Here is a 57,671-nt window from a genome sequence, read left to right as displayed (position 1 = left end):
AGCCGGGACTGATACCCCTGTTCTCGTACGAGGGGGCCGGGCTCGCGGCGATCGAGATGGAGCTGTCCGCGCTGTACGTGACGGCCTCGCTGCGCGGGCTGACCGCGGGCGGGGTGCTCGTGATCGACGGCGCGAACGCGGACGAGCTGGTCGACGAGGCCGGTACCGGCGGCTACAACCCGCACCGTGAGATCGTCGCGACGGGCGTGGAGCGCGGCTCGGTGGTCGCCCTTGAGGCCCTGCGTCTGCTGGCCGAGGCGGAGGAGCGCGCGCTGTGACCGTCACCGTCCCCTCCCAACGCCCGGCGAGCGCCGACCTGTTGATCCACGGCGGTGACGTCCTCACGGTCGACGAGGCCGGCACGATCGTGCCCGACGGAGCCGTCGCCGTGCGCGACGGCGAGATCGTCGAGGTGGGCCCGGCCGAGGAACTGCGCACGCGGTACGCCGGCGCCGAGACCCTCGACGCGACCGGCTGTCTCGTGCTCCCCGGCCTGGTCAACGCGCACACCCATCTGGCGATGACGCTGCTGCGCGGCCGGGCCGACGACGTGACGCTGCAGGGGTTCCTGGAGCGGGTGATCCGCTGGGAGAGCGAGCTGCTGTCCGCGGAGAACGTCGCCACGGCGATCCGGGTCGCGATCGCGGAGAGCGTACGGGCCGGGGTGACCTCGGCGCTCGACATGTACTGGTTCCACGAGGCCGCCGAGCGGGTCGCGCGCGAGGCGGGCTGGCGGCTGCACACCGGGCCGACCTTCATGGACGTACCGGACCCGGCCGACGGGATCGCGTACGAGGACCGGCTGGCGTGGGCCCGGCGCGACCTGGCGAGCCGTACGCCGCGGCCCGGTACGCGCCCCGTGCTGTTCGCGCACTCCGCCTACACCCTCTCCCCCGAGCAGCTGACCGAGATCGCCGCGCTGGCACGGGAGTTCGGCGCGCTGCTGCACATCCACGCCGCCGAGAACGCCACCGAGGTCGCCACCGTCGAGGTGCGGTACGGGAAGCGGCCCATCGAACTGCTCGACTCGCTCGGACTGCTCGGCCCCGATCTGCTGCTGGCCCACACCGTGGACCTCACCGGGGCCGAGATCGCGGCCCTGGCCCGTACCGGCACGTCGGTCGCCCACTGTCCGGTCTCCAATCTCAAGCTGGGCTGCGGTATCGCCCCCGTGCCGCGGATGCTGAGCGCGGGCGTGACGGTCGGCCTCGGCACGGACGGCGCGGTCAGCTCCAACAGCCTGGACGTACTGCGGTCGCTGGGCCTCGCCGCCCTGGTGCACAAGGCCGACGGGGACCCCACGGCCGTCGGCGCCGAACAGGCCGTCCGGATGGCCACGATCGAGGGCGCCCGCGCGCTGGGACTCGACGACCATCTGGGTTCGCTGGAGGCCGGCAAGCGCGCCGACCTGATCGTCCTGGACCTGGGCGGCCCGCATCTGGCGCCCCGCCACGACCCCTGGTCGACGCTCGCGTACGCGGCCCGCGCCGAGGACGTACGGGACACGCTCGTCGACGGCCGGGTCCTGATGCGCGGCCGTACGCTCACCACGCTCGACGAGGGCGCGGCGCTCACGGACCTGGCCGCTCTCGTGTCACGGGCCGACCTCGTGTGAGCCGCATAATGAGACATCGGATGTAAGACGGATGCAAGACAGAGGCAAGTCATCGGGTGTCCGCGTGACAGCCTGACTGACGGGGAGGCCTGCCATGGCAGTCACCGACGAGGCGATCGAGAAGATCAAGGGAATGATCGTCTCCGGCGCACTGCGTCCCGGCGACCGGCTCCCCAAGGAGAGCGAGCTCGCCGCCGAACTGGGCCTGTCCAGGAACTCCCTGCGCGAGGCGGTGCGCGCGCTCTCCCTGATCCGCATCCTGGACGTACGGCAGGGCGACGGCACGTACGTCACGAGCCTGGACCCGCAACTCCTCCTGGAGGCGCTGAGTTTCGTCGTGGACTTCCACCGCGACGACACGGTCCTGGAGTTCCTCGCGGTACGCCGCATCCTGGAGCCGGCCGCCACGGCGATGGCGGCGCAGCGGATCAGCGAACAGCAGCTGGACGCGCTGACCGCACAGCTGGACGCCCTGGGCGCCGGGCCCTCGGTGGAGGAACTGGTCGCCTGCGACCTGGAGTTCCACCGGGGCATCGTGCGGAGTTCGGGCAACTCGGTGCTCTGTTCCCTCCTCGACGGCCTCTCGGGACCCACCACCCGGGCCCGGATCTGGCGGGGCCTGACCCAGGAGGACGCGGTCAGCCGCACCCTGCACGAACACCGCGCGATCCTCGGCGCCCTGCGCGACCGGGACGCGGAGGCGGCCCGCTCCTGGGCGACCGTGCACATCGCGAGCGTGGAGCAGTGGCTGCGCTCGACGCTGTGAGAGAACCCGACAGATCGGATGATCGCGGGGTGTTCGGAGGCGTTGAACGGGGCAGTGATCCCGGCACTCCCCCATGCGAGGGGGCTGCGGACGCCCTGTGCGCAAGCCGTAAGGTTGGGGCGTACGTGAGGGTACGTCGGAAGGAGGCGCTGAGTGATCGAGCTCGACGGGGTTCCCGAGCTGGTCGACCCGGTCATGGTGGCCGCGTTCGAGGGCTGGAACGACGCCGGCGACGCCGCCTCCACCGCGGTCGCGCATCTGGACAGCGAGTGGAAGGGCGAGGTGTTCGCGGCGCTCGACGCCGAGGACTACTACGACTTCCAGGTGAACCGGCCGACGGTGTGGCTGGACGGCGGTGTGCGCAAGATCACGTGGCCGACGACAAGGTTGTCAGTGGTGCGGGTCGGCGGCGACAAACCGCGTGACCTGGTGCTGGTGCGGGGCATCGAGCCCTCGATGCGCTGGCGCTCCTTCTGCAACGAGCTGCTCGGCTTCGCCCACGAGCTGGGCGTGGAGCTGGTGGTGATCCTGGGCGCGCTGCTCGGCGACACCCCGCACACCCGTCCGGTACCGGTCAGCGGAGTCACCTCCGACCCGGACCTGGCGCGCACGATGGACCTGGAGGAGACCAAGTACGAGGGCCCCACGGGCATCGTCGGCATCCTCCAGGAGGCGTGCACGCACGCGGGCGTACCGGCGGTGTCGCTGTGGGCGGCCGTGCCGCACTACGTGTCGCAGCCCCCGAACCCGAAGGCGACGCTGGCCCTCCTGAACCGTCTGGAGGACCTGATCGACCTGCGGATCCCGCTGGGCGAGCTGCCCGAGGACGCCCGGGCCTGGCAGGTGGGCGTGGACCAGCTGGCCGCGGAGGACAGCGAGGTCGCCGAGTACGTACAGACGCTGGAGGAGGCCCGGGACACCGCCGAGCTGCCGGAGGCGTCGGGCGAGGCGATCGCGCGGGAGTTCGAGCGCTATCTGCGCAGACGGGACGGGAGCGGGCCGGCGGCGGCACCGGGTGGCCATGCCACGGAGAGCGGCGACCCCGCCACGTATCTCCGTGACGGTCCGGGCGGCCGTCCGAAGCCGTTGCGTCCGCAGCGGCCGGAGACGACCGACGGCACCGCCGGGGACGCCACGGACGCGAAGGGTGACGCCGGGGCCGACGCCGGCTCCGGCTCCGGCTCCGCCGAGGATGCGCCGGGCAAGGCGGACTCCAAGGAGCCGCCGGAGTCGTCGGAGTCCTCGGAGGACTGACCGAACCGACGAGAGGGCGGTGCGCCGCGGGCGCACCGCCCTCTCGCACGTCGCACACGCCGCACGTCACGCGGGCCGCACACCGTACGGGGCGCGTCAGACCTGGGGAACCGCCACCGCGTCGTACTCCGTGTCCGGTGTCGGTTCGACGTCGAAGCGCGCGTTCGGGAGGTACAGGCGGTCGCCCCACGCGGCGGCCGTCGTCGGGATACGGAAGCGCGGGTCGGTGATCCGGGTGATCGCCCGCCCCCTCGTCCCGGCGGCGTTCAGCCGGAACACGTCGATGGCGTTCTGCTGCTGCTGAACGACGTAGAGAGTCCTGCCGAGGAGCAACAGGCCGTCCCCGTTGGGCAGCAGGGCTCCGCCGAGGTCGACGGCGCTCGCGGCCCCGGTGGCCGGTTCCACCCGCATCAGCGTGCCGCCGCCGACGAAGACGTTCACCACGAGGAGCGCGCTGCCGTCCGGGGTGCGCTCGATGCCGTTGGCGGTGAAGTCCGGGCCCTGCTGCCAGTCGCCGCCCAGCGGGACGGTGGTGACGGCGCCGGGCCGCCCGTGCCGGTCGAGCGCCAGCCGGTAGAGCCGGGGCGCGAACGAGTCGGTGAACCAGGCCGCGCGCGGAGTGAGGATCACGTCGTTCACGAACGACCCGCCGACCGCGTACGTCTTCTCGACCCTCCCCGTGCGGACGTCGACGGTCCGCAGATCACCGCCGACCCCGCCGCTGACGAACAGCCGGCCGTGTCCGTCGATCTTCAGGCCCACACTGGGGTGTCCGGCGCCGGGGCCCTGGCTGATGACGGAGCCCCGCCCGGTGGCGAGGCTCGCGCGGTAGACGGAACCGTCGGCCAGCGATCCGAAGTACGCGTACGGGGCCGAGCCGATGGCTATGCCCTCCGGCTGGAAGCCGGCCGGCAGCGGGAAACGATCGGGCCAGGCCTTCTCCCGCGTTCCGGCCGCGTGCGCCGTGCCGCCCAGGAGTGTCGCACCGCCGACGGCGGCGGCCGTGGTGAGGAGTCTTCGACGTGCGAAGGAACGGTCTGCGAGTGCCACGGTGCGTCCTTCCACAAGGGGGCCGACGCCCTGTCGGCCCAACGGTCAACAGACGCTGTCACCCCATCACATGACATCCGTCTCCGCAGCCTTTGGCCGGATTGTGACGTGACATCGGTTTCCGGACGAATTGCACACGTTACCCAATTCAACTTGTTGTCAAACGCAGTTGGCGAACTCGGGGGTGGACGAGTCGGCCCGGGAGGAGCAGGGTGTGCCCGGAGGACACAACCGGAGGAAACAGCACCGAAACGATTCGCCGACGAACGACACGACGAACGACACGACGAGCAACTCGACGAAAGCCAAGTGCGCAGCGAAACCCATGACTTGAGCACCTGCACGGACCGAAGGGAGCGGCACGCGATGACCGACCAGGTACAGCCGGAGCGGGGCCCGGGAGCGTCCGGACCGGGGCCCGACGGAGCGGGATTCAACTACCGGGGAGCCGAGCAGGAACTGATCGTCGTCGCTCGGCCAGAGCCCCAACTGCGCGCCGGGGCCCAGGGGGTCCGTTCGGCGGCCGGCGCCGATGTGTCGGCACTCAGCATGTTCCTCAGTGACGAACAGCTCGATCTGGAATCGCTGTTCGGCAGCGAGGAACGGCTCCGGTCGGCGGCCCAGCCGCCGGCCACCGGCGCCGAGACACTGCCCGACCTGGGCCTGTTCTACCGGGTCAGGGGCGGCGAGGAACGGGCCGAGGAACTGCGTTCACGGATCGCCGCGCTGCCGGAGATCGCCACGGCGTACGTGAAGCCGGCGGCCGTACCGGCGTCCGTGGGGTCCGTCGGCCAGAGCGCCGACGAGACCAGGCGCCACAAGGAGGGCGCCCCCGTCACCCCCGACTTCACCAGCCGCCAGGGCTATCTGCGCCCCGCCCCCGAGGGTGTGGACGCGTACTGGGCCTGGCAGCGGCCCGGCGGTTCCGGCCAGGGCGTCACCGTGATCGACGTGGAGGGGGCCTGGCAGCTGGGCCACGAGGACCTGGCCGCGAAGCTGGCGGGGGTTGTCGTGGGCACCCCGATCCAGGATCTGGCCTGGCGCAACCACGGCACCGCCGTGATCGGTGTGATCGGCGGCGACCGCAACCAGTACGGGATCACCGGGATCGCGCCGGACAGCGTGACCGCTGCCGCGTCCTTCCACGGCATCGGCACGGCGGCGGCGATCCACGCGGCGGCCGACCGGCTCGGCCCCGGCGACATCATCCTGATCGAACTGCACCGCCCGGGAACGCGGTTCGACTACCAGCAGCGCGACGACCAGCGCGGCTACATCCCCATCGAGTGGTGGCCCGACGACTTCGTGGCCATCCGGTACGCGACCGCCCGGGGCATCATCGTGGTGGAGGCCGCGGGCAACGGCGGCGAGTCGCTGGACGACGCCGTGTACGAGCGCCGCCCCGACGAGTTCCCCGAGTGGTGGCGCAACCCCTTCAACCCGTCCCACCAGTCCTCCGGCGCGATCCTGGTCGGCGCGGGCGCCCCGCCGCCCGGCACCCACGGCCGCGACCACGGCCCGGACCGCTCGCGGCTGGCGTTCTCCAACTACGGGGCACGCGTGGACGCGCAGGGCTGGGGCCGCGAGGTCACCACGACCGGCGGCTTCTGGGACCGGCCCGGTGATCTGCAGGGCGGTGCCGAGGAGATCGCCTGGTTCACGGACACGTTCTCCGGGACGTCCTCCGCCTCCCCGGTGGTGGTCGGCGCCCTGGCCGCGCTGCAGGGCATGCTCAAGGCGGCCGGCCAGGAGTCGATGACCCCGGAGAAGGCACGCAAGGTGCTGCGGGCCACCGGGTCCCCGCAGCAGGACGCGCCGGGCCGGCCCGCGTCGCAGCGGATCGGCAACCGGCCGGACATCAAGGCGGCGGTCGCCCATCTGCTGCCGGGGGCGGTCGGCTCGGGCCAGGCCGAACGGTTCTGGGACGAGCTGGTGCCCTATCCGCGTGAACTCCCGCCCAGGCTCCGGCTGTACGTGGCCGGCGGCTGGCGGAGTCTGAACAACCCGTCCGCCGAGATCCGCCAGTCGGTGCAGGCCGCCTTCGCCGGTGGCCGGCCCGACGTACGGGTCTGGTTCTCGGACGACGAGATCGTCGGCCTGGTCGTCACGGGCTGACCCGACCGGTCACCGGTCCACCTCAGGTGAGCGGTCCACGACCATCCATCGCCCAACGATCAACCATCACCCAACCATTGAGGGAAGGTGGCACCCGCATGAGCACCACCCCGCAGATGAGCCAGCAAGGGCAGCAGGGCCAACAGGGCTTCGGCCAGCAGGGGTTCGGCCAGCAGGGGTTCGGCCAGCAGGGGTTCGGCCAGCAGGGTCAGCAGCAGGGCCCGAGCACGGCTCCCCCGCAGCAGGGTCAGCAGCAGGGCTACGGCCAGCAGCAGGGAATCGGCCAGCAGCAGGGCTCCGGGCAGCAGCAGCCGTTCGGGCAGCAGCAACAGCAGCCCTTCGGCCAGCAGGGCATGGGTCAGCAGCAGGGGATCGGGCAGCAGGTACCCCAGCATCTGCAGCAGCAGCTCCAGCAACTGGGCCAGCAGCAGCCGTTCCAGCAGCTGCTCCAGCAACTCGGCGGGCAGCAGCAGCAACAGCAGGGCCAGCCGCTGGTCATGCGCAGCGCCGTCGAGGCCGCCGCGCTGACGAGCGGTGTCGCCGAGCACTTCTGGGACGTCGTCACCCCGCTGCCGGGCCAGCCGTCGATCCTCTACCTGTACATCAACCAGGCCTGGCGTCCGCTGGTCAACCCGAACCAGGTGACGCACGACGAGGTCCAGGAGGCCTTCGCCTTCGGTCAGCAGGTCATCGGGATCTACGACTCCTCGACGAACACCATCCAGGCCGTGATCGTGAACAAGTAGCGGCCTCGAACAGACCGCCGCACGCGTGACGCGCGGTGGATCGCACAGAGGGCGCCGGACGGGCAACGGCCCGTCCGGCGCCCGACGTTGTGCGGTCCGCCCCGGACAGTCCCTGGACTGTCCCTGAGCCGTCCCTAGGGCCTGTCTGACAGTTCCCGTCTGCCGGGCGACGACGGGAATTGTCAGACAGGCCCTAGAGGGCCACGCCCATCAGGGCGTCCACGGCACGGGAGACGACACCGGGGGCGCCCTCGTCCGTACCGCCCCGCTCCTCCTGGAGCGCGGCCCAGCGGTCGACGGCCAGCAGGGCGGCCGGCGCGTCCAGGTCGTTCGCCAGGGCCTCGCGGATCTCGTCGACGAGCGCCTCCGCCGGCGGTCCGTCGGGCCGTGAGACGGCGGCCCGCCAGCGCTCCAGGCGCGCGAGGGCGTCCTGCAGCACCTGGTCGGTCCACTCCCAGTCGGCCCGGTAGTGGTGCGAGAGCAGGGCGAGCCGGATGGCCGCCGGGTCGACTCCGTCGCGGCGGAGCGCCGACACGAAGACGAGGTTGCCCCGGGACTTGGACATCTTGTGCCCGTCGAGCGCGACCATGCCGGCGTGCACGTACGCCTTGGCCATGGGGAACTCGCCGGTCAGCGCCTGGGCGTGGGAGGCGCCCATCTCGTGGTGCGGGAAGGCGAGGTCCGAGCCGCCGCCCTGGACGTCGAAGCCCATGCCCAGGTGGTCGAGCGCGATCGCGACGCACTCGATGTGCCAGCCCGGCCGTCCCTGGCCGAGCGAGGCGCCGTCCCAGCTGGGCTCGCCCTCGCGGGCCGCCATCCACAGCATCGGGTCGAGGGGGTTCTTCTTGCCGGGCCGGTCCGGGTCGCCGCCGCGCTCGGCGGACAGCAGCCGCATGGCCGCCGCGTCGAGGTTGGCCACCCCGCCGAAGTGCGGATCCGCCTCCACGGAGAAGTAGACGTCACCTTCCAGTTCGTAGGCGGCACCGGAGTCCCGCAGCCGTTCGACCAGCGGGACGATCCCGGGTATGGCCTCGACCGCGCCGATGTAGTGCCTCGGCGGCAGCATCCGCAGGGCGGTCATGTCCTCGCGGAAGAGGGCGGTCTCCTGCTCGGCGAGGGAGACCCAGTCGACGTTGTCCCGCGCGGCGCGCTCCAGCAGGGGGTCGTCGACGTCCGTCACGTTCTGGACGTAGTGCACCTGCCGCTTGGTGTCGAGCCACACGCGCTGTACGAGGTCGAACGCGTTGTAGGTCGCCGCGTGACCGATGTGGGTCGCGTCGTACGGAGTGATGCCGCAGACGTAGATGCGGGCGACGGGACCGGGGTCGAGGGTCACAGGACCACCGGTCGCGGTGTCGTGGATCTTGAGGTCGCGGCCCGTGCCGGGCAGGGCGGGGACCTCGGAAGCGGGCCAGGCATGCATACCTTGAGCCTAACCGGACGGATGTTCCGTATACGAACCGGACCAGGGCAGATGGCCTGAGAGGCGTTCTTGCGCGCGGCCCCGGAGTGTGCGTCCGGGCTACACGGGTGGCCACGGGATCGCTGGCCACTCCCCCGAGGGCTCCGGATGCCGTCCGGAGGCGAGCAGACCGGCCACACGGGCGCGTGTGGCGTCCAGTTCCGCCTCGGTGATCAGTTCCGCCAGCCGTACGCCCAGCGGCCCTCCCAGGGCCTCCCTGAGCCGTTCCAGGGCCTCGACGGCCTCGGCGGTGAGCTTCTCGCCCGCCCAGCCCCACAGGAGCGTCCGCAGTTTGTTCTCGGCGTTGAAGGTGACGCCGTGATCGATTCCGTACAGCCGTCCCCCGGAGGCGGGCAGCAGGTGCCCGCCCTTGCGGTCCGCGTTGTTGATCACCGCGTCGAGGACGGCGAGCCTGCGCAGCCGTTCGTCGTCGGCGTGCACGAGCAGGGCGGTGCGCCCCTCGCCGACCTCGGCGAGACCGACGGCCTTCCAGCCCTCGCCCGGCTCCTCGGCGTCGACGAGCGCGAGCAGCCCGGCACCTCCGCCGATGCCCTCGTCACCGCCGCCGCCTTCGCCGCCGTCCGGGTGGTCACCCGGGTCGTCGCCCGGCGGGTCGATCCACAGCTGGCACATGCCCTGCCCGTACGGGCCGTCGCGCAGCACGGTGGTCGGGACGAGCCCCCAGCCGGTGGCCTCGGACACCTCGTAGGCCGCGACCTCCCGCTGGGCGAGGGTGCCGTCGGGGAAGTCCCACAGGGGCCGCTCGCCGGCGACCGGCTTGTAGACGCAGGACGCCTCGCGCCCCTCGTACGACACGTCGCACAGCAGTACCGCGTTCGAGGCCTCACGGATGCGGCCGCGGACGGTCAGCTCGCCCTCGGTGAGCAGTTCGGCCGTGGTCACGCCTCGCGGCGGTATCCGTTCTGGCGCGGACATACGTGTCCTTCCGGGTCGAGCGGGAGACTGCACAGCGGGCACGGCGGCCGGCCGGCGTTGACGACTTCGAGGGCGCGCTTGGCGAAGGCCCGGGCCTGTGCGCCGGTGAGCCGGACGCGCAGCATCGGTGGCCCGTTCTCCTCGTCCTGGAGGAGCTCCTCCTCGGCGGCGGCGAGGTCCTCCTCGGAGTCGGCGTCCAGCTCCACGAGCGCCTGCGCCTCGACGATCATGCGCTGCTCGTCGCCGTCCCAGGCGAGGGCCATGGTGCCGACCCGGAACTCCTCCTCGACGGGCGTTTCGAGCGGGGCGGTGTCGGAGACCTCCGTCGGGGGCAGCACGGGGACGGGGGCGATGCCCCCGGTGCGTCGTACGACCTCGTCGAGAAGCTCGTCCATTCGTTCGGCGAGGGCCGCGACCTGCGTCTTCTCCAGGGCGACACTGGTCACCCGGGGGCCGGAGGAGGCCTGGAGGAAGAAGGTACGGCGCCCTGGCAGCCCGACCGTACCGGCTACGAAACGGTCCGGCGGGTCGTAGAGGAACACCTGACGGGACACGTCCTGTCTCCATTGGATCGATCGACTGCTTATGCCGTCACTTGCGTCTGCTGCTGACAACTGCTGCCCTGCTTCGACCGCATCACCCTACTGCGGCCGACGATCACGGTGCGCCCGCACCGCCCCCGACCGCGGCATCGCCGCCGGACGGCTCCTCGTGCGGCGCGAGGGAGGCGAGATCACCGGTGTCCCCGAGGCGTACGAGAAATGGCCGCAGTCGTGTGTAACGGATCGCGGTGATGGAACACGGTTCTACGGAGATCCGCTGGAAGAGGTCCAGATGAAGACCGAGTGCGTCGGCGACGAGCGACTTGATGATGTCGCCGTGCGAGCACATGAGATAGACGGCGTCGCTGCCGTGATCGCGCTCCACGCGCGCGTTCCACTCCCGTACCGCCTCGGCGGCGCGGGTCTGCATGGCGCGCATGGACTCACCGCCCGGGAAGGCCGCGGCGGAGGGGTGCGACTGCACGACCTCCATCAGCGGCTCGCCGGACAGTTCGGCGAGCTTGCGGCCGGACCAGTCCCCGTAGTGGCACTCCCCGATGCGTTCGTCGGAGTGGGCCGTCAGGGCGGGACGGGCGTCCAGCAGCGGCTGGATCGTTTCCTGGCAGCGCTGGAGGGGGCTGCTGACTATCTCGGCGATCGGCAGCTGCGCGAGGCGCCCGGGCAGCGCCGCCGCCTGCGCGCTGCCGCGCTCGTCGAGGGCGACGCCGGGTGTCCATCCGGCGAGGAGTCCCGCGGTGTTGGCGGTGGAGCGTCCGTGCCGGACGAGGATCAAGGTGGGCATGCGGCCCAGCGTAGGCGCCCTACCGAGTGCGCCGGAGAATCAGTGACAGGAGAATTCGCTCTGTGATCGTGGACTGTGCCATCTACCGGGACGGGCACCGGACCGAGGGCCCGGAGGACATGTCCGACGCGCTGGCCGCGGCACGCGCCTACGGGAACGCCTTCGTGTGGATAGGGCTGCACGAGCCGACGGAGCGGGAGTTCGATCTCGTCACGGACGAGTTCGGGCTGCACGAACTGGCCGTCGAGGACGCCCTGAAGGCGCATCAGCGCCCCAAGCTGGAGGTGTACGACGACTCGCTGTTCGCGGTCCTCAAGCCGGTGACGTACGAGCCGGACAGCGACACCGTCTCGTCCGGGGAGCTCATGATCTTCCTGGGCGACTGTTTCGTGGTGACCGTGCGGCACGGCGAGGGCTCGCCCCTGAAGTCCGTGCGCGCCCGGCTGGAGAAGGACCCGGACATGATGCGGCTGGGTCCGACGGCGGTGCTCTACGCGATCGCCGACGCCACCGTCGACCACTACCTGGAGGTGGCGACCGAACTGCAGACCGACCTGGAGGAGCTGGAGGCGGAGGTGTTCTCGCCGGACGACGGCGGCTCCCGGCACACCGCGTCCCGGATCTACACCTTCAAGCGGCAGATCCAGGAGTTCCGCAGGGCCACCGGGCCGCTGTCCGTGCCGTTGAACCGGCTCGCGGGCGCGGGTGTGGTCGGTCCCGCGGTGCCGTTCGTCGACGACAAGGCGCACCCGTTCTTCCGGGACGTCAACGACCACCTGACCCGCGTCAACGAGTCGGTGGAGTCCCTGGACCGGCTGGTCTCGGACGTCCTGTCGGCGCACCTGGCGCAGATGAGCGTGCGGCAGAACGACGACATGCGGAAGATCTCCTCGTGGGCGGCCATGGCCGCGGTCCCCACGATGATCGCGGGGATCTACGGCATGAACTTCGAGCACATGCCGGAGCTGCGCTGGACCTGGGGCTATCCGGCGGTCGTCGTGATCATGGTGTTCCTTGAGGTGCTGCTGTTCCGGCTCTTCAAGCGGCGGGGGTGGCTGTAGCCGGTCGTGGCCCGGGGGTGCGTCCGGGCCACGACGGGCCCACGCGCGCGTGACGCGTACGAGGCGCCACGCGCGCGTGGAGGTCGCGCCACGCGTGTGACGGCCGGTCGCGAGCGGGGGCGGTGTGCGCCGGGCGGTCAGGCGTAGCCGGGTGCCGCCGTCGCCGGTCCGCCCAGGGCGTCGCGCCGCTCCGGCATCTTCAGGGAGACCATCCGCCGCCAGCCGACCGTCCGCTCCCAGGCGTACATGGCGCGGATGCCCGTGGCGAGCAGCTCCGCCTTGGGCCGGGACCAGCCGAGGATGGGTGTCATGTGGGCCATCACGGCGAGGCTGACGTCGCGGTAGACGCCGACCTCGGCCAGTGCGCACTCGCGCAGTGTCCGCTGAATGGTCCGGCCGTGGCCCGCCCGGGCGAAGCGCAGCAGTTCCTCGTGGCAGTAGGCGAGGTGGTTGTCCTCGTCGTCGGAGATCATCCGGACGGCCTTGCCGATCTCCGGGTGGTCCCCGAAGTCCTTGCGGAGCATCACCATCTGGTCCGCGGCACGCTGCTCCGTGACCCTGCTGTGGGACAGGTAGGTGACGATGTCCTGCACGGTGAGCGGTTCGTCACGCTTGAGCTTGTCGTGCGTGAGGCCGATGCCGTTCTTCTCCAGGAGCATCGTGTAATCCGTGTCGGGCGGGACCTCGACGGGTGTGAGGCCCCGCTTCTTCATGAGGGCGTTGAAGATCCGGCCGTGCTTGTCCTCGTCCGCGCCGTGCCGGGTGATCTTGGGCGCGAGCGCTCGCTCGGCCTCCGGTACGAGGGCCGCGATACGCGCGTTCTCCCAGCCTCCCTGGGTCTCGCCGCTGGCGGCGATGGAGCAGAAGAGCCGGAAGGACTCGTCGTTGTCGATGATCTCCTGGAAAAGACTCTTGGCCGAAAGCATGACTGCCACCTCCACGCGGGAGCCTCGTCTCCGTGCGGGACTCCGCAAAGAACGAGTCAAATGGGCAGTCAGGGGTGCGGCAACACCTGTGTCGGACAAATCCGCCGAACGGTGGACGCGAAGGGTCTGCCCGGCGCGTAACCGAGCGGGCCGTCGCGCGTTGTTCTCCCTGACGGCCGTGGCGGGGAAGACCCCCGAGCCCCCACCACGGCCGCAGAACTTTCCGCACCGCCCGGCCCGCACCGGCAGGACCCGCGCCGCTCGGCGCGGTTACGCCACTCCGGCTCGCTCCGCGGCCTCCGTGCCGGCCCGGAGCGCGGCGATCCGCTCGTCCAGGGTGAAGCCCGCCGGGGCCAGCGTGAGTGTGGTGACGCCGGCGGCCGCGTAGGCCTTCATCCGGTCGGCGATGCGGTCCACGGAACCGAGCAGCGTGGTCTGGTCGATGAGCTGGTGCGGAATGGCGGCCGCCGCGCCCTCCTTGTCGCCGGCCAGGTACTTGTCCTGGATCTCGGCGGCCTCCTGCTCGTAACCCATGCGCTGGGCGAGCTGGTTGTAGAAGTTCTGCTTGCGACTGCCCATGCCGCCCACGTAGAGCGCGGTGTACGGGCGGAACATGTCGGCCAGCGCCGTCACGTCCTTGTCCTCGCCGAGCGCGAGCGGCACCGTCGGACAGACGTCGAAGCCGTCCATGGTCAGACCGGCCCTCTCGCGGCCCGCCCGCAGATGCCTGATCGCGGTGTCCTCCAGGTGGTCCGCGGAGGGGAAGATCAGCAGGGCGCCGTCGGCGATCTCGCCGGTCTGCTCCAGGTTCTTCGGACCGATCGCGGCGATGTAGAGCGGGATGTGCTCGCGCTCCGGGTGCACGGTCAGCTTGAGCGGCTTGCCCGGGCCGCCCGGCAGCGGCAGCGTCCAGTGCGCGCCCTCGTACGACAGGCGCTCGCGGGTCATCGCCTTGCGGACGATCTCGACGTACTCGCGGGTGCGGGCCAGCGGCTTGTCGAACTTGACGCCGTACCAGCCCTCGGAGACCTGCGGTCCCGAGACGCCGAGGCCGAGGCGGAAACGGCCGCCGGAGAGCGAGTCCAGGGTGGCCGCGGTCATCGCGGTCATCGTGGGCTGGCGGGCCGGGATCTGGAAGATGGCCGACCCGACGTCCATGCGCTCGGTCTGGGCGGCGACCCAGCTCAGCACGGTGGCCGCGTCCGATCCGTAGGCCTCGGCGGCCCAGCAGACCGCGTAGCCGAGGCGGTCGGCCTCCTTGGCCACGGCGAGGTTGTCCGCGTCCATTCCGGCGCCCCAGTAGCCGAGGTTGATCCCGAGCTGCATGGCCGATTCCCCTTACTGATCAGTAACGTCCCTTGTCCGGCACCCTAGCGCGCCGCCGGGCCGAGCGGCAGGGACAGCGTTGCGGATCATGTGACGAAGGTTGTCCACAGGCTTCCCACGTGTCGACTCGTGGCCAGTAATCTCAGCCCCCATGGAGCAGAGGCATCTCGGCCGTACCGGCCTGCGCGTGTCCCGCATCGGACTCGGCACCCTCACCTGGGGCAGGGACACCGACGAACACGACGCCGCGGACCTGTTGAAGGGGTTCTGGGAGGCGGGCGGGACCCTCGTCGACACGGCCGACGTGTACGGGGACGGGGAGGCCGAGTATCTGCTCGGACAGCTCATGGACGGCCTGGTCCCCCGGCGGGACCTCGTCATATCCACCAAGGCGGGCAGTGTGCCCGACCCCGACCGGCGCTTCGACGGCTCACGGGGACATCTGCTCTCCGCCCTCGACGCCTCGCTGGCCCGGCTCGGCACGGACCACGTGGACCTGTGGCAGGTCCACGCCTTCGACCCGGACGCGCCGCTGGAGGAGACCCTGCAGGCCCTCGACATCGCTGTCAGCAGCGGCCGGGCCCGGTACGCGGGGGTCTCCAACTTCTGCGGCTGGCAGCTCGCGAAGGCGGCGACCTGGCAGCTCGCGGCCCCCGGGACCCGCACCCGGCTGGCCAGTACGCAGATGGAGTACTCGCTGCTGCAGCGCGGTGTCGAGCGCGAGGTGCTGCCCGCCGCACTGGACCTGGGCATCGGGCTCCTGCCGTCCTCCCCGCTGGGCCGGGGTGTCCTGACGGGCAAGTACCGGCATGCGACGCCCGCGGACTCGCGGGGCGCCTCGGAGCAGCTGGCGCCGTTCGTCGCGCCGTATCTCGACGACGCGGCGAGCCGCATCGTGGACGCGGTGGCGACGGCGGCGGACGGCCTGGCGGTGACACCGCTCCAGGTGGCTCTCGCCTGGGTACGCGACCGGCCAGGGGTGGCCGCCCCGATCATCGGCGCGCGCAACGCGCTGCAGCTCACGGCCGCGTTGTCAGTGGAGACCCTTAGTCTTCCTGACGAGATCTGCCGAGCGCTCGACGACGTGTCGGCGCCCGTGCACCACTATCCCGATCACGACTGGAGCACGCTGTGACCACGGAGCCGTCCGCCGCCGCGGAGGAAGCAGAGCCGGGGACGCCGGACGCCGGTCCCGAGTCCGGGACGCCCGGCGCAGGGGATCAGCCGGGCACCGAGGCCGGCGGGGGCGCCTCGCCGGGCGAGAGGGATGCGGGCGAGGGTCACGCGGCTGAGGGGGATGCGGCGGACGCGGCTGAGGGCTCTGGCTCCTCCGGCTCCCCGGGGGGCGAGGCCACGGAGACCGCCGCGGAGGGCACCGAGACCGCGGCGGAGGCCACCGGGAGTCCCGATGAGGGCGTTGCCGAGGGTGCGGTCCAGTTGTCCGAGGCCGAAGCCGAGCTGGCCGCGCAGCGGGAACTGCGGGAGCGGATCGAGCGCCGGAAGGCGGAGAAGGAAGGGCCGGTCCTGGCCGGGACGGCACTGAGCGGAAAGGCCGCCGATCTGCTCGCGGCCGTCCGGGCGGTGGAGAGCGGCGAGAAGCCCTCGGCGAGCGTCTTCAGCGGGCCGGAGCCCACACCGCGCAGGGTCGCGCAGGAGCCGGTGCGCCGCCCGCAGCCCGTTCCCTCCGGCGCCCCGGCGTCGATGGCCTCCGAGTCCGTCGAGGCGGTGCGCGCCGTGCTCGTCCGGGGCGGTGCCCCGGAGGCGTTGGCACCGCAGACCGCCGCCACCCTCGGCGAAGGGGCGGACGGACAGCTGCGCGAGGACCCCTGGCAGCTGCTGCGCGTGGCGGGTGTGCGTCCCGAGCAGGCCGACGGGTTCGCCCGGGCCCTGCTCGGCGCGGAATGCGGTCCGGACGACGAACGGCGGGGCCGCGCGGTCACCGTGTGGCTCCTCGAACAGGCCGCGGTGGCGGGACACACCGCTCTGGAGGCGGCGGCTCTGCACGCCGCCCTCGCGCAGCGCTCGGTGCCCGACCCCGACGCGGCCGTGCAGAGCGCGCTGGCCGAGGGCGACGCCCTGGTCTTCCAGGACGCGCTGGACGAGCCCGGCAGCACGCCACCGGCTCCCCGGCGGTCCGAGGAGGACGACACCCAGGGCGGCGCGGGCGGCGAGGATGGTGAAGAGGTCGAGGAAGCGCGTCCGGTGCGGGTCCTCATCGGTCTGGAGCGGTACGCGCTCGCCGAGGAGAGCCTCGCCGACGGGCTGGCCCGGGTGGTCAACTCGCTGCCCAAGGAGGACGGCGCCGCCGCGGCCTGGGAGCCGGCCGCGACCGGCTCGGCCGCCGGGCTGATCCGGGCGGTCGCGGGCCACGGCCTGGTCCTGCACACCGGCGGCGAGGCGTCCCGCGCGGAGCCCGCCGCCCTGGTGGCGGCGGCCCGGTCCCTCGGCCTGAGGGTGTGCGCCGCCGCCCACCACCCGGACGGCCGCCGCCGCTTCGCCGAGCTGCTCGCGGGCGCGGGCGGGCAGGAGGCACGGGAGGCGTCCGAGGGCGGTCACCCCGACGCGGTCGTGGTCACCGTCGCCGGTCTGCTCTCCGGCGAGGAGGGCCCGGGGCGGGACCGCGACGGCATGCTCCGGACCGACCTCCTGGTCGTGCTGGACGCACCGCAGCTCGACATCGAGAACGCGGCGATGCTCGCCGAGTCGCTGCCCGACGGAGCCCGGCTCGTACTGAGCGGGGACCCCGGCGTGCTGTGGTCGGCGGGCCCCGGACGGGTGTTCGCGGATCTGCTCGCCGCGCGGGTGTGCCCGCAGATCGCCTCGCGGACCCCGGATCCGGGTCCCGTCGGCGAACTGGTCTCGGGCATCGGCATCGGGGAGCTGAACCAGGTCGAGGCCCCCGGCAAGGAAGTGGTGATCATCCCGGTGCGTGACGCCGGGGAGGCGATCCACCGCACGGTGCAGTTGGTCGCCGACTCGGTGCCGCGCGCGATCGGTATCCCGGCCGAGCAGACCCAGGTGATCACTCCGGGCCACGGCGGCGCGGCGGGCACGCGCGTGCTCAACGCGGCGCTGAAGGAGCGGCTCAACCCGGGCCCCGGCCGCTTCGGCGGTTTCGACCCGGGCGACCGGATCGCGTACTCCGCCGCGCCGGGCCGTTCGGTCCTGGGCCAGGTGGTGAAGGCCGACGCCGCCGGACTGCACCTGGAGTGCGCGGGCGCGCCCGTCGTCGTACCGAAGGAGCGCGTGGAGCAGACCGTGCGGCACGGCTGGGCACTGACCGCCCACCAGGCCGTCGGGGTCCGCTGGCCCGCCGCGGTCGTGGTGCTGCCCGGCGACGCGGCGCAGGCGCTCTCCAGGCCCTGGGTCTACACCGCCTTCGGCCGCGCCGACCGCCACCTCTCCGTGGTCCACGGAGTGGAACAGGCCCTGCCGCACGCGGTGGCAGAGATCCCGGCCAAGCCCCGCACAACAAGACTGCCGTCCCTGATCACAGCCCAGATCCCCCCGACGCCGGCCTGAGCCGGCCCCCGGGGCCGGGGCCGGTTCCCGCGCTGGGTCCGGTGCCGGGTCAGGTGCCAGGTCCGGGGCGGGGACCGGTGCCCGCTCCGGGTCCGGCACCGAGCTGCTCCGACGTCCGCGCCGGGCTCGGTCCGGCGCCTGGCGGAGCCCTCCGGGGGGCGGGCCCTCGTCGGCCCGAACGTATCGACGGCGGTCACCGGGGGCCGCGCCGGGCACAGTCCCGTGCCGACAAGGCTCCGACGAGGTACGCCGACCCGGGTCGGCGTCCGTCGTCGGGCCAGACGTGCCGCCTCCGGGGCGGTCGGTCCCCCGGCGGGAGCCCGTCGCCCCGGACACGGAGACGGGCAGTCATCAGGCTCCCCGTCAGGCGGACACGGGGCCAGCCCGGGTCGGCCGTACCTCGTCCGCCCCGACGTGCCGCCGCCGAGGCGGGCCCCGGCGGGAGCCCGTCGCCCCGGACACGGCGGCGGGCGGTCGCCCGGCTCCGCGTCGGGCTCAGTCCCCGCCTGGCGGAGCCGGCCCCCGAGGGGCGGGCCCGCGTCGGCCCGAACGTATCGGCGACGGCCACCGGGCTCCGCGTCGGGCTCAGTCCCGTGCCGACGCGGGGCCGGCACCGGAGGGCGACCCGGGTCGGGCAGTGCCTCGTCCGCGCCCACGTGCCGCTGCCGCGGCGGGCCCCGGCGGGAGCCCGGCCGCCCGGACATGGCTGTGGCGGTCACCGGGCCCCTGAGGGCGGTGACCGCCACCGTCGAAGTGCGGCTGCGCTGTCAGCGGTCCGCGTTGCGTGCGCGCAGGTTTTCGGGCTCCGCCTCGTCGAGGGGGTCTTCCAGTTCCGGGCCGACGGCGTCCACCACCTCGTCCTCGATGTCGTCGATCTCGTCGAGGTCGTCATCCGCGTCGTCGTCGAAGACCGCGCTGACGTCGAAGCGGCACACCACCTGGTGGGTGTCGGCCTGTTCGAACGGGGCCTCCAGCCACTCGCCCGGCTCCGCCGGTTCGTCCGAGGCGGTCACCCACAGCGTCGAGTCGCCCTCCTCCAGGCCGAACTCCTTGTGCCGGGAGGCGATCTCGTCGGCCTCGAACTCGCCGAAGAGGACGCCGAGCGCACCGTGCACGGTCCCGGACGCGGCGTCGAAGCCCGCCGTCACGGCCCCGGACTCCTCCACCGCCTCGACCCGCTGCGCCTGCGCCAGCAGCCGCTGCGGCTCCACCACCACGTAGTCCCGGCGGATCAGCACGCTCAGCGCGTTCGGCTCCTCCGGCCCGGTGTACGGCGGCAGTGCGTCGTCCGAGCCGGGGATCTCGAAGGGGGTGACCTCGTCGTAGCGGTCGTAGAGGAGTTCGTCGTACTCCTCGGCGGCCGCCGCCAACTCGTTGAACGCCTCGTAGACGGCCGGGTCGTCCTCACCCGACCTGCGCTCGACCGCCGCCAGGTGGCGGTCGAGCGCGGTCTTGACCGCCTCGGCGGCGGCGCGTACCTCGGCAGCGGTGGGCTGCGCAGCATCAGACATAGTGCAGACGCTATCCGTACCGGGCCTCCGCACGCACAATAGATGCGATGCCGGAATACGAATTTGTCAACGTGTATGTGCCGCGCGGGGTCTCCCGCAAGGAAGCGGCACGCCTGCTGACGGACCATGCGGAGTACGGACACTGGGAGTTGGACCGCCTCAGCCTGCATACCGACGGCAGCCGCAGGGTGCGGTTGCGCCGACGGATCATTCGCCAGGTGCGCGCCACCTGGTGACGCGGGAAGGCTGAAACGGAGTGGGCCCCGCACGTGCGGGGCCCACTCCGTTCGACCTGCTCGGGACCGGTGGCTCAGGCCGCGGGCCCGATGGCCCATGCCTCGTGATCAGGGCTTACGCGGACGCGCGGGCCTTGCGGTAGAGCACGGCGCCCGCCAGCAGCGCGCCCGCGCCCACGGGCAGCGCGAGGCCGAGCGGCACACCCGCGCCGGTCTCCGCGAGGTGCGCGGAGACGTCGGAGCCGTCGGTGCGGCCGGCCGCCAGGGCGCCCGGGCCGTTCGCGTCCGAGGCATGCGCGTTCGAGCCGCCCTGGTTCCCGTGTCCCGCCGAACCGGGCCGCCCCGACCCCTCGGAGCCGTCCGAGCCGTCCGCCTCCCCCGGCCCACCCGGCGTACCCGGGTGCTCCGAGTCACCGGGCTGTCCCGGCTTGCCCGGGGAGTGGGGTCCCCCGTGGCCGGGAGACGTGGTCCCGTGCCCGCCGCCGCCGGTGTTCCCGCAGGCGTTGCCCGTGGTGGTGTTGCCGACGCCGGCGACGGAGACGTTGTTGCCGCAGACGTTCACCGGCGCGTGCACCGGAATCCGTACCTGGTTCCCGGAGCCCACTCCTGGCGAGTCACTGGTGTGCCCCCCGGCGTGCGATCCGGCTCCGCCACCCGAGCCGCCGTTCCCGTGGTGGCCGGAGCCGGTGCCCTTGCCCGCCCCCTTGTTGGCGCATTTGTTGCCGACCGCCGGGTTGAGCACACCGACCACGTTCACGGTGTTGCCGCAGACGTTGACCGGCGCGTGCACCGGCGCCTGTACCGAGTTGCCGGAGAGTACGCCCGGGGAGCCCGAAGCGGTGCCGTGCGCCCCCGAGTCGGCGTGCGCGTAACCGCCGGTGGCCGCGAGGACACCGGTTGCCGCCGCCACCGTCATCAGGCCTTTGCGGGTGACCTGTCGCATAGCTATTCCCTGCCCCTTGTGAACCGTGTGGTGCGCGGTATCGCGGTATACGGAATGTCGGCGGCCCCGGAGCGCATGGCACGCACTCCGGGGCCGCGGACTCAGACCCTCATGGATTCAGACCTTCATGGGATGCAGGCCCTCATGAGGTGTGCTCGACGCCGGACGTCGAGCACGGCATCCGACGTTGTGCTCGATGTCAGACGTTGGTGCAGGTGTTACCGAAGGCGGGGTTCAGCAGCCCGATCACGGAGACCGTGTTGCCGCAGACGTTCACCGGGATGTGGATGGGCGCCTGGACGACGTTGCCCGAGAGCACGCCCGGGGAACCGACGGCAGCACCCTGCGCACCGGCGTCGGCAACCGCAAGACCCGCACCGGCGAGAACGAGGCCACCCGTGGCAGCCGCAGCGGCGACGATCTTCTTGATCATTGTTCCTCCTAGTAGTCACATGTGATCCCAGCCGCGGATCACATCAGCAGTAACGAGGAGGGAGTAATAGGGCTACGAGCTTATGAGCGCATTCACTCTTCTCAGTCGGCTCCGTACGCGCTGGCGATTATTGGAGTGTCGTTTCAGCGGGTTAATGCCGGACACACCCGTCCGGCTCAACCCCGTCCGCACGGTTCAGGACGCCTCGATGAAGCGGTCGAGCACCCGCACGCCGAACTTCAGGGCGTCGACCGGCACCCGCTCGTCGACCCCGTGGAACATCCCGGCGAAGTCCAGCTCCGGCGGCAGCTTCAGCGGGGCGAAGCCGAAGCAGCGGATGCCGAGGTCGTCGAAGGACTTGGCGTCGGTGCCGGCGGAGAGCATGTACGGGACGGCCCGCGCGATCGGGTCCTCGGCGACCAGCGCGGTCTGCATGGCGTCCACGAGGGCCCCGTCGAAGGTGGTCTCCAGGGCCTTGTCGGCGTGCACGTCCTCGCGCTTCACGTTCGGGCCGAGGACGCGGTCCAGATCGGCGAGGAACTCCTCCTCGTACCCCGGCAGGTAACGGGCGTCGACGTGCGCGGTCGCCTGCCCCGGGATGACGTTCACCTTGTAGCCCGCGCCCAGCTGGGTCGGGTTGGCGGTGTTCTGGAGCGAGGCGCCGATGAGCTTGGCGATACCGCCGAGCTTGGCCAGCGTCGCGTCCATGTTCTCCGGGTCCAGCTCGGTGCCGAGGGCGTCGCCCAGCTCGTCCAGGAAGTGCCGCAGCGTCTTCGTCACACGCACCGGGAACTTGTGCCGCCCGAGCCGCCCCACGGCCTCCGACAGCTCGGTGATCGCGTTGTCCTTGTGGATCATCGAACCGTGTCCGGCGGTGCCGTCCACGGTCAGCTTCATCCAGTGCATGCCCTTCTGGGCGGTCTCCACCAGGTACAGCCTCAGGTTCTCGTTGACCGTGAACGAGAAACCGCCGACCTCGCCGATCGCCTCCGTCACACCCTCGAAGAGGTCGGGGTGCTTGGTGACGAGGTGCTTGGCGCCGAACGTGCCGCCCGCCTCCTCGTCGGCCAGGAAGGCCAGCACGAGGTCGCGGGGAGGCTTGCGACCGGCGCGCATCCGCTCGCGTACGACCGCGAGGGTCATCGCGTCCATGTCCTTCATGTCGACCGCGCCGCGGCCCCAGACACAGCCGTCGGCGATCTCGCCGGAGAACGGGTGGTGCGTCCAGTCCTGGGCGTTCGCCGGTACGACGTCGGTGTGGCCGTGGATGAGCAGGCCGGGCCGCGAACGGTCCTCGCCCTCGATCCTGACCACCGTGGAGGCGCGGCCCGTGTGCGACTCGAAGATCTGCGGTTCGAGACCCACCTCGGCGAGCTTCTCCGCGACGTACTCGGCGGCCTTGCGCTCACCCGGGCCCGAGTGGTCGCCGTAGTTGCTGGTGTCGATCCGGATCAGCTCGCGGCAGAGGTCGACGACCTCGTCCTCACCCTTGATGCCCTTGGTCGTGTCCTGCTCGCTCACGTGCTTCCTCCCACTGTCACTGCTGGTGGTCCCCCACGTCCTTCCCCCTCATCCTCTCTCTCCGGTCCTCCCCGCCCAAGGCCGGACCACGCCCGTCACACGCCGTTCACGCCCCGCCGCCCGGCACCGCCCCGTGATCGGGGGCTCTCCAAAGCCTGGTAATGTTTCCTTCGTCGCCGCGAGGGGAACCCCGCGCGACAGACACCTTGTCCGGGTGGCGGAATGGCAGACGCGCTAGCTTGAGGTGCTAGTGCCCTTTATCGGGCGTGGGGGTTCAAGTCCCCCCTCGGACACCAGCGGAAGAACCAGAAAAAACCCCAGCTCAGCTGGGGTTTTTCTGTTTTCCGGAGTCAGGGCGTGCGCGCGGACCACACTCCCCGGGCAGGGCCGCCGTCAGACGATGTGCACCCGCTCCAGGACGCCCTGCGGATCCCGCAGCAGGATCTCTCGCCCCTGCGCCCGCTGCGCCTCCAGATAGGCGTAGATCTGCACCGCACGGTTGATGACGTCCGCCTTGCTGAGTCCGGTCGCCTCGGTGAGCTCGGCGACCGCCTGCACGGCCGGCGGAACGAGCGTCACGGAGTACCGCTCACTCGCGGGATGACTCAACGAACGAACTGGCTGTCCTCCCATGCGCAGCCCCTCCTTCTCTTCTCGTCGTGGCCGTATTGGCGTTCTGATCTGCAAGTCTGCCATGGAACGCATCAGAACACCACCAGACCGGTGCGTTTACGCACCACCCTTGCTAGGGTGGATCCTGCCTCACCGACGAGCGCGCACTCCGCAGACACGGGGCTGCGGCGGCGCGCTCGCCAGGAGGCGATCGGGGGAAATCGCAGCGAGAGCTGCGGCCCTGGCGGACGCCGCCGCCCCACCGGGGGCTTGGGCGGCGCGTCGGCCGCCGGGATGTCCGTGTCGGCCCTGAACCCGGGATGGAGGTGGCGCCGTGCAGCCGATCAGGCCGGTTCCCACCTGACACAACACCCCTCTCTGAACCGGCCGGAAAGGTCCGGCCATGCCCGTCAACGACCCGCCGACCCACAGCAACGATGAAGAAGGCGACGAAGTCCTCGTACTCGACGCCGCGGAACCCACCGGTTCCGCCTACGTGTCGATCACGACGACCCCGGACGGCCCGGCCTTGACGGCCTCCGTGCCGGAAAGGGAGTCCGGACACGCGCTTCGGACGCTCAACGCCTTCTCCGGAGTTGCCGGATCGGTCATCGGTCCCTACCTGATGGCGAAGGCGCTGTCGCTTCTCGCGACGACGTCACCCTGGCACTTCGAGGTCGCATGCCTGATGGTGGCGGCCGTTCTGCCGTGGGTCCATCTCCATGTCCGCCCGCGTCACCAGCACTGACGCGCTCTGCTCAGCCGGAGTATGCCCCCGCCCTCACGGCGGGGGCAGAGGGGCCCGGCCGGCAGCGCGGGGCGGGAGCTGTGAACCGGAACTCTCCGACGGCTTCAAGACGTTCGGACGGTGCTCAAGGTTTTGCGTAGGGAACCCCGTTTCAAGCAGGCGCAGTTCGCCCCGCTCGTGCGGTACTCGACCGCGTACGTCGCCGAGTTCGAGCAGCGGAGGAAGTGGACACGCTCAGCAGTCGCCCACCCTCTCCCCCGCCGCCTGGACGGCGTTCATCAGCGTGTTTCCGGTAGGTGTGGGGCAGATCTCGTCAAGGTGACATAACTCCATGTCAGAGAGGTGCGGAGGCCGGTCCGAGGGCCCCGCACAGACCCGTTCGCGTCGCTGAGGCGCGAGGCCGGGGCTAGCGTCGTACTAAAATTCCACGCTTGTTCGGAGCTGAGTGGAATATCCCCAGGCATACCTGCGGGCCCGCCGGCTCCCCCGGTGCATCCGGGTACGACATGTGAGGACCCGATGGCAGCCCTCCAGCATGGCCCCGCGTTCCAGTTGTCCGACGACGAAGTACGGGCCGAGTTCGGCGACCGGGCGCGGTTTTCCGCATCCTCCGCACCTTCACCGCGCACGCTCGTCGACATCCTCGACGCCTCCGTGCGCGCGTATCCCGACGAGCCCGCCCTCGACGACGGGCGTCGGGCCCTGACCTACCGCGCGCTGGCCATAGAGGTCGAGGCGCTGCGGCGGCGGCTCGGTGACGCGGGGGTGGGACTTGGGGACCGTGTCGGCGTGCGTGTGCCGTCCGGGACCAATGAGCTGTACGTGGCCGTGCTCGCCGTACTGGCCGCCGGGGCCGCCTACGTGCCCGTGGACGCCGAGGACCCGGACGAGCGGGCCGAGCTGGTGTTCGGGGAGGCGGGCGTACGCGCCGTCGTCGGGGCCGGGCACGAGCTGACCGTCGAGGGGCGGAGCGAAGTGGCCGCCGCGCGGCCCGGGGTCGGGCACGACGCCTGGATCATCTTCACCTCCGGGTCGACCGGCAAGCCCAAGGGCGTGGCCGTGACGCACCGCAGTGCCGCCGCCTTCGTGGACGCCGAAGCCCATCTCTTTCTCACCGAGGACCCCATCGGGCCCGGTGACCGTGTCATGGCCGGGCTCTCCGTGGCCTTCGACGCCTCCTGCGAGGAGATGTGGCTGGCCTGGCGCTACGGGGCCTGTCTGGTGCCCGTACCGCGCTCCCAGGTGCGCAGCGGCGCCGACCTCGGGCCCTGGCTGGTCGAGCAGGAGATCACCGTCGTCTCCACCGTGCCGACGCTGGCCGCCCTGTGGGAGCCGGAGGCGCTCAACGAGGTACGGCTGCTGATCTTCGGCGGTGAGGCCTGCCCGCCCGAGCTGGTGCAGCGCCTGGTCACCGAGGGACGCGAGGTGTGGAACACCTACGGGCCCACCGAGGCGACCGTCGTGGCGTGCGCCTCGCTGATGACCGGCGAGGAGCCCATCCGGATCGGGCTGCCGCTCGACGGGTGGGAGCTGGCCGTCGTCGACGAGGCCGGGGAGCCCGTGGCCATGGGCGGCAGCGGACAGCTCGTCATCGGCGGGGTGGGGCTCGCCCGCTATCTCGATCCCGAGAAGGACGCCGAGAAGTACGCGCCGCTGGAATCGCTCGGCTGGGAGCGCGCGTACCGCAGCGGTGACCTGGTCAAGGCCGAGCCCGAAGGGCTGATCTTCCTCGGGCGGGCCGACGAGCAGATCAAGCTCGGTGGGCGCCGGATCGAGCTGGGGGAAGTCGACACCGCGCTGCAGGGGCTGCCCGGGGTGGCCGGAGCCGCTGCCGCCGTGCGGACGGCGCGCGGTGGGAATCAGCTGCTCGTCGGCTATGTCGTGCTCCAGGACGAGCTCCAGGAGGACGGGGGCGAAGGCGGCGGCTGGGATCACTCGGCGGCCGTCGCACGGCTGCGGGCCGAGCTGCCCGCCGCCCTCGTACCGCTGATCGCGCTCGTGCCCGAGCTGCCGACCCGTACGTCCGGCAAGGTCGACCGGGACGCGCTGCCGTGGCCGCTGGAGAACCTGGAGACCGGCGGACCCACCGAGCAGCTGTACGGGACCGAGGCGTGGCTCGCCGAGCAGTGGAGCGAGGTGCTGGGCATCCCGGTGGGTTCCGCCCGGGACGACTTCTTCGCGATCGGCGGCGGGAGTCTCGCCGCCGCGCTGCTCACCACGCGGCTGCGCACCCGTTATCCGAGCGCCGCCGTGCTCGACATCTATCAGCAGCCCGTGCTGCGCAAGCTCGCCCGGCATCTGGAGAAGTCGGCCCAGGGTGACGGCGCCGAGCGGATGATCGCGCCGGTGCCGTTGCGGGCGAAGGTCGTGCAGCTACTGGTACTCCTCCCCCTGTTCGCGCTGCTCGGGCTGCGCTGGACCGTGGCGCTGGCGGCGCTCGGCAACGCGCTGCACTGGTTCGGCGCGTACCCGTGGGCGCCGGCCGCCTCCTGGTGGCTGGTCGGACCGCTGGCCGTGCTGCTCTTCAGTCCGCCCGGGCGGCTCGCGATCGGGGCGGGCGGCGCACGGCTGCTGCTGCGCGGGGTACAGGCCGGCCGGTATCCACGCGGCGGGAGCGTGCATCTGCGGCTGTGGACGGCCGAGCGGCTCGCCGAGTTCAGCGGGGCGACCTCGCTGACCGGGTCCTGGCTGGAGCGGTACGCGCGGGCGCTCGGCGCCAAGATCGGCCCCGACGTCGATCTGCACTCCCTGCCGCCGGTCACCGGCATGCTCAAGCTCGGGCGCGGCGCCGCCGTGGAGTCCGAGGTGGACCTGTCGGGGCACTGGCTGGACGGCGACCGGCTGGAGATCGGCCCCGTCAAGGTCGGCGCGCACGCCGTGGTCGGCACCCGCAGCATCCTCTTCCCCGGCGCCCGGGTGGGCAAGCGGGCCGAGGTGGCGCCCGGTTCCGCCGTCGCCGGACACGTACCGACCGGGCAGCGGTGGGCCGGCGCGCCCGCCACCAAGCTCGGCAAGGCCAAGCGGGACTGGCCCAAGGAGCGGCCCCAGAAGGGCACGTACTGGCGGGTGATGTACGGGGCCACCGGGTTCGCGCTGACCATGCTGCCGGTCGTGTCGGGACTCGCCGCGCTGCTCGTCGTGGGTGTCTTCGTCTCACCGGACGCCGGGCTCGGCGACGCGCTGCGGGGTGCCGCCGTGGCGCTGGTGCCGGCGACCCTCGCCTTCGGTCTCGCGTTCGCGCTGCTTCTGCTGGTCGGCGTGCGGCTGCTCAGCCTCGGGCTGCGGCCCGGTACGCATCCCACGCACAGCAGGATCGGCTGGCAGGCCTGGACCGTCACCCAGCTCATGGACCGCTCCCGCGAGACGCTGTTCCCGTTGTACGCGGGACTGATCACGCCCGTGTGGCTGCGGCTGCTCGGCATGCGGATCGGGCGGGGCGCCGAGGTGTCGACCGTCCTCGCGCTGCCGAGCCTGACGACGGTCGGCGAGGGCGCGTTCCTGGCCGACGACACCCTCACCGCCCCGTACGAGCTGGGCGGCGGCTGGATGCGGATCGGGCGGGCCGAGATCGGGCGCCGGGCCTTCCTCGGGAACTCCGGGATGACCGCTCCGGGCCGCTCGGTGCCGGACGGCGGGCTGGTCGGGGTGCTGTCCGCGACGCCGAAGAAGGCCAAGAAGGGCAGCTCCTACCTGGGGCTGCCGCCGGTCAGGCTGCCGCGCTCCACGCAGGACGGCGACCAGAGCCTGACGTACGACCCGCCCGTGCGGCTGCTGTGGGCCCGCGGGCTCGTAGAGCTGTGCCGGATCGTGCCCGTCTTCTGCTCGGCGGCGCTCGCCGTGCTGACGGTCGCGGCGCTGAGCGCGCTCGGGACGTGGGCCTGGGCGTTCGCCGGGCTGGTGCTGCTGGGCGCGGGCGCGGCGGCCGGGCTGCTGTCCGTCGTCGCGAAGTGGCTGCTCGTGGGGCGTCACCGGGCCGGTGAGCACCCGCTGTGGAGCGGTTTCGTGTGGCGCAACGAGCTGGCCGACACCTTCGTCGAGGTCGTCGCCGTGCCGTGGTTGGCCGGGTCCGTGCCGGGTACTCCGGTCATGAACCTGTGGCTCCGCGGCCTCGGCGCCCATATCGGCAAGGGTGTCTGGGTGGAGAGCTACTGGCTGCCCGAGACCGATCTGGTGACACTGGAGGACGCGGCGACGGTCAACCGTGGCTGTGTGCTGCAGACCCACCTCTTCCACGACCGGATCTTGAGGACGGATACTGTGGTCCTCCGTGAGGGCGCCACCCTGGGCCCGGGCGGAATCGTTCTGCCCGGCAGCACCGTCGGGGCGCGCAGCACACTGGGACCCGCGTCCCTCGTCATGGCGGCGGAATCCGTTCCCGACGACACCCGTTGGCTGGGCAACCCGATCGAGGCGTGGCGTTCCTAGGCGCGGCGTCTTCGGGTGTGGCGTCCAAGAGCGCGACTCGTGCGGCGCACTCGTACGGCGCACTCGTACGGCGCCCGGGAGGCGATGTCGGCACGCCGTACGAGCACAGCGCAGGGAGCAGATACTTCAGTGGTTCAGCAGACAGTGGGAGCGGATCCGTACTTCCCGGCGAACGGTGACCCCCGTTACCGGGTGCATCGGTACGAACTCGCCCTGGACTACCGTCCGGGACCCAACCGGCTGTCCGGCACCGCGCGCCTGAACGCCATAGCGGGCCGGTCGCCGCTCGCCGAGTTCCAGCTGAACCTCGCCGACTTCCGGATCGGGCGGGTCCGGGTCGACGGGCGGGCACAGCACTACACGCACCGGGGCGGCCGGCTGCGGATCCGCCCGGCGAAGCCGATCCGGGCGGGGGCCGCGTTCACCGTGGAGATCCACTGGTCGGGCAACCCCAAGCCGGTACGAAGCCCGTGGGGCGGCATCGGCTGGGAGGAACTGGAGGACGGGGCGCTGGTGGCGAGCCAGCCGGTGGGCGCGCCGTCCTGGTACCCGTGCAACGACCGGCCCGCGGACAAGGCCTCGTACCAGATCGCCGTGACGACGCCGTCGGCGTACTCGGTGGTGGCGGGCGGGCGGCTGCTGACGCGTACGCCCAAGGCGTCCACGACGACGTGGGTGTACGAGCAGGCGGCGCCGACGTCCAGTTATCTGGTCGGGCTGTCCATCGGCAAGTACCAGACCGTGCTGCTCGGTGACCCCGGGCTCGGCGGGGTGCCGCAGTCGGGGCACATTCCGGCGCGGCTGCTCACCGAGTTCTCGCGGGACTTCGCGCGGCAGCCGGCGATGATGACGCTCTTCGAGGAGCTGTTCGGGCCGTATCCGTTCGGTGAGTACGCGGTCGTGGTCACCGAGGAGGAGCTCGATGTCCCGGTGGAGGCGCAGGGGCTTTCGCTGTTCGGCGCCAACCATGTGGACGGGGGGCGGGGGTCCGAGCGGCTGGTCGCGCACGAGTTGGCGCACCAGTGGTTCGGGAACAGTGTGAGCATCGCCGACTGGCGGCACATCTGGCTGAACGAGGGGTTCGCGAAGTACGCGGAGTGGTTGTGGTCCGAGCGGTCGGGTGGGCGCAGCGCGCAGACTCTGGCCGGGCTGGCCCATCGGGGGCTGGCCGGGAAGCCGCAGGATCTTCGGCTGGCCGATCCCGGGCGGAAGCTGATGTTCGACGACCGGCTGTACGAGCGGGGCGGGTTGGTGCTGCACGCCGTGCGGTGCGCTTTGGGGGACGAGGCGTTCTTCCGGATGCTGCGGGGGTGGGTGACCGTGCATCGGGGTGGGGCGGTGACGACCGCGGCGTTCGTGGCGCACGTGGCTCGGTACGCGGCGGAGCCGTTGGACGAGCTGTTCGCCGCGTGGGTTTTCGAGGGGGCGCTGCCGGCGTTGCCCTCGCCGGGGGTGGGCATTCCTGAACGGCCGTCTTATCCGCCTCACCGGGGGTGACGGGCCGCTTGCCGCGGGCTAAGGGCCCGCCGCCTGTCTGTAGGGTGCGGGCCCTTCGTGGCTGGTTGCGCCGTTCCCCGCGCCCCTTAGGGAATGGGGGTGAGCGGGGTCAGTGCCGTGCGGGTGCGTTGAGGCTGAGTGCGCCGTTCCCCGCGCCCCTTAGGGAATGGGGGTGAGCGGGGTCAGTGCCGTGCGGGTGCGTTGGAGCTGAGTGCGCCGTTCCCCGCGCCCCTTAGGGAATGGGGGTGAGCGGGGTCAGTGCCGTGCGGGTGCGTTGAGGCTGAGTGCGCCGTTCCCCGCGCCCCTTAGGGAGTGGGGGTGCGCGGGGTCCGTGCCGTGCGGGTGCGTTGAGGCTGAGTGCGCCGTTCCCCGCGCCCCTTAGGGAGTGGGGGTGGGCGGCGTCAGTGCCGTGCGGGTGTGTTGGGGGTGAGTGCGCCGTTCCCTGCGGGGCTAGCGGGGGACCTTTAGGGCGTCCCAGGTTTTTTTGCCTGGGATTCCGTCTGCGTCTTTGCCTTTGTAGCCTTGTTTTTGTTGCCAGGCCGCGTAGGACTTGCGGTCTGCTTCTGTCCAGGCGGGGCCCGGGCCGGATTCGTAGCGGCCGCAGCCCTCGGCGACCAGGCGGCGGCCCATCGCCGTGATCACGGCGGACTTCTGGCCCACGTGGAAGAAGGCGCTGCCCGGGAAGGGGACGTAGGACGGTTTGGGGGGCGTCGTGGGGGGCTTGCCCTTCAGGCGGTTCGCTATGCGGGTGCGCATGCTGTCCATCGTGAAGCCGCGCGGGTCGATCTTGCCGGGCTGCCACTCCTTGTGGCCGATCACGGACCGCTCGCTCCAGCCGTGGGCGCGGCAGATCGCCGCCGAGACCTTCTCGATCGCCTCCTTCTGGGCCTCGGGCCACGGGTCCTTGCCGTCGCCGAGGTTGATGCACTCGAAGCCGTAGAAGTGGCGGTTGCCGTCGGTGTCCGCCTCGTTGTCGGAGGGGAGCTGCGTCTCGTTGACGACGGCTCTCAGGACGTCTCCGTCGCCCAGGCCCGCGTGGTTGGCGCGGCCGTTGCCGACCAGGTGGACATGGCCCTTCTTGTCGATGACTCCGTGGCACAGGGGGCCGGGGAGGCCCGAGTAGCCGTCGTAGCAGATGTCGACCGAGGCGTCGGTGCCGGAGGTGACGGTGTGGTGGATCATCACGCCGTTCAACGGGCCCCAGGCGCCTTTGCTGTTGCGGTTGTGGGTACGCCAGTTGCGTACCTCGTGGACCGTCAGGCCCTCCGCACGCAGGATCTGCACCAGTTTGGACGCGGTCAGTGGTGTTGCCATGGGCTACTTGTCTCCTTCCGGGGCCCCGGTATTCTCCGCTTCGGCTGTCTCCGCCCGCTGTTCCTCCTCGCGGGCCCTCGCCTCCGCCGCCAGCGTCGCCTCGTCCGCCGCCGGGATGTCGGTGCCGAGGGGCGCGAAGCCGAGGCGCAGGTCCACGGCGCCCGACTCGCCCTTGACCAGGGCCAGCGGCGCGAAGTGGCGGGTGATGCCGGCCGGGGACTGGAGCAGCGGCCTGCGGGACCGGTCCGTCGGCCATTCGACGCCACCGGTGGCGGTCCGGGCCGGGACCGTCCAGTGGTCGCCCGTGCGGTAGGCGCCGCCCTTGGCGAAGTACACCTCGATGCCGTCCTCCAGGGGCAGCCACTCCCCCTCCCTGACCGGGACGGCGCCGCCCCGCAGGGTGGTCGTACGGCCCTTGCGCCGTGGCCCCTCGTGGTGGTCCCAGCGGCGCAGGAACGGGTTCAGGTGCGGCAGGCGGCCGACACCCGGCTCGGGCTCCGCCGACAGGCGGACGCGGCGGCCGGGGAGGTCCAGCTCCTCGACCCTCAGCAGGGGCAGGGGTTCGAGGCGGGAGGCGTACGCGGTGTCCGTGAACTCCACGCGGTCGCCCACGTCGAGGTCCAGTTTGTCGTCGTGGCCCAGGGTCGCCAACTGGACCCAGGTGCCGTCCAGTTCGTCCACCGGGAAGACCACGGAACCGTTCTCGCGGGACCACTTGAACGTGGCGTCCTTCGCCGCGCCGCCCTCGTGGACCTCCACGCGGTACAGCTGGTTCTCCGGGCCCCGGTAGCGGGCGTCCGGCTTGACCAGGCAGGGGTCCTCGTCGGCGTGGCCGGGGCGTTCGGCGCGGGCCGCGAGGCGGGCCGAGGAGACGGTCTGCCCGGCCGCCCAGCGGGTGAAGGCGTCACGGACCGTGTCCTTCGACGGTTCCGGGGTCTCTATGCCCAGGTCGGCGAGTGCCAGTGGCAGGACCTGCCAGACCACCTTGGCGCGGGCGGCGGTGTCCGGCATCGCCGCGCCGAGCGCCACCTCGCGCAGCGCCGGGTCCTCGGCCGCCGTGACCGCCCGCTCCCAGACGTGGAGGTAGGCGACGAAGGGCGCCTGGGCGGGCGAGGGCAGGCGGTCGCCGGGCTTCTCCGGGTCGCGGAAGCCGTCCGGCTGGTCCCAGTACGTCCAGTGGGGGCTTGGGGTCGGCTGTGCCGTGTCCTGCCCTTCGGTGTCCTTGGCGTCCTTGCCGTCCTCGTCGTCCTCGTCCGGTACCGGGGCTCCGGCTGCCGGGCGGGTCGCGTCGCACAGGATGCCGTCGACGTAGTAGCGGCCGCCGTGGATGTGGAGGGTGTCGATGTCGTGCTTGCCGCCGACGTACTCGATCCGGAAGCCGGCCGCGTCGCGCGGGCCGCCGTGCGGGCCGATCAGGTCGGTGGTGAGCGCGCGGGCCTGATGGAGCTGGATCGCGGTCTGTTCGTTGGCGTCCGCGTCGAGCTGGACGCGGCCCTGCTGGACTATCACCGCTGAGTAGTGCCGCTCCGGGCGGAAGGTGGAGCGGGAGAGGTCTGCGTGCATGAAGGGTGTCCCCCAGATTGGGAAAGTGCGAGGTGCGAGGTCGGAGAGTCGTGGGGCGGGCGGGCAACGCCCGTCGGGCTACGTCACGGAGAAGCGAGCTGCGTCACGGAGAAGCGGGCTACGTCACGAAGAAGATCCCGGCGTCCGTTCCGGCGGGTGTGTACTCCGCGAGCCGTGCCCGCAGGTTGTCCTCGCGCTGGGGCCGGTACAGGTCGTGGAAGGCGCCGAGTTCGGCCCCGTCCTCCGCGCCGCGCCGGATCTCCTCGGCGCTCCGGTCGGCCGACAGCGCGTACCAGGGCGTCCCGTAGCGCGTGGACGTGAAGCGGGGGCGGACGCGGGAGGCCTGGCCCGGGCCTGCCAGGTCCGGCTGGCAGCGGTACCTGCGGGGCGTACGGGAGCCCGTGGGGACGTACGAGAAGCGCAGGCAGCCGATGCCTCGGCGGGCCACGTGGAGGCGGCCGGTGAAGAGCGAGTTCTCGGCGATGCGGACCGCGTGCGTGTGGATCTCGCCGATCACGGTCGTGCGGTGCAGGTGCAGGACCGCGTGGGCGTGCCGGCAGTCGGGGGCCGACAGTGCCTCCCGGTCGTCGGCGGTGGCGTCCAGGACGCTGTCGCGCAGGTGGATGTCGAGGGGTTCCTCGGAGACCTCGTCACCGATGACCTCGATGGTGCCGAGGACGCTGTGCTCGATCTGGAGGCACGCGGTGGTGCGTTCCAGGACGATGCTCGGCTCGTCGGGCGAACGCGGGTCGCACTCGGGTTCCAGGGACCAGCCGGGCACGAGGGTGCAGTGGCGTACGACGACGGCGCCCATCGGGCCGGTGACGTTGATGCCTCGGCCGGTGACGAGCAGCCCGTCGAGCACGATCCGGGGCCGCTCGCCTGGCGCGCAGTCGTCGGATACGGCGCGGATGTTGAGGGCGTCGGGGCGGTTGCTGTACCAGTCGAGGAGGCGGATCACCGGGCGGGTGCCCTCGGCCGCGCGCAGCTCCAGCCGGTCGCCCGGGTCGAGGTCGAAGTCCAGCTGCTCCTGGTAGGCACCGCTGTGGGTGATCTCGATGATGCCCTCGGGGCCGCAGTCGCCCGCCCGACGGTCGTGCTGCCAGGCCCGGTAGGCGTCCATGATCTGCCGGTGCCTCTCGCCCGGGCCGACCCGGAACACGGTGGCGTCCGGGCGGGGCTCGCGGTCGCGTACGTACTCGCCGCCGCCCAGGTCGGCGCCGGACGCGTAGTGGTAGTCGACCCAGACGCCCTTGCGGGGCGCGGTCCGTGCGCCGAAGGCGATGCGGCCCAGCTCCGGGTCGACCGCGACCTGGCCGCGCTTGGGGCGGTAGCGCCAGTCCGACAGGTCCGCGACGACGAGGTCGGCGGGTGGTACGGGCCGGTCCTCGCCGTCGCGCCGGATGACGAAGCTCTTGCCGGGGCCGTAGAGGTCGGCGAGGCGGTCGTGGAGACGGCGGCGGCGGATGAACGCGGGGACGTTGTCGATCTCCGCGATGTGGTGGGGCGAGGGTTCGGGGACCGGCCTGGTGACGAGTGGGGTGTCGTTGCCGAGGATGGAGAAGGTGTAGAGGTTGCGGGCCCGGTCGACGCAGTACGCGGGTGACGACGTCAGCGAGTGCGCCTTCAGTCGCCAGACGTACAGGCCGACGCCTGCCGGGGTCCAACCCCCTTGCCTGCGGCGGGAGTCGGCCCTGCGTATGTCGGCCGAGCGGGCCACCTCGCCGAAGGGGCCGCCGGCGAGGTCGAGCGCGGAGCCGTTGCGGAGGTCGGCGAGCCGCCCGCGCGTACCGCGCTCGTGGGCGCCGGCTCCCCCGGTGGCTGCGGCTCCCCTGGTGCCGTACAGCTTCACGGGCTGTTGATGCGAGAGGTGGCGGGAGAGTTCGACGGCGCGGGCGGGCCAGCCGGCCACGTTCGCGGAGAGTTCTTCGAGGAGGTGGAGGGTGCCCTTGCGGCGGCGGTTCGCGACGGTGGCGGCGACGTCGGCGCGCGGGGCGACGGCCTCCGTGAGCGCGGCCGAACTCCCGCCGCGCAGACCGGTGGTGAGCACACGCTCGTAGCCGGGCAGCGTGCGGTAGCCGACGAGGTCGCCGAGGTACGGCAGCACCCAGGGGGCCGCCGTCTCGACGAACAGGTCCTCGTAGCCCTGCTCGACCCCTTCGCGTACGAGGTCCAGCTGCTCGGCCATGACGGCGAGCAGGGCGCGCAGGGGTTCGCCCTCCTGGGCGTCGCGCAGCCGGTGCCACTGGGGAAGCAGCTCGGCGAGTCCGTCCGGTTCCCTGGACATCAGTTGACCTCCGTCAGAATCAGGGTGTCCGCGGCCCTCGGCGACAGCAGGGCGAGCTGGGCGGGGCGGATACCGCGGAAGACGTACACCGAGCGGCCCTTCGCCAGGCGGCGGGTGTCGGTGATGTCGGGGTTGAGGCGCAGGAGTTCGGCGAGCGGGACGCCGTACCGGGCGCAGATCTCCGACAGCGTCTCGCCGTCCTTCCTCCGGACGGTGTGGGTCTTCTCGTCGTACGTGGCTCCGCGCGCCGGGACCGTCGCCTTCGGCAGCCCGGGGTTCGCGAGGAGCTTCGTCAGCTCTCCGGCGGACATGGATGCGGGTACGCCGGTGAAGACGTCGACGTCCACGTAGTCGACGCCGGGGACGCGGTGGGCCGTGGCCAGGATGTCGGAGAGGCGGGCCGGCTGCCCCAACTCCCGGCCGTCGAAGCCGAGTTTGCGCAGGAGCGCCTGGCGCAGACGGGGTTCGACCAGCTGCCAGGAGTGGTCCGGTGACACCTTCACCTTCGCCGACACGAGGAGTGCGACGAGTTCGCGGGCGTCGACCCGGACCGGGAGGTTCGGGTCGCCGTACTCGGTGAGCGCCGCGCGCAGGGACCGCAGCAGGGGCGAGTCACCGCCGTCGCCCACGATCGGCACGTCGTCCGTGCCCGCGACCGTCACGTGCAGCACGCGCCGCCGTCCGTCGAAGAGTTCGCGCGCGGCGGCCCGTCCGACGCCGGCCCGGGAGCGGGCGAAGTCCTCGTAGTCGGCCTCCGACACCAGGCGGTCGAGCGCGGAGACGGCGAGCGGGATCGTGCGGCGCGTCAGGGCGGGCCCGTCGGCGTCCGCGCCGCCGTTGGCGGGTCGCGGGTTGGTGACCGCGGTGACGCCCAGGGGCCGAGTGAGGGCCTGGGTGACGCGGCCCGCGGCGACGTTCGCGGCCCGGCCGGTGCCGAAGCGGTAGCGGGCGTGGATGTTCTCGTGGCCGCCGGGCAGCCGGGCGCCGTGGACGCCGTCGCCGAAGGTCACGGTGGTGCGGCCGTCGGCGGTGGTGCCCGTGATGTAGACACGGTCGCGCGGGCCGCGTCCGGCGAGGCTGTCGACCTCGTGCCAGAGGATGCCGTCGGCCCTGATCTCCAGGACGGGTGTGGCGCCGAGCGGGTTGTCGTCGGCGAGCCAGGTGAGGGGCGACTGCCAGAGCGCGAACGTCTGGTTCACCCGGCCCGGGTCGCCGCTGCCGATCGCCTCGTCGCGGGACTCGCCGTGCGTCGCCTCGACCACGTTGCCGAGGATCCGCACGGTGTCGCGGCGGTAGCGGTACGCGAGGTCCGTGGTGAGCGTCAGCTCGGTGTGGACGTGGTCGCCCGGGAGCCGCGGGTCGACCACGGGCTCGGCCGCGGCGACGGTGACGACCTCGGTGGCCCGTAGCGCGGTGGCGCCGGGGAGGTCACCGCGCTCGCCGTCGACGATCAGGGTGCGGCCCGGCCTCAACCCGTCGTACAGCTCGGCGAGTTCGATCTCGTTGCCATGCACGTCCTCGCCGAGCGGTTCGTCGGCGAGGCGCAGTGGTTCGCCCTGCGCGTGCACGGTGGTGTCGCGGATGTGCGAGAGCAGGACGTCGAACTCGTCCAGCCACGGGTCGGCCAGCACGAGTTCGGTGCCCCGGCCGGTGATGCCGTAGTTGGTGTACGCAGCCGTCCGCGCCGCCACCACCTTCGTCGTGACGTACGCGAGGGCCGGGTCGCCCGGGATGCCTCCCTCGGCCCCCTTGGTGGGGCGCTGGACCGCCACCCAGCTGCCGACCGTGATGCCGTCGCGCACCGAGTCCAGCTGGAGCACGCGGCGGTTGGCGGGCTCCGGTTTCGAGGCGACGACCACCTCGACGTTCGGGGCGGCGCTGCCCACGGTGTAGGCGAGACTCACCTCGTACTCGCCGTGCGTGAACTGCTCCGGGACGCCGGGCCGGAGGGTGACCTGTTCGGCGGTGCCGTTGCGGACGTCCACGTGGACCAGGCCGTCGGCGTCGGGGCGCGACACGTGGAGGGTGCGCTCGGGCAGACCCGCGCTGAACACCGCGGTGACGCCGGGTTCCTGAGCGGCGGAGGGCGGGGATTCGGCGGGCGGGGAGTCGGCGGACCGGGAGTCGCCGGGGCGCCTGTCGGGCCCGCTCCGCTCGCCGTCCTGGCCCACGCCCGCGTGGGTGGACAGGCGCACCTCGCCCGTACCGAGACGGAAGGTGACCGGCACGGTGAGGGGGAGGTTCTCGGCGCGCTGGTCGGAGCTGCTTCCCTCGACGTACTGGAACTCCGCCCGCACCGGGGTCCTGCCCCCCGTGTCGAACACGACGCGCGTGCTGACCAGCGAGGCACCGGTGAGAGGCCAGTCCGCGGTCCGGATGACCCGGCCCCGGTCGTCCTGGACGGGCTTGAGCGGGGCCATCGCGCCGAAGGGGGCCGTCGTCACGCGCAGGGCGAGGAGTTCCCGCAGGAGTCGCCGGGTGCCGGGAGCGGCGGAGGCGGGGGCGGCGGCCGTACGCCAGGCCGGGTAGAGGCCGGTCAGGCTCGGGTCGAGGACCGAGAGCAGGCGGGCCGTGTCCGCGCCGGGGCGGCGGGGCCCGCGTCCGGCGGTGGAGGACGGTGCCGGTTGCCTGCCGCGGAGGGCGGGCAGGACGGCGCCGAGTGCCTGGAAGGCGGCCTCGTGACGGCCGGGGGGTTCCGGGGCGGCGGGGGCCTCCGATGCGGACTCCGTGCTGGACCCCGGGGATGCCGGGGTGGCTTCCGGGGCCGTGGTGGCGGGCCGGTCGGCGGTCGCGGTGGCTGCCCGGGTGCGGGCGGCGCCGATCACCGCCGGGTCCTCCCCCTCCCCGGGAGGTACCGGCTGGCTGGGCGCCAACTCCAGCGCTCGCTCCGCCAGTTCGGCCAGTACCCCTTCCAGCTGCTCGAACCAGGCCGCCACGTCCTCGTACGGTGTCGCGAGGACCTGGGCCTCGTCGAGGCGGGCGACGGGCTCGGCGAGCCGGGCCGCGAGGCCCTCCGGTGTGCCGATGCCGTCCAGGTCCGCGCGCAGCGGTGCGAGGACCTGGTCGTCGAGCTCGTCGATCAGACGGCTGACCGGCCGCGGGTTGGGCACCTCCGGTGTGGGCGGTTCGTCGCCGGGCTCGCCGGGCGCCCCGGGCTCGCTGATCCAGCGCCGTACCTCGTCGACGAGTTCCTGGAAGGTGGGCGGGGCCGACCGGGGCAGCCCGATCGCGGTGATCTCGTCGTCCCGGTCGACGCGGACACTCGCCACGGGCAGCAGCAGCCGTTGCGCGCCCGCCTTCTCGCCGAAGACGAAGAGCAACGGGTCGCCCACGGCGAGGGAGTTGGCGGTGCCGTCGACGAAGAGCACGGACCGGCGCTCCAGGTCCTGCGGGGTGATGAGGGAGGGGCGCCGACGCCGGACCTTCAGCTCGTTCCAGTCCCAGCGGGCCGTCAGGTCTCGGCTCGTCTCGAAGGTCTGCGACTCCTCGTCGGCGGACGCGGGCACGCTGTGGCTGCGCGCGCCCCGCGGGATGACCACGGGCAGGGTCTCGGCGCGCGGATCCCGTTCGAGGCTGTACGCGAGATGGGTCGCGGCGGCGACGCCCGGACGGGGCCGGTGGCCGACCAGCCGGCCCAGCAGCACCAGGGAGCGGTGTTCGTCGGCTGTGCGCAGATAGGCCTCGTCGGCGATCCGCTCGGAGTGGAAGGTGAGGAGGTCGCCGAGGACGGCGGTGGCGTCGAGCAGGCCGATCGCCGGGTCGTCCGGGGTGCGGACCGTCAGACCCCGGAGCGCCGGGTACGCGGGTGAGGCGAGCCGGTCGAGCAGGGCGGCCAGGAAGGAGGCGTGGTCGCCGACGCGGTAGTCGAGGGCGGTACGGCCCGGGGGGTTGTGCGGCGGGGCGGGGGCGAGGCGTTCGTCGTGGCCGCCGCGGGCGCCGCCACCGCAATCGCAACCGGCGCCTCCACCGGGGCCGTTTCCGTCGCCGCACGCTCCGCCGCAGGTGCAGTCGTCGCTCATCGGGCACCTCCGAGGGATATCGTCAGCCGACCGTTCTCCGGCCGGTCGGGGTCGTTGTCGCAGGTGGCGATCTCCAGCGGGCCGAGCCGCAGCACGCCGTCCTCCCTCTCTCCTCGGTCCTCGTGGAACTGCCTTCGCAACCGGGTGACCTGGACGCTCTCCACTCCCGGCACCGCCGCCGCGACGGCGACCAGACGGCTGAGCCGGACCGGTTCGCCGAAGGTGAGCGCGTCCGGGTGGAAGAACCCGAGCCGCCCGCCGGGGAGGCGGCCCCGGCCGAGTACGCGGTACAGCTCGGCCAGGATCTGCCCGTGCTGGTGGCCCGGGAGCGCGCAGACCCGCAGCGCGATGTCGAGCGGTACCGGCCGGGCGGCGCCGACGACGAGGTCGTGGCCGATACGGCGGTACGCCTCCAGGGCCTGGGTCACCTCGGCGAGGAGCCCCGGAGAGGGTTCCCCGGTGCCGTACGCGTCCACGGCGATGTGGGCCTCCTGGCCGCTGCCGGTCCAGCGGAGCGTGGCGGCGGCCCGCTGGACACCGGGCAGGGCGGCGGCGAGGGCCGCGTAGTCGTCCGCGGTGACGGCGCGCAACCGGGTGCGGCGCAGGTCGAGCGGGGCCGACTGGCGTACCTGCTCGACCGGTTCGGGTTCGGTGCCGCCGACGGCGGGCAGCGGGTTGCGAACGCCGGCCACGGGCGGCCGCTCGCAGTCGGCGGTCAGGACGAGGTGGTTGATGGCCTCCGGGCCCACGTTGCCCGCGGTGCCGCCGCCGAGCCGGTAGCGCAGCGCGAGCCGAGTGCCGGGGGTCGGCCGGGCGGCGTGGCGGCCGTCGCCGAAGCGCAGGGCGAGGCGTCCGTCGTCGCGCAGTTCGCCGACGAAGTGCCGGTCGCGGGGGGTGCTGTCGAGCAGGTCGCGGCGCGGCTCCCAGATCGTGTCGCCGTGGGGGTGGCCGCCGCTGTGGCCGCTGTGGTGACCGTGGTGGTTTTGGTGCAGCTCGTGCAGTCGGACCGCGGGCAGGGCCTGGCGTGGGTCGTGCCGGAGTGCCGCCGAGGCCGGGCCGCGCAGGACCTGTTCGCCCGGGTGCAGTCCGTCCGCGTACGCGGGTCCCCAGCTCTGTGCGATCTCCCAGGCGATGTGTCCGTCGAGGACCGTGCCCGCGCGGGCCCGTGCCGTGAGCACCTCGACGCGCTGGAGCTTGGCGTGCAGCAACCGGTCGCTGCGGAAGAGGAGTTCGCGCAGTGCACGGACCGGGTGGCGGCGCAGTTCGAGACGCTCCAGGACCTTCAGGCCGTAGAGCACGGTGAGTTCGGCGATCTCCTGTTCGCCGAGCCCGTCGCGGTCGCGGGCGCTGCGCCACAGTTCGGTGAGCCGCTGCTCGACCCGGCCCGGGACGGCGGCGATCCGCTCGGCCTGGCCGGTGGCGACGGCCCGGGGGTCGGGGAACGGCACGGCCTGGGTCACGGGTGAGCGGCCGAGCACGGGCCGGAAGCGGGGTGCGATGCCCGGGTACACGGACTGGGCGAGCAGGGTCCGCAGCGCGGCGGCCTGCGCGTACGCCGTGCCCGGCACGACCCGTCCCCGCGCTCCGGCCTCCTCGGCCCCCGCCGTTCCGGTGCGGCCGGGCCGCCGCCCGGTGAGTTCCAGGCCGAGTCCGGCGCGTACGGTCGCGTCCTCGCCCACGACCGCGAACAGCTCGTGGATGTCGTCGGGGGTCAGCGGATCGCCGCACCCCGCCTTGTCCGTGAGGGAGTTGACGAGCCGGGCGGGGGCGTTGCCCTCGTCGCGGTCTGCGCAGCCGAAGGCGGGTGCGCCGCAGGAGCCGACGACGGCGGGCCCGGGCGGTACGGTCACCGTCTCCGGGAGGCCTTCGCCAGGCCGGTTCAGAGAGCGGCCGTGGTCGACCAGGACGACGTTGCCGCGGGCGATCGACACGTCCTCGACTGTCCCCCAGCCTCCGGCCAGGGACCCCATCTCGCTTCGCTCGCAACCGCGTCCGCCACGGGTAATGAGGCACAGCGGGAAGCGCAGCGCGTCCTCGGCGGCCCAGGTGACCTCCAGGACCGGCTGGTCCTCGATCCGGTCGACGGCGGGGGTGACGGAGGTCAGCCGCACCACCTGCCGGTGGGCAGGGTCGGCGTCGCCAGGGGTGCCGGTGCGCGGCCCCTTCACCTCCTCAAGGACCAGCAGGTCACCGGCCCGCAGTTCGAGTCGGCGTTCCTCGCGGGTCTCCGTGTCGCGCCACTCGTCGCGCAGGGTCGCGGCCGTCGCGCCCCTGGGCAGGGAGCGGACCTCGCCGCCCCAGGTCCACAGCCGGATCGTGTTGTGGGCGGACCGCAGCTCCAACGGGTCGGCGGCCACGACCGGTTCGAAGACCTCCACGGAACCGCGCTCGTCGAGGTCGGCGAGGTCCCCGTCGCCGATGACCGTGCCGGGCGCCGGCCGGTCGTGCGGGTCGAGGGAGCGTACGTCGACGGAGGCGAAGCGGTACGTGCCCGGGGGCAGCGTGTGGTCGCCCGCGCTCTCCACGGTGACGTAGGCGCGCGCGTTGCAGCCGTCGTGCATCGCGTGGTCGATCAGCCGCACATGGCGGCGGACCGAGATCCGGCGGCGCGCGGTGTCGAGGTACGCCTCCGTGGCCACGGCGTCCTGCTGGTAGCTGATCTGGTCGCCGGTGTACGCGAGCATCTCGACGAGGGTCGTGCCCAGGTCGGCGGGGTTGCGCTCGATCCAGTCGGGGGTGGTGAGCGCGAGCCGGTCGAGGAGCAGCTTGCGGATGGTGTCGTAGTCGCGGGCGGTGTAGTCGACGACGGGCGCTTGGGGGAACGACGGTCCCGCAGAGGGCTCGTGCCCGTGTTCGTGTTCATGCCCGTGTTCGTGGCCGTGTTCGTGGGCGGGCTTGCAGTCGAAGGGGGTCGGGCAGTCGGGCCGGAAGGTGAAGGAGGCGCTGTGATAGCGCTGGTCGAAGCCGCGGTACGGCTCGGTCCCGGGGCGCCCGTACGGGTCGGTCTCCACCAGGGAGAGCCGGTAGCGGGAGGAGTCGCCGGTCCGGTCGAGGGTGACGTACAGCCGGTCGTCGAGTTCGGGGTCCTCCTCGCGCTCGACGCCGATGTCCACGACGGTGATGCCGGTCAGGCCGTCGACGCGCCGGCCGCCGTCGATGCGTACGTTCTCGGCGCACAGGCCGTGCGGGGCCTTGCCGAGGAAGGTGACGGTGAGGGTGAGCCCGTCGTCGCTCACCTCGACCGCGTCGACTCCGTTGAGCTGGGCGGCTCTTGCCCTGGCACGTCGGGAGGCGGTCGAGGCCGGGGGCGGGGGCGTGTTTGAGGTCGGGGCCGTCATGTCGCGGCCCTCCCTTCGAAGACGTCGTCGCGGCGCGTCCCGGTGGAGCGCACGGCGTAGGAGAGGTGGACCCGGACCGTGTCGTCCTCGGGCACCACGTCCAGGGCCTCGATCTCGACGAGTTCGCCGAGCCAGCGCTGCAGGGAGGCCTGCACGGACAGTTCGAGGGTGCTGGTGAGTTCGGGGCTGCTGGGCGCGAACACCAGGTCGAGCAGTCCGCAGCCGAAGTCGGGGCGCATCACCCGTTCGCCGGGGCTGGTGAACAGCACCTGTTCGATCAGGTCGCGGACGTGCTCGTCGTGGCGCGCGTGCGCGGTGCGGCCCCGGCGATCCGCCCTGAAGGGGAACGCGATGTCGGTACAGGGGCGGGTGCGTGGGCTCATCGGACGGTCACCTTTCGCCGGTCGGTCCGGACGACGGGCGGCCCCTGCGGCACGAACGCGGCCGTGAAGCACTCGGCCGCGGAGATGTCGAGCAGGACGGGCGAGCCGCCGGCCGTCACACCGGTGCTGCCGGCCGTCCAGCGGACGAGGACACACGGCTCGGGCACCCCGTCGACGGTGTGCGGGCAGCCGGTGACGACGTACGCGTCATCGGCCGTGGCGACGGGATGGCCGTCCATCAGCACGGTGGAGTCGGATGTGGTGGCGGTGGTGGCGCGGCCGCCGTGCGGGCAGCTGACCACGGCGCCTGCGCCGAGCAAGCCCCCGGACGCCCCTGTCGCTCTGGACACTTGATGGTTCCCCCGTCTTCCTGTCACTGTCGTCTCTCCACCGCTGTCGCCGGCGCCATCGCTGTCGCCATCGTTCGCTGCCGCTGTGGGCTTGCTGCCGTTGTCGCTCGCTGTCTCTGTGGCTCGCTGTCTCCGTGGCTTGCTGTCGCTGTGGCTTGCTGTCTCCGTGGCTTGCTGTCGCTATCGCTTCGAGTGCACGGTCAACTGGCCCTCGTTGATGGTCACTTCCTTGCCGCGCAGGACGACTTCGGCGCCCGCTCCGGTCGCGATGACCACGGCGTCCTTGGTGATGCGGATGTACGCGCCGTCCTGGGCCTGGAGCAGAATCCCCTGCCCGGCGCCGGTGGTGTCGCTCATCACGAGCTTGTGCGCCAGCGGCGTCTGCACGACGACCGGTTTGTTGGCCGAGGACGCCGCCAGCTCGCGGCGCGCGTCGGGCGGCAGCTCCTCGGCGGCCCCGTACCAGCACCCCGTCCAGATGGGGAAGCTCGGATCGCCCTGCTCGAACTCCACCCAGACGCCCGCGCCGGGCGGCGGCACCACGAACTGTCCCGACTCCGGCCCGGTGAAGGGCAGGCAGGGCAGCGCCCAGGTCGACGGCTCGTCGCCCAGGACGTCAGGGACCTCGGCCCTGACGCGCCCGATCCGCAACGGGTCGTCGTTGTCCACCACCCGGCCGCGGAACTTGCCGAGGTGGCGATTGCCGGTTGCCGCCATGCTGTGCTGCTCCTGCTCTGTGGGGTGTCGCTGGTGGCCGTCGCCATGGGTCAGGGCCTGACGTAGGCGCTGCGCGCCTCGAGCCCCTCTCGCGAGACGGTGAAGTTCTGCTGGTACGAGCCCGGGCGCAGGTTGTGCGTGACGGACTTGACGTAGTAGTCGCCGTCGTACGCCCGTCCGGCGCCGCGGACGCCGACCAGTTGGCGGGGCTGGAGGATGTAGCCGTGCCGGTTGACGTCGAGCGAGCCGGAGCCGGAGATGACGTCGGCGGACACGGCGGCCCGGGCGAGCAGTTCGGCCTCGGCCTGTTCGCGCTGCTGCTTGGCGGTGCCGGTGAGCGTTCGGCGTTTGAGCGCGGGTGTGGGGCGTCTGCCGAGCGGTGGGCGCAGCGGGCTGATCGGCGGCTGCGGGAGGAGTGTGGACTGCCGGGTCCCCGGGTCCTGCCAGCGCGCCTGCGGCTCTTCCCGGGCCGTTCCGTCGTACGAGAACGTCAGCTGGTCGACGGTGGAGTTGTTGTCCATGTTGACGTTCAGGGCGTGCTGGCGGATGCCGAGGCGGATCTCGGGTCCCCAGCGGGCGGACGACTGCCCCGGGGTGGGGCCGGGCTCCAGATAGAAGGTGTAGCCGTTTGCGCGGGCCAGCTCGGTGACGTACTGGAGGTCGGTGCCGGTCTGGTAGTGGACGCGGAGGTCCTGGTGCGGGGGCTGGCTCACCTTCTCCTTGTAGACGTCGGGGCGGATGCCGTAGTCGGAGTAGCGGCGCAGGATGGCCAGGACCCGGTCGGAGGGCGGGAGGTTGGGATAGCGGTCGGTCCGCTCCTCCAGATCCATCAGCAGCGACAGGTCCTCGCCGGTGACGGTGAGCGTGGAGTGGCCCGGCTGGTTGCTGGCGCCGACCTCCTGGCGCACGATCAGGCCGTCGAGGAGCACGTCGGAGGTGCCCTTGACGGTGACCGTGACGATGATCCGGGTCTTCGGGTCGAAGAAGCCCTCCGGGAGCAGGGCGCGGTTGATGATCCCGTTCTTGGTGAGGTCGAAGGCGAGCTGGAAGCCGCTGCGTTCGCCCGCGGTGGCGGTGATCTGCGCGGACAGCAGCGCTTCGGTGACCTCGGCGGGGACGGGGCGGGTGAGTTTCGGCCCCATGCGGAGGGTGAGGTGGACGGGGCCCTGGCCCACGGGGACGTCAAACACGGCGCGCTCCCCCGCCGCCGGGGCCGCCGGTGCCGCCGGGGGGCGGGATCTCGATGACCTGGCCGGCCTCGTCGGTCAGCTCCCGGGGGTCCAGTACCGGGTTGGCGTCGGCGATCTGCCACCACTGGGCGGGGTCGCCGAAGTAGCGCCAACCGAGGAGGTCGGGGCGGTCGCCGGCGCCGACGGTGTGGCGCGCGCTCTCGTCGTCGAGCTGCTCGGACTGATCGAGTTGATCGGGCTGATCGAGCGGGGGCAGCAACCGGCGCTTGGTGTAACGGACCTCGGTGCCGTCGGGGCCGCGGTGGATGCCGATCTCGGCGTCGTGGTAGCGGCTGGAACGGGGGTAGGGGTGGGCGCCCGGGATGGTGTCGAGGGCGTTCTCGTAGGGCTCGGTGTCTGCTGCCATGGCCGCTGTCTCAGCCCCTTCCGGTCAGGGTGACGCCCGGGCCGGCGCCCGTGCCGAAGCCCGTGAGGCCGAGTCCGCCGATGCTGCCGCGGCGCGCGGCTGCGGCGAGGCGTTCCTTCTGGGCGAGATGGGCCATGTAGAAGTCGGCGCCCAGGTGCCCGGCGGGCAGGTCGCTGACGGTGAGGACCTTCAGCCCGAGGGAGAGGGAGGCGCGGATCGGATTGAGATCGACGTCGAAGGCGGATTCGTTGATGGACAGTTCGGTGATGCGCACGGGCATGACGCGTTTGCTGCCCCAGGTGAAGAGGGTCAACGGCATCTCGATCGGGCTGATTTCGATGGCCCCCTTCTGCGAGAGGCGGGTGGCGTCGCGGATCTGCTGGGTGGTGGGCTGCACCAGCATTTCGAGCGTGGCGAGTTGGGGGTGGATGCCGTTGGGGGCGGCGACCTCGAACTGGTCGGTCGCGTCGATCTCGGCGGTGAACTTCCAGGTCTCCTGGGCGGGCCCTTTGAGCCGCAGAGCCTCATTCCGATCCCCGGACCCACTCCCCCCGCCCCCGGAATCCCCACTGCCTCCGGCGGACTGGGGCGAGATGCTGCGCTCCAGGGTGTCGGGGTTGAACTGCAGCACGATGATGCGCTGGGGGGTGCCGCGGTCGGGGTCGATGATGACTATTCCGGAACGGATGGGTTTGGGGATGTCGACGTAGCGGGTCACCTTCGTTCCTCCCAACGGGCCTGCAATTCGGAATAATCATGTCGAGGAAAGAGATCGGGGAAAACCCGCAACATGTCAGGGACGCTTCTTACGATGTCTTCGATGGGACTGTTACGGAAAGGGACGTCCGTGAACAGATATTGCCAGCCCCGAGCCCCCTTGGTCACGACCAGGGTCTCGATGTACTTGCGGTATGTGAGGTCGAGCTTCACGAATCCGTGCGGGTAGGGGTCACCACCGACCATAGTCGAATCGTAATGCCAGATCTCAAGAGGAGAGGTGTTCGGTGACATTCGCATCCACGTCGTGGACCCCGAACCGGATTGCCAAGCGTGATCGATATATCTGAGCTGCCTCATGAACACACGCTCACTGCGCTGCATTCCGTGGGAATCCGGGTCCCCCTCCGTAAGGATCTCATAGGGGCTGGGAATTCTGTATTCTCCAAAGAAGTGTGGAAGCGGGTCCACCGTTTCCCAGCACACTCCGACCTCGTCTAGCCTCAAAGAGTCTTCGAGGATATCGGAATCCAGAGTTACATCTTCCCATTGGCGCTCGAAATCAGCAAGCGGCAGCAGCTCGGAGAACGGCTGATTCACCTCACCACGCAGCTCGTCAATGATCACAATGGACGGCTGCTGGGACAACTCATCCAACGAGGCCAGGTGACTCTTCTCAATATGGTTGAACACGCCGACTTCCCTTCCTCGTCACAATGTGAACAAACCGTTGTCGTAGTTGCCCTTGATCTCTGGCCATATTCTCGCGATTCCTGCGACCGCTCCTCCCGTGGGCGGAGCCTTGAGCTTTGCCTCCATGTCGTGAATATCACTGAACGGACGGAGTTTGCTCACCGCCTTGACGACATCCTTATTGCGCCCGAGAAGCACCTGGATTCGAGCCGCCACCTGCCCCTTTCCACTCAGGTTGACAGTGTTCATATTGAGTGCGGCAGGAGACCCCGGGAGTGGCGGCGGATCGAACTTGAGAGTCCCTGACCGTATCCACGATCCGAGTTTCCAGTCGGATTTACTGTCCCCGGATTGCCCAGGTTTACGCTCATGGGAGCGATACATGGCATACATCGTTTTTGGGAACCACTTCGGATACTCACCTTTGGGATATCCGGCTGCGGAGCCCTTGAACAAATCCAGCCCCACGTGGTAGTCGCCAGGATTCTTGGTATCGAACGTACCGCCCTTGGTGTGGCCGAATTTACTGGCGGCCTTACTTTCAAATGAGCGATAGAAGCCCGCATTGATCGCGTTGGGAGCCGGAACAAAGTTGGTAGACTGCGCGGGTCCGCCGACCTCCCTTGGCAGCAAATGCATCAGGTCAAACTGTGCAGGTTTTCCTCGTGCGCTCTTCCAAAGGTTGTGCTGAGCGATGTACTGGAAGCCGACTGAATTTTCGACCTTCCACATGGGGCCACTCGGCTTTTCTCCGTGAGCGTCCGCCCATCGCTGATTCACGAAGCGCTGAGTGAACGACTTCGGTTCGATCTCCGCACCGTTCACGAATGGGGGCGCATGCGGTTCAGGGTCCGGGTACCCCAAGGGTGTGGTGCTCACTTTCTTTTGTATCGTGTGCACACCAGTTGTCGGTCCAGGTTGTTGCGGGCTGCCCTTCCCCCAGAGCCTGAACGACTCTCCGCCCTGCTCCCACAGCCTGGTCAGCCGGTAGAGCCGGCGATAGCTGTCCAGCACCATCGGCCAGCTGGGTTCCGGAATGCTTCGATCCAGCTTCGGCTTGAGCTGACGGTGGATTTTCCGCAGTTTCAACGCGAGGCTGTCTTCCTTGTTCTCCCTCTCCTCCTTCTTTTTCTCATCTTTCGCGGTCTCGCTCTTAGGCCTTCCGGGCTCGTCCTTGCCCTTGCTGTCGCCGCCCGTGTCTTTCTTATTACTGCCGTCCGAGTCGGTCCTGTCCGTCTTGCCGCTCCGGCCGGAGTCGGGCGACTCCTTCTGGCTGTCGGCGTCAGCCCTGTCCTTGGTGCTGTCGACCCCTTGGTCCTTGCCCTTGTCGTCCGGAGTGGCGTCCTTCTTGGTGGTGTCCGAACGATCCGTCCTGCTCGGCTCGTGCGTTGTGGGCTTGGGCGTAACGGGTTTGGCGGTGGAGGCCTTCGGCGATGGAGTCGGGCGGGTTTCCTTGCTGCTGTCCTTGGAGGCGTTCTTGGGATTGCCGTTCTTGTCCTTGGACGTGGGGGGCGTCGGCTTGGTCGAGTTGTTGCTCGGGGTGTTGTTCTTGCCCTCGGGCTTGTTCGTCGTGTCAGTCGTATCGGTCTTGTCGGTCTTGCTTGTGGGGCTCTTGGGTTTCGCGGGCTTGGACGACGGGGTCGGGGTTTCCTTGTCCTTCGGCTTGGCCGGCGCGGCCTGGTCCTTCGGCTTGCCCGGGCCTGGCTGGGGTTTCCTCAGGTCCGGGGTCCTGGCAGGTGTCGGTGTCGCGGACTGGCGCGGACTCGGTGCCGTTGTCGACGTCGCGGGCGCGTCCTTGTCGCCGCCCTTGCCGTCGCCGCCCCCGCCCTGGCCGTCCTTGCCCTTGTCCCCGCCCGGGCCCTTGTCCGTGCCGATCTTGGCGGCCACGCCCTTCAGCCGCCGGCCCACCTTCGAGACGTACTTGCCTATGCCGCTGAGGAGCAGTTCGTACGCCATTTCCAGCAGGACGACTATTCCCGCCGCTATCGCCTTGGCGAAGAGGACGCCCGCGCCTCCCTGGCGTACGGACTTCAGCCAGGTGATGACCGCGCCGATCGCCTTGAGGATCTCGCCCAGGGAGCCGATCGCGGCCTGGATGGCCTCCAGGATCGCCGCGCCCCAGCCCGCGCCCGGGATCAGCTTCACGAGGACCTTCGTGATGACGATCTCGCCGATGATGAAGGGGAGTTGGGGGACGATCGCGTCCCACACCTCCTTGGCGATCTTCTCTAGGGTCCAGCCGCCCTTCATGAGCTTGTTCCAGACGGCCTCGGTCAGGCCGGTGATCTCCTTGACCTTGTCGTTGAACCACTGCTTGACCGCGCTCTTCACCTCGTTGAAGAGGTGGTTCTTCGCACCGTCGTACGCGGAGTTCTTCGCCCCGCTCAGCCAGCCGCCCGGGTCCGAGAGGATGTCGACCAGGATCATCATGAACTCGCCGAACGCGGCGATGAACTTCGTCGCGAAGTCGAGAACCGCCTTGAGCGCTTCCTTGCACGCCTTCAGGACGTCCAGGAGCATCTTCTTCAGGACGTTCAGGATGTCGCTGAGAAGTTTCGCGATGGACTCCAGCAGATCGTTCATGATCTGCCTCAGCGTCGCGGCGAGCCGGTTGACGAGCGCGATCGCCGCCTTGATCAGGTCCGCTATGAACTTGCGTATCCGGCGGGCGATCTCGATGACCGCTTCCACCAGGGACGTGACGAACTCGATCAGGTCCTCGATGAACTTCCTGATCATCTCGACGATGCCCTCGCGGGCCGCGTTGATCCAGCCCTCGACCGTCTCCTTGAAGTTCTTCAGCGCCTCGACGATCGCCGCGCGGGCGTCCTTGATGATCTGGACGACCTTGTTCCGCAGCTCGATGAACTTCTCTTTGATCCAGTCGAGCGTCTTGGAGAGCCAGCCCTTGGAGTCGTCGACGTTCTCGTCCTTCTTCCTCTCCGCCTCCTCCTCGGCCTTGCTCCCCGTGTCCTCGATGTCCTTGTCGCTGGTCTCCTTCTCCTTGCCGACGTCCTTGTCGGTGTCCTCCTCCTCCTTCTCGACGTCGTCACGGATCTTCTTCTCGCGGTCGGACTTCTTCGTGCCGAGCTTCTTCAGCTCCTCGTCCTGCTCCTTGGTCCAGTCGGAGCGCTGCTTGTCCACGTCCGTCAGGACGCCCGCGCGCTTGCCCGTCTGTTCCCTGGTGTTGGACAGGACCTCCTTGTCGACCTGCCGCTTGTGCCTGTCCTGCGAGGTGCGGGTGTCCTGAGCCTTCTTCTCCCGGCTCCTGCCCATGTCCTGGCGGCCGTCGCTCAGGGCCTGCTTGAACTGCGGCCTGCGCTCGTGCTCGGCCACTTCCGAGGCCGCCTCGGGAGGCACCGCACCGGTACTCGCACCACCGCCGCCGACCTGCGACCTGCCGCCCTGCTCGGCGGGTACCTTCCCTTCGAGCCGTTCCTTCGGCGCGTCCGGGTAGATCTGGTCCTCACCCATCCGGCGACCGGCGTCGTCGGCGCCGGTCTCGGCGGCCTCCTGGCTCTTGTCGTCGGTGTTGCCGCCCTGCTCCTGGGTCTTGTCCTCGGCCTGGCCCTTCATGTCGACGCCCGGCGCGGTGCCGTTCTGCGCCTCCTTCATGGCCTCGTCCTTGGTGGGCATCCCGGCGAACTGCGCGGCCAGGTCCTCCGCCGTCACGTCGAACCCGAGCCAGTCGCCGATCCCGCCGATGACGTAACCGGCCATCATCCCGACCTGGTCGAAGAAGTCCGGTTCCTCCATCTCCTCGGCGTCGATCTTGCCTTCCGGCTTCTTCTCGCCCTTGACCTCGGCCTTCTCGTCCTTCGCGTCCTCGGCGCGAGTGGCCTTGTCCTCGTTGTACCGCGCCGCCTCGTCGGATTCCGGGGCGCCGTGCAGAGTCCTCGGGGCGCCGGAGGGGCGCTCCATGGCGGGCGGCCTGGCCGCCAGTTGCCTGTGCTCCTTGCCGACGTCCTTGTCCACGGCGCCGCCGACGCTGTCCATGGCCTCCACGGCCTGGTGCGGCTTGAGGTTCAACGCGGCGGCAAGGCCCTCCTCGGGGGAGACACCGGAGAGGTTCGGCGCCGCCTTGGACGCCTTCTTCCCCTTGGGCGTACTCCCCTTGCCTCCGCCCGTCGACCCGCCACCGCCACCGCCTCCACCGCGCGTCGCCGTGGGAGCGGACCGTGATCCGGAGTCGCCCCCGCCCCCGGATCCGGCCCCGCTGTCCACCCCGCTGTCCGACCTGCTCTCCTGCTGCGAGGCCGGCTCCTTCGGCTCCTCCGTACGCGGGCTCGAACTGCGCCGCGACGCAGGCAAGTTGTTCGCGTCCGAGGAGGGCTGACCGGTCGCCGGGCCCGGTGACGGGGGCGTCGCCGTGTCGGCCTGGCTGTCGGAGTCGGTTGTTCCGCCGTCCGACGCCGAACCGTCCGAAGTACCGGTCCCGCCCTGATCCTTGGGGCCCTTCGACTCCTGCGGGCCGGGGGACTCCTCGGCCTTCGCCGCTCCTGTGGCACCTTCGGCGCCCTTCTGCGCCGAGTCCGACGGGGACGCGGTGGCCGAGGTGTCGGAGCGGGCCTGCGCGGAGTCCTTTCCGCCGCCCGACGTCCTGTCACCCGGTCCGCCCGCGGTCGGAGTGCCCTTCTCCTCCTTGGCTGCCTGCTCGGCCGTGTTGCCGCCGGTCTCCTTCGAACGGTCCTTTGCCTCCTGCGCGGTGACCTCGGCGGCGACCGGACCGGCCTTGGGATCGTCACCCTGCTTGGGGTCCTTGGAGGCGACGCCCGGCGCGGGCCGCGGCTCGGACCTCTCCTCGGGGTCGAGTTCGCTCTCCGTACGGCGGTCCTGCTCCGCGGCCTCCTCCTCGGCGCCCGGCACGGGCGGTGAGTCCTCGGTGCCCGGGTCGTCCCGCTCCGCCGCCGCCTCGCGCTCGGCGTCCTCCTGGTCCTCCTGCTCGCGGCGGGCATGGACCAGGTCGGCCCTGGTCGGCGGCGGGGCGGGAAAGGTGGGGGTGGGCGGGGCGGAGTTCGCGGCCAGCTCATCGACCTGGTCCGAGGTCGGCACGTTCGACACGTCGAGGTCCTGCTCCGGCAGGAAGTCCTCCGGCCTGAGCTTGATGTCCCAGGCACTCGCCTCCCCGCCACCGACCTCCACCTCGGAGTCGCCGCCCTGACCGACGGACTCCTCCCGCTCCTCCTCGTCCTCCTGGTCCTGGGCGCGGATTCCGTCCAGCGTGCCGGAGCGGGCGGGGAACCCCTCGTCCCTGCCCGCGGCCGTGGGAGTGCCCTCGTCGCGGGCCGGCTCGTCCTTCCTGGCCGCCTCGGTCGCGGCGGCGCTCTCGCGCGCCCTGGCCGCCGCCTCGTCCCCGGCGCCGGCTCGCGGGCCCTGCGCCTCCTCCTGGCCGGCTTCCTTCTTGGCCTTCTCCTCGGCCTGCTTCGCCTCGGCCCGGTCGCCGCCCTGCTTCCCCTTGTCCTGCCGCTGCCCCTGCGACCCCCGCTGTCCGCTCTTCTGCGCGCCGCTCTTCTGCCCGCCGGACTGCTCCGCGCCGGACTTCCCGCCCTGTTTCCCGGCGGCCTGCGCCCCGGACGACCCGCCGGCCGCGCCCTCCTGCCGCCCCGGCTTCTGCTCCGCCCGTCCAGCAGGCGAAGCGGGCTGCTCGCCGTCCCCCCTGGGGCTGGACGCGTCCCCGCCCGTCCGCGGATCGGGCGTCCGCTCGTCCTCGTACTTCCCGGTGTCCGTGCCCGGAGTACCGCCCTGCGGGATCACGCGGCCCGCGTTCTCCGGCGTACTGCCCGCGGCGGAGACCGGTTCCGCGTCCACGCCCTCCGCGTCCGCGCCCTCCGTGTCCGCGTCCTCCTTCTCCGGGCCGGGAGCGGGACCCATCCGCTCAGTACGCCGCTGCTCCTCCTCCGCGGCTTCCCGCTCCTTCTCCCGCTCCGCCCGTACGTCGTCGGCCGTGTCCTCCTCGACCTCCGGGGCGAGGAGGCCGCGCAGGCGGGCCGTGACCTCGCTCTCCGCCCGGCCGGCCTCGTCGATCTCCGTGACCAGGTCCACCACGAAGTCGTGCTCGAAGGTGAGCAGCCGGTGCTCCAGGCGATCCAGTACGCGCTCCTGAAGCTCCTCCGAGAGCGGGGCCAGGGAGGCGCGGACGCGCTGCGCGCTGTCCGTCGGGTCGTTCCGCAGCGACCGGACGACCGTGTTGGCGAGGCGGTCGACCAGCGTGGCGGGGTCGAGGCGCTCCAGCCGATTGCGGTCGGCGTCGACGGTGGTGTAGCGCATCCACGCCGGTGTACCGGCCTCCGGGGCGATGTCGGGCGCTTGTTCGCCGCGCGCCACGGCCTGTGCGGTGTCCTCCGCGGCACGTTCGGCGGTCTCGTGCGGCGCGCTGACCTGTCCGAGGTCGCGGCCCACCGTCAACGCGCCGTTGGCGTAAGGGTGTTGGATCGTGTGCAGCAGTTCATGCGCGAGCAGGGCGCGGCCCTGCTCCGTGCCCGGCTGGTACCGGCCCTCACCGAAGAAGATGTCCTGGCCCACCGCCACCGCGTCCGCGCCCAGCAAACCGGTGAGCGCACCCGCGTCGCGGTCGGTGTGCAGGCGTACGGAGCCCAGGTCGTGGCCGAGCTGCTCCTCCAGTTCCCGGCGCACACCGGGATCCAGCGGCTGCCCGGCCCCGCCGACGATGTTCTTCGGCTCGGGCGCGCGGTTCTTCGCCGCGCGCTCCTTGCGCTTGCGGCGGCGCTCGGCGGCGGCCTGCTCGGCTGCCTGCGCGTCCTGAGCGGCGGAGGCCGTCACCGCGTCACCTCCCCACGGCCCGAGAGACCCGCGTGCACCGCGCGGGCCAGTTCCTGGCCGAGGCGGCGCGCGGACAACCCGGCGGGCAGCGGGGGCAGTCCGGACACCCCGTCCATCGCCACGGTGCCGTCCGCGGCCAACGGCACCCCGTGGTCCCGTACGAGACGGGTCAGCTCCCGCTCGAACGACGCCGATACGCGCGACGGGTCCACGGAGGGGCCGAAGCCGTCCAGGACCAGTTCGCCGATGTCGACGCGGATCTCCCGCGGCTCGGGACGGCCCCGCGACTCGGGACGGTCTGCCGCGCTCTCCCGGTGAGGCCTGTTCACACCCATCCGCGGACCTCCCCCGGTGTGAGCGAGCGTTCCAGCTTGAGGTATTCGGTGCGGGCCGCCGCGAGCATGTGGCGCATCTGCAGGCGGTCGCCCTCCTCGGCGGCGAGGAAGGCGCCGGAGAGCGCGATGTTGCGGATCGAGCCGCCCGCGACGGTCAGCTGGGCCAGCAGTTCCGGTTCGATGCCCTTCACCGGGGTCTGCGGCGGCAGCACCCGGCGCCAGATCTCGGCACGCTCGTGCTCGGCCGGGAACGGGAAGTCGACGACAAAACGGATCCGTCGCAGGAACGCCGTGTCCAGCGCCTTCTTCATGTTGGTGGTGAGGATCGCGAGACCCCGGTACGCCTCCATGCGCATGAGCAGATAGCTGACTTCGAGGTTGGCGTACCGGTCGTGGCTGTCCTTGACCTCGCTGCGTTTGCCGAAGAGGGCGTCGGCCTCGTCGAAGAGGAGGAGCGCGCCGCCGCGTTCGGCGGCGTCGAAGACGCGGCGCAGGTTCTTCTCGGTCTCGCCGATGTACTTGCTGACCACCTGGGACAGGTCGATGACGAACAGGTCCAGGCCCAGTTCCTTGGCCATGACCTCGGCCGCGAGGGTCTTGCCGGTGCCGGAGCCGCCCGCGAAGAGCGCGGTGACGCCGAGGCCCCGCCGCAGGGTGGCGGCAAATCCCCACTCCTGGTGGACCGTCGCCCGCTGCCGTACGTGCGCGACGATCTCCCGCAGCACGCTCGTCTGCCGTTCGTGCAGTACGAGGTCGTCCCAGCCGGCGTCCGGCTCGATACGGCGGCCCAGCTCGTCCATGCCGATCCGGGCCTCGTCCAGCCCGGCCCGCCAGGCGAGGCGCGCGGGGTCCGGCTCGTCCTCGGCGGGCAGTTCACGGCGTACGGTGGCCGCGGCGGAGCGTACGACATGGGGCGGCAGCTGGAACTGGGCCACCAGCGAACGCAGTTCGCCCTCCCCGAGGTCGGCGACGTCCTCGAACGCGTCCGTCCACAGGCCCAGTTGCTCCTCGTCGTCCAGGCGCGGCACCGCCACCCGCTCGCCCCGCGCCCGGTCCGACGTACGCGCGTCGGGACTCGACACGACGACGGGAACGGCCGCCCCGGCGAGGAAAGCGTCGGTCGCCGCGTGCTGGTCGCGGTCGAGTTCGCCCGCCTCCACGAGCAGGGCGGCGGGCAGCAGGATCGCCTCGCGCTGCCACAGCCGGGCCAGTAGGTCACGGTCGCCGGGGGCGGTCGGGATGTCCTCGGCGTTCATCGCGTACAGGGCGAGCCCCGAGCGGGCGGCCGCCGCTGCGGCGATGTCGGCCCGGCTGCGCAGGTCACCGCCGACCACCTCGACGAGCAGCGGCGCGTCGGGCCGCGCGCCCGTCGTCCAGCCCGCGGCGATACGGCTCGCGGCCAGGTCGTACGACGGCGGAAGGTCCTCGGGGACGGGCGCGCGGCGCAACTGGCCGTGCAGGCGCGCGTCCAGATAGGGCGAGCCGAGCAGGAAGTGCAGGACGCGCTCGTCGAGCCGCAGCCGGGACAGGGTCAGGGACGCACGCGCGTCGTCGGCCGGCTCGACGATCCGCCAGCGCCGCAGCGGCGCGACCGGCGTCAGCGCACTCCAGTGCGGTTCGGCGAGCGCGGCGAGGGCGAGCGAGAAGGTGGGGTACGCGCGCTCCGGGTCCCCGCTCGCCGCGGCACAGCGGGCGGCGGTCGTGGCGTCCAGCTCACAGGCGGCGGTGAGGAGCACGAGGTCCCGCTCGAACGGGCTGAGCCCGAAGCAGCCGACCAGCGCGTCGAGGGGTCCCGTCCCTGGACCTGGACCTGGATCTGGACCTGGATCCGGACTCGCCGAACCGGGCGGATGCCGTACGGAACCGTCGGCGCCGCCCTGACCGGCGTCCGCGCTGGTGCCCGTGCCGGTGCCGGTGCCGGTCGACGTGCCCGTCGACCCGTTCGCACGGGTCGCGCGGGACGCGTGCGCGTCGACGCGAGCGAGGACGCGCCTGATCTCCGAGGTCAGCGTCGGGCCGCCGCCCGTTGCGCCCGCCTCGCCCTGCCCGTGCCCGCTCATGCCCTCACCTGCCCCCGTCGTCCGCATACCGCCTCACCGCTCCGTGCGGTCGGGACCGCCGTCGGCTGTCGTGGAGTTCGTCGGGGACTCCGTCCGGGAGTCCGTCCGGGAGTCCGTCGGGGTCGCGGGCGCCGTGCCCTTGGCCGCGCCGCGCGGGGACTTGCCCGCCTGGGTGACCTTGTTGGGCTGTGTCCCCTTGCGGGTACGGGCCGCCGCCTTGGCCGCCGTCTTGGCCACGCCCTTCACCGGCGCCTTCCCGGAGGTCATCCTGACCGGCGTCCCGGTCGCGGTCCCGTCCGCGGCCCCGGCCGCTGTCCCGGCTCTCCCGGTCGCGGCCCCGGCCGATGCTCTGGCTGCCGCCTGGGCCGCCGCCCCGGCCGGTTCCTTCCCTGCGGTGGCCTCCGCGGGCGCGCCGCCGTTCGGTGCGCCGGACGCGTCGCCCGCCCCCGACGGAACCCTCCGCCCCTCGGGCGCTCCCGGCGCCCCGAACGGCAGCACCTGTACCGTCGACCGCTCCACCGGCTTGGCCGCCACCGGGGTCTCGCGGCCCTCGATCAGGACGAGCGCCGCCTGGTAGACCACCGAGAGCGTGTACGGGGTCTGGTGGAGCATCCCCCAGAGCTTCGACGTCTCGTCGATGTCCATCACCGTGGGCGTGAACCGCACCCGCTGCGCCGCTTCTGCGAGGTCGCTTTCCGCCAGATACGGCTTCTCCCCCGCCAGTTCGATGATGTCCAGCGGCAGGACGGGGATCTCGTGCAGCGTGCGTACGACGGAGCCGATCAGCCGCTGGCCGACCAGTTCCGTCTCGTCGCCGTACGCGCTGATGAGGAAGTGCAGGTCGAGCGCCGTCGCGGCCCGCTTGAGCAGCGTGCCGTCGGAGGCGCGCGTCGGCAGGTCGGTGCCGCGCTGCGAGGTGTTGGGGGTGACCTGGTAGAGGAAGACGGTGATCGTGGGTTCGGGGGGCGGGTCGGCCGAGGGCTTGCGCGGCTCGACCTTGACGGCCATGTCGATCTCGGGCTGCAGGTTGGCCTCGATCAGCAGGGCGAGGGCCTGGGTGACGTGGGCGATGGCGAGTGCGTTGCTCATGACGTCAGTTCCCCAGTCCCACTAGTCCTGCTGGTCCCACTGGTCCTGTTGATCTCACTGGCCCCGCTGATCCCACTGGTCCTGCCGACCCCGCTGGTCCTGCCGACCCCACTGGTCCTGCTGACCCCACTGGTCCTGCCGACCCCGTTGGCCCCACTGGTCCGCCGCTCCCTCGATCGGTCGTCCGTCCCGTCCGGCCGTCGTGTCTCCGTGTGTTTCACTCGCGCCCCCTCGCCAGGTAGTCCGCCAGACTCACGGTCGCCGCCTGTCGCCCGGGGGCGGCGGGCCGGCGTCCGGCGCCGGCCGGGGCCGCGCCCGCCGCCGTCACTTCGAGGCGCCCGATCTGCACCTGGACCACCTGGTCGCCGCCGCGCCCGGACC

42 protein-coding genes and 1 tRNA gene (1 of these 43 running past the window's edge) are annotated in these 57,671 nt (G+C 71.6%); 14 read left to right on the top strand and 29 right to left on the bottom strand.

Translation table 11 applies throughout. The annotated features are described in order from the left end of the window. From IE278_RS35965 to IE278_RS35950, 4 genes are all read left to right on the top strand, one after another. Positions 1-278 carry the final stretch of a nucleoside phosphorylase gene (locus IE278_RS35965; protein ID WP_189778899.1) on the top strand. The gene continues 496 nt to the left of window position 1, outside the view, so 278 of the gene's 774 nt are visible here — the last part of the coding sequence; the start codon falls outside the window, past its left edge; its stop codon occupies positions 276-278. Next, positions 275-1,615 carry an amidohydrolase gene (locus tag IE278_RS35960; RefSeq protein ID WP_189778898.1) on the top strand — a complete coding sequence of 447 codons (1,341 nt, stop codon included), beginning with the start codon at positions 275-277 and terminating at the stop codon, positions 1,613-1,615. The genes IE278_RS35965 and IE278_RS35960 overlap by 4 nt, the downstream gene beginning before the upstream one ends. A gap of 94 nt (positions 1,616-1,709) precedes the next feature. Beyond that, positions 1,710-2,381, top strand: a complete 672-nt coding sequence (locus IE278_RS35955) for a FadR/GntR family transcriptional regulator (protein ID WP_189778892.1) — start codon at positions 1,710-1,712, stop codon at positions 2,379-2,381. A gap of 153 nt (positions 2,382-2,534) precedes the next feature. After that, complete coding sequence (locus IE278_RS35950; protein ID WP_189778890.1) at positions 2,535-3,635, top strand: PAC2 family protein; 1,101 nt, start codon at positions 2,535-2,537, stop codon at positions 3,633-3,635. 96 nt (positions 3,636-3,731) lie between these two features. Here the strand turns inward: IE278_RS35950 and IE278_RS35945 are convergent, their stop codons facing one another. After that, positions 3,732-4,685 (bottom strand): NHL repeat-containing protein, encoded by a 954-nt coding sequence (locus IE278_RS35945; protein ID WP_189778887.1) that lies wholly within the window; start codon positions 4,683-4,685, stop codon positions 3,732-3,734. A 366-nt stretch (positions 4,686-5,051) separates the two neighbouring features. Between IE278_RS35945 and IE278_RS35940 the strand changes: the two genes are divergently transcribed. Further along, a complete protein-coding gene (locus IE278_RS35940; RefSeq protein WP_189778885.1) occupies positions 5,052-6,800 on the top strand; it encodes a S8 family peptidase in 1,749 nt (582 codons plus the stop codon). A gap of 59 nt (positions 6,801-6,859) precedes the next feature. Here the strand turns inward: IE278_RS35940 and IE278_RS42600 are convergent, their stop codons facing one another. Then, entirely contained in the window at positions 6,860-7,276 is a 417-nt protein-coding gene (locus tag IE278_RS42600; protein WP_246571235.1) for a hypothetical protein, read from the bottom strand. 21 nt (positions 7,277-7,297) lie between these two features. Between IE278_RS42600 and IE278_RS42595 the strand changes: the two genes are divergently transcribed. Beyond that, the gene (locus tag IE278_RS42595; protein WP_246571217.1) at positions 7,298-7,546 is read left to right on the top strand and encodes a hypothetical protein; all 249 of its coding nucleotides are present in this window, start codon (positions 7,298-7,300) and stop codon (positions 7,544-7,546) included. Between the two features lie 193 nt (positions 7,547-7,739). Here IE278_RS42595 and mshC read toward each other — a convergent pair whose 3' ends face one another. The 4 genes from mshC to IE278_RS35915 form a co-directional block, all read right to left on the bottom strand. Then, positions 7,740-8,969 (bottom strand): cysteine--1-D-myo-inosityl 2-amino-2-deoxy-alpha-D-glucopyranoside ligase, encoded by a 1,230-nt coding sequence (gene mshC / locus IE278_RS35930; protein ID WP_189778881.1) that lies wholly within the window; start codon positions 8,967-8,969, stop codon positions 7,740-7,742. 99 nt (positions 8,970-9,068) lie between these two features. Continuing rightward, a complete protein-coding gene (locus tag IE278_RS35925) occupies positions 9,069-9,944 on the bottom strand; it encodes an SCO1664 family protein (protein ID WP_189778879.1) in 876 nt (291 codons plus the stop codon). Beyond that, on the bottom strand, positions 9,908-10,498 hold the full coding sequence (locus IE278_RS35920) for a DUF3090 domain-containing protein (protein WP_189778877.1): 591 nt from the start codon (positions 10,496-10,498) through the stop codon (positions 9,908-9,910). Before IE278_RS35920 ends, IE278_RS35925 begins: the two co-directional genes overlap by 37 nt. Before the next feature lie 103 nt (positions 10,499-10,601). Further along, the gene (locus tag IE278_RS35915) at positions 10,602-11,288 is read right to left on the bottom strand and encodes a histidine phosphatase family protein (protein ID WP_189778875.1); all 687 of its coding nucleotides are present in this window, start codon (positions 11,286-11,288) and stop codon (positions 10,602-10,604) included. Between the two features lie 62 nt (positions 11,289-11,350). Here IE278_RS35915 and corA point away from each other — a divergent pair, with 62 nt between their 5' ends. Further along, positions 11,351-12,349, top strand: a complete 999-nt coding sequence (gene corA / locus IE278_RS35910; protein ID WP_189778873.1) for a magnesium/cobalt transporter CorA — start codon at positions 11,351-11,353, stop codon at positions 12,347-12,349. 137 nt (positions 12,350-12,486) lie between these two features. Here the strand turns inward: corA and IE278_RS35905 are convergent, their stop codons facing one another. Beyond that, entirely contained in the window at positions 12,487-13,275 is a 789-nt protein-coding gene (locus tag IE278_RS35905; protein ID WP_189778871.1) for a ferritin family protein, read from the bottom strand. Between the two features lie 270 nt (positions 13,276-13,545). Further along, positions 13,546-14,601: an LLM class F420-dependent oxidoreductase gene (locus IE278_RS35900; protein WP_189778869.1), complete on the bottom strand. Its 1,056-nt coding sequence runs from the start codon at positions 14,599-14,601 to the stop codon at positions 13,546-13,548. A gap of 151 nt (positions 14,602-14,752) precedes the next feature. Between IE278_RS35900 and IE278_RS35895 the strand changes: the two genes are divergently transcribed. Together IE278_RS35895 and IE278_RS35890 are read left to right on the top strand one after the other, a co-directional pair. Then, a complete protein-coding gene (locus IE278_RS35895) occupies positions 14,753-15,736 on the top strand; it encodes an aldo/keto reductase (RefSeq protein ID WP_189778867.1) in 984 nt (327 codons plus the stop codon). After that, positions 15,733-18,123, top strand: a complete 2,391-nt coding sequence (locus tag IE278_RS35890) for a helix-hairpin-helix domain-containing protein (RefSeq protein WP_189778865.1) — start codon at positions 15,733-15,735, stop codon at positions 18,121-18,123. Before IE278_RS35895 ends, IE278_RS35890 begins: the two co-directional genes overlap by 4 nt. A gap of 767 nt (positions 18,124-18,890) precedes the next feature. Here the strand turns inward: IE278_RS35890 and IE278_RS35885 are convergent. Continuing rightward, complete coding sequence (locus IE278_RS35885; RefSeq protein ID WP_189778863.1) at positions 18,891-19,634, bottom strand: hypothetical protein; 744 nt, start codon at positions 19,632-19,634, stop codon at positions 18,891-18,893. Positions 19,635-19,681: 47 nt separating this feature from the next. On the opposite strand from IE278_RS35885, the gene IE278_RS35880 reads away from it, so the two are divergent. After that, positions 19,682-19,870, top strand: coding sequence for a DUF5703 family protein (locus IE278_RS35880; RefSeq protein ID WP_107021061.1), 189 nt, complete (start codon positions 19,682-19,684; stop codon positions 19,868-19,870). 115 nt (positions 19,871-19,985) lie between these two features. Here IE278_RS35880 and IE278_RS35875 read toward each other — a convergent pair whose 3' ends face one another. The 3 genes from IE278_RS35875 to IE278_RS35865 all read right to left on the bottom strand — a co-directional run bounded on the left by IE278_RS35875 (position 19,986) and on the right by IE278_RS35865 (position 22,767). Beyond that, positions 19,986-20,813, bottom strand: coding sequence for a chaplin (locus tag IE278_RS35875; protein WP_189778860.1), 828 nt, complete (start codon positions 20,811-20,813; stop codon positions 19,986-19,988). A 199-nt stretch (positions 20,814-21,012) separates the two neighbouring features. After that, positions 21,013-21,246 carry a chaplin ChpH gene (gene chpH, locus IE278_RS35870; protein WP_107021063.1) on the bottom strand — a complete coding sequence of 78 codons (234 nt, stop codon included), beginning with the start codon at positions 21,244-21,246 and terminating at the stop codon, positions 21,013-21,015. A gap of 195 nt (positions 21,247-21,441) precedes the next feature. After that, positions 21,442-22,767: a M20/M25/M40 family metallo-hydrolase gene (locus IE278_RS35865; RefSeq protein ID WP_189778859.1), complete on the bottom strand. Its 1,326-nt coding sequence runs from the start codon at positions 22,765-22,767 to the stop codon at positions 21,442-21,444. 208 nt (positions 22,768-22,975) lie between these two features. Here IE278_RS35865 and IE278_RS35860 point away from each other — a divergent pair. Then, positions 22,976-23,063 (top strand) — tRNA-Leu (locus IE278_RS35860). A gap of 97 nt (positions 23,064-23,160) precedes the next feature. On the opposite strand, the gene IE278_RS35855 is transcribed toward IE278_RS35860, so the two are convergent. Next, positions 23,161-23,346, bottom strand: coding sequence for a hypothetical protein (locus IE278_RS35855; RefSeq protein WP_246571215.1), 186 nt, complete (start codon positions 23,344-23,346; stop codon positions 23,161-23,163). Positions 23,347-23,782: 436 nt separating this feature from the next. Here IE278_RS35855 and IE278_RS35850 point away from each other — a divergent pair, with 436 nt between their 5' ends. The 3 genes from IE278_RS35850 (at position 23,783) to IE278_RS35840 (ending at position 30,049) form a co-directional block, all read left to right on the top strand. Next, positions 23,783-24,127: a hypothetical protein gene (locus IE278_RS35850; protein WP_189778855.1), complete on the top strand. Its 345-nt coding sequence runs from the start codon at positions 23,783-23,785 to the stop codon at positions 24,125-24,127. 519 nt (positions 24,128-24,646) lie between these two features. Continuing rightward, positions 24,647-28,552: a Pls/PosA family non-ribosomal peptide synthetase gene (locus IE278_RS35845; protein ID WP_189778853.1), complete on the top strand. Its 3,906-nt coding sequence runs from the start codon at positions 24,647-24,649 to the stop codon at positions 28,550-28,552. Positions 28,553-28,636: 84 nt separating this feature from the next. Next, the gene (locus IE278_RS35840; RefSeq protein WP_189778928.1) at positions 28,637-30,049 is read left to right on the top strand and encodes a M1 family metallopeptidase; all 1,413 of its coding nucleotides are present in this window, start codon (positions 28,637-28,639) and stop codon (positions 30,047-30,049) included. Positions 30,050-30,499: 450 nt separating this feature from the next. On the opposite strand, the gene IE278_RS35835 is transcribed toward IE278_RS35840, so the two are convergent. The 16 genes from IE278_RS35835 to IE278_RS35760 form a co-directional block, all read right to left on the bottom strand. After that, complete coding sequence (locus tag IE278_RS35835; RefSeq protein ID WP_189778851.1) at positions 30,500-31,363, bottom strand: peptidoglycan-binding protein; 864 nt, start codon at positions 31,361-31,363, stop codon at positions 30,500-30,502. A gap of 3 nt (positions 31,364-31,366) precedes the next feature. Then, complete coding sequence (locus tag IE278_RS35830; protein WP_189778849.1) at positions 31,367-32,926, bottom strand: DUF6519 domain-containing protein; 1,560 nt, start codon at positions 32,924-32,926, stop codon at positions 31,367-31,369. Between the two features lie 118 nt (positions 32,927-33,044). Beyond that, positions 33,045-35,213: a hypothetical protein gene (locus IE278_RS35825; protein ID WP_189778847.1), complete on the bottom strand. Its 2,169-nt coding sequence runs from the start codon at positions 35,211-35,213 to the stop codon at positions 33,045-33,047. Further along, on the bottom strand, positions 35,213-39,232 hold the full coding sequence (locus IE278_RS35820; protein ID WP_189778845.1) for a putative baseplate assembly protein: 4,020 nt from the start codon (positions 39,230-39,232) through the stop codon (positions 35,213-35,215). Before IE278_RS35820 ends, IE278_RS35825 begins: the two co-directional genes overlap by 1 nt. Further along, positions 39,229-42,570 carry a putative baseplate assembly protein gene (locus tag IE278_RS35815; RefSeq protein WP_189778843.1) on the bottom strand — a complete coding sequence of 1,114 codons (3,342 nt, stop codon included), beginning with the start codon at positions 42,568-42,570 and terminating at the stop codon, positions 39,229-39,231. Before IE278_RS35815 ends, IE278_RS35820 begins: the two co-directional genes overlap by 4 nt. Continuing rightward, positions 42,567-42,953: a GPW/gp25 family protein gene (locus IE278_RS35810; protein ID WP_189778841.1), complete on the bottom strand. Its 387-nt coding sequence runs from the start codon at positions 42,951-42,953 to the stop codon at positions 42,567-42,569. The genes IE278_RS35815 and IE278_RS35810 overlap by 4 nt, the downstream gene beginning before the upstream one ends. Next, positions 42,950-43,303 (bottom strand): hypothetical protein, encoded by a 354-nt coding sequence (locus tag IE278_RS35805; protein WP_189778839.1) that lies wholly within the window; start codon positions 43,301-43,303, stop codon positions 42,950-42,952. The genes IE278_RS35810 and IE278_RS35805 overlap by 4 nt, the downstream gene beginning before the upstream one ends. A gap of 180 nt (positions 43,304-43,483) precedes the next feature. Then, positions 43,484-44,020 carry a phage baseplate assembly protein V gene (locus IE278_RS35800; RefSeq protein WP_189778837.1) on the bottom strand — a complete coding sequence of 179 codons (537 nt, stop codon included), beginning with the start codon at positions 44,018-44,020 and terminating at the stop codon, positions 43,484-43,486. Between the two features lie 50 nt (positions 44,021-44,070). Further along, positions 44,071-45,210 (bottom strand): hypothetical protein, encoded by a 1,140-nt coding sequence (locus IE278_RS35795; protein ID WP_189778835.1) that lies wholly within the window; start codon positions 45,208-45,210, stop codon positions 44,071-44,073. Beyond that, complete coding sequence (locus IE278_RS35790; RefSeq protein ID WP_189778834.1) at positions 45,203-45,616, bottom strand: LysM peptidoglycan-binding domain-containing protein; 414 nt, start codon at positions 45,614-45,616, stop codon at positions 45,203-45,205. The genes IE278_RS35795 and IE278_RS35790 overlap by 8 nt, the downstream gene beginning before the upstream one ends. Before the next feature lie 10 nt (positions 45,617-45,626). Continuing rightward, the gene (locus IE278_RS35785) at positions 45,627-46,334 is read right to left on the bottom strand and encodes a hypothetical protein (protein WP_189778832.1); all 708 of its coding nucleotides are present in this window, start codon (positions 46,332-46,334) and stop codon (positions 45,627-45,629) included. After that, entirely contained in the window at positions 46,331-47,026 is a 696-nt protein-coding gene (locus tag IE278_RS35780) for a hypothetical protein (RefSeq protein ID WP_189778830.1), read from the bottom strand. The genes IE278_RS35785 and IE278_RS35780 overlap by 4 nt, the downstream gene beginning before the upstream one ends. A gap of 18 nt (positions 47,027-47,044) precedes the next feature. After that, positions 47,045-53,806, bottom strand: coding sequence for an eCIS core domain-containing protein (locus IE278_RS35775; protein ID WP_189778828.1), 6,762 nt, complete (start codon positions 53,804-53,806; stop codon positions 47,045-47,047). Next, positions 53,803-54,141: a hypothetical protein gene (locus IE278_RS35770; protein ID WP_246571212.1), complete on the bottom strand. Its 339-nt coding sequence runs from the start codon at positions 54,139-54,141 to the stop codon at positions 53,803-53,805. Before IE278_RS35770 ends, IE278_RS35775 begins: the two co-directional genes overlap by 4 nt. Further along, positions 54,132-56,201, bottom strand: a complete 2,070-nt coding sequence (locus IE278_RS35765) for an ATP-binding protein (protein ID WP_189778826.1) — start codon at positions 56,199-56,201, stop codon at positions 54,132-54,134. Before IE278_RS35765 ends, IE278_RS35770 begins: the two co-directional genes overlap by 10 nt. A 33-nt stretch (positions 56,202-56,234) precedes the next feature. Next, the gene (locus tag IE278_RS35760; protein ID WP_189778824.1) at positions 56,235-57,290 is read right to left on the bottom strand and encodes a Pvc16 family protein; all 1,056 of its coding nucleotides are present in this window, start codon (positions 57,288-57,290) and stop codon (positions 56,235-56,237) included. Positions 57,291-57,671 lie beyond the last annotated feature (381 nt).

Origin of the sequence: Streptomyces tauricus (assembly GCF_014650955.1) — a bacterium.
GTDB classification, from domain to species: domain Bacteria; phylum Actinomycetota; class Actinomycetes; order Streptomycetales; family Streptomycetaceae; genus Streptomyces; species Streptomyces tauricus.
Note: the sequence above shows the minus strand (reverse complement) of the source record. Positions and strands in the feature narration are given on the sequence as shown.

Coding starts and splice junctions, on each gene's coding strand:
- IE278_RS35800 (WP_189778837.1), bottom strand. CDS start 44,020: ATGGCGGCAACCGGCAATCGCCACCTCGGCAAGTTCCGCGGCCGGGTG.
- IE278_RS35940 (WP_189778885.1), top strand. CDS start 5,052: ATGACCGACCAGGTACAGCCGGAGCGGGGCCCGGGAGCGTCCGGACCG.
- IE278_RS35900 (WP_189778869.1), bottom strand. CDS start 14,601: ATGCAGCTCGGGATCAACCTCGGCTACTGGGGCGCCGGAATGGACGCG.
- IE278_RS35895 (WP_189778867.1), top strand. CDS start 14,753: ATGGAGCAGAGGCATCTCGGCCGTACCGGCCTGCGCGTGTCCCGCATC.
- IE278_RS35840 (WP_189778928.1), top strand. CDS start 28,637: ATGTCGGCACGCCGTACGAGCACAGCGCAGGGAGCAGATACTTCAGTG.
- IE278_RS42595 (WP_246571217.1), top strand. CDS start 7,298: ATGCGCAGCGCCGTCGAGGCCGCCGCGCTGACGAGCGGTGTCGCCGAG.
- IE278_RS35830 (WP_189778849.1), bottom strand. CDS start 32,926: ATGCACGCAGACCTCTCCCGCTCCACCTTCCGCCCGGAGCGGCACTAC.
- IE278_RS35955 (WP_189778892.1), top strand. CDS start 1,710: ATGGCAGTCACCGACGAGGCGATCGAGAAGATCAAGGGAATGATCGTC.
- IE278_RS35850 (WP_189778855.1), top strand. CDS start 23,783: ATGCCCGTCAACGACCCGCCGACCCACAGCAACGATGAAGAAGGCGAC.
- IE278_RS35875 (WP_189778860.1), bottom strand. CDS start 20,813: ATGCGACAGGTCACCCGCAAAGGCCTGATGACGGTGGCGGCGGCAACC.
- IE278_RS35760 (WP_189778824.1), bottom strand. CDS start 57,290: ATGAGCAACGCACTCGCCATCGCCCACGTCACCCAGGCCCTCGCCCTG.
- IE278_RS35880 (WP_107021061.1), top strand. CDS start 19,682: ATGCCGGAATACGAATTTGTCAACGTGTATGTGCCGCGCGGGGTCTCC.
- IE278_RS35815 (WP_189778843.1), bottom strand. CDS start 42,570: ATGACGGCCCCGACCTCAAACACGCCCCCGCCCCCGGCCTCGACCGCC.
- IE278_RS35835 (WP_189778851.1), bottom strand. CDS start 31,363: ATGGCAACACCACTGACCGCGTCCAAACTGGTGCAGATCCTGCGTGCG.
- IE278_RS35825 (WP_189778847.1), bottom strand. CDS start 35,213: ATGTCCAGGGAACCGGACGGACTCGCCGAGCTGCTTCCCCAGTGGCAC.
- mshC (WP_189778881.1), bottom strand. CDS start 8,969: ATGCATGCCTGGCCCGCTTCCGAGGTCCCCGCCCTGCCCGGCACGGGC.
- IE278_RS35885 (WP_189778863.1), bottom strand. CDS start 19,634: ATGTCTGATGCTGCGCAGCCCACCGCTGCCGAGGTACGCGCCGCCGCC.
- IE278_RS35845 (WP_189778853.1), top strand. CDS start 24,647: ATGGCAGCCCTCCAGCATGGCCCCGCGTTCCAGTTGTCCGACGACGAA.
- IE278_RS35905 (WP_189778871.1), bottom strand. CDS start 13,275: ATGCTTTCGGCCAAGAGTCTTTTCCAGGAGATCATCGACAACGACGAG.
- IE278_RS35765 (WP_189778826.1), bottom strand. CDS start 56,201: ATGAGCGGGCACGGGCAGGGCGAGGCGGGCGCAACGGGCGGCGGCCCG.
- chpH (WP_107021063.1), bottom strand. CDS start 21,246: ATGATCAAGAAGATCGTCGCCGCTGCGGCTGCCACGGGTGGCCTCGTT.
- IE278_RS35915 (WP_189778875.1), bottom strand. CDS start 11,288: ATGCCCACCTTGATCCTCGTCCGGCACGGACGCTCCACCGCCAACACC.
- IE278_RS35925 (WP_189778879.1), bottom strand. CDS start 9,944: ATGTCCGCGCCAGAACGGATACCGCCGCGAGGCGTGACCACGGCCGAA.
- IE278_RS35810 (WP_189778841.1), bottom strand. CDS start 42,953: ATGAGCCCACGCACCCGCCCCTGTACCGACATCGCGTTCCCCTTCAGG.
- IE278_RS35770 (WP_246571212.1), bottom strand. CDS start 54,141: ATGGGTGTGAACAGGCCTCACCGGGAGAGCGCGGCAGACCGTCCCGAG.
- IE278_RS35820 (WP_189778845.1), bottom strand. CDS start 39,232: ATGAGCGACGACTGCACCTGCGGCGGAGCGTGCGGCGACGGAAACGGC.
- IE278_RS35790 (WP_189778834.1), bottom strand. CDS start 45,616: ATGGCAGCAGACACCGAGCCCTACGAGAACGCCCTCGACACCATCCCG.